The organism is Gaetbulibacter aestuarii (assembly GCF_039537665.1).
Taxonomy (GTDB): Bacteria; Bacteroidota; Bacteroidia; order Flavobacteriales; family Flavobacteriaceae; genus Gaetbulibacter_A; species Gaetbulibacter_A aestuarii.
Genome location: NZ_BAABAY010000001.1, coordinates 1,499,100 through 1,556,770, shown reverse-complemented (window position 1 = coordinate 1,556,770; position 57,671 = coordinate 1,499,100). Strand labels below are relative to the sequence as shown.

General features: G+C 37.6%; 56 protein-coding genes and 1 tRNA gene (2 of these 57 cut by a window edge). 41 read left to right on the top strand and 16 right to left on the bottom strand.

Annotated features, from left to right (window positions below):
• The 13 genes from ABD682_RS06975 to ABD682_RS06915 form a co-directional block, all read left to right on the top strand.
• Nucleotides 1-771, top strand: the 3' portion of a protein-coding gene (locus ABD682_RS06975) for a universal stress protein (RefSeq protein WP_344740381.1). Its footprint begins 78 nt before the window's first position; only the last 771 of its 849 coding nucleotides appear in the window; the start codon falls outside the window, past its left edge; the stop codon is at nucleotides 769-771.
• A gap of 21 nt (nucleotides 772-792) precedes the next feature.
• Nucleotides 793-1,635, top strand: a complete 843-nt coding sequence (locus tag ABD682_RS06970; RefSeq protein ID WP_344740379.1) for a universal stress protein — start codon at nucleotides 793-795, stop codon at nucleotides 1,633-1,635.
• 18 nt (nucleotides 1,636-1,653) lie between these two features.
• A complete protein-coding gene (locus tag ABD682_RS06965) occupies nucleotides 1,654-2,484 on the top strand; it encodes a universal stress protein (protein WP_344740378.1) in 831 nt (276 codons plus the stop codon).
• A 68-nt stretch (nucleotides 2,485-2,552) separates the two neighbouring features.
• Nucleotides 2,553-3,407 carry a universal stress protein gene (locus tag ABD682_RS06960; RefSeq protein ID WP_344740377.1) on the top strand — a complete coding sequence of 285 codons (855 nt, stop codon included), beginning with the start codon at nucleotides 2,553-2,555 and terminating at the stop codon, nucleotides 3,405-3,407.
• Nucleotides 3,408-3,446: 39 nt separating this feature from the next.
• Nucleotides 3,447-4,289: an ATP cone domain-containing protein gene (locus tag ABD682_RS06955; RefSeq protein ID WP_344740376.1), complete on the top strand. Its 843-nt coding sequence runs from the start codon at nucleotides 3,447-3,449 to the stop codon at nucleotides 4,287-4,289.
• Between the two features lie 5 nt (nucleotides 4,290-4,294).
• Entirely contained in the window at nucleotides 4,295-5,668 is a 1,374-nt protein-coding gene (locus ABD682_RS06950; protein WP_344740375.1) for an MBL fold metallo-hydrolase RNA specificity domain-containing protein, read from the top strand.
• Between the two features lie 17 nt (nucleotides 5,669-5,685).
• Nucleotides 5,686-6,102: a hypothetical protein gene (locus ABD682_RS06945; protein WP_344740374.1), complete on the top strand. Its 417-nt coding sequence runs from the start codon at nucleotides 5,686-5,688 to the stop codon at nucleotides 6,100-6,102.
• 121 nt (nucleotides 6,103-6,223) lie between these two features.
• Nucleotides 6,224-6,742, top strand: coding sequence for an Hsp20/alpha crystallin family protein (locus tag ABD682_RS06940; RefSeq protein WP_344740373.1), 519 nt, complete (start codon nucleotides 6,224-6,226; stop codon nucleotides 6,740-6,742).
• Between the two features lie 71 nt (nucleotides 6,743-6,813).
• A complete protein-coding gene (locus ABD682_RS06935) occupies nucleotides 6,814-7,257 on the top strand; it encodes a hypothetical protein (protein ID WP_344740372.1) in 444 nt (147 codons plus the stop codon).
• A gap of 18 nt (nucleotides 7,258-7,275) precedes the next feature.
• Nucleotides 7,276-7,944 carry a hypothetical protein gene (locus ABD682_RS06930; protein ID WP_344740371.1) on the top strand — a complete coding sequence of 223 codons (669 nt, stop codon included), beginning with the start codon at nucleotides 7,276-7,278 and terminating at the stop codon, nucleotides 7,942-7,944.
• Between the two features lie 73 nt (nucleotides 7,945-8,017).
• Nucleotides 8,018-8,740, top strand: a complete 723-nt coding sequence (locus ABD682_RS06925; protein WP_344740370.1) for a sulfite exporter TauE/SafE family protein — start codon at nucleotides 8,018-8,020, stop codon at nucleotides 8,738-8,740.
• Nucleotides 8,741-8,853: 113 nt separating this feature from the next.
• On the top strand, nucleotides 8,854-9,495 hold the full coding sequence (locus ABD682_RS06920; RefSeq protein WP_344740369.1) for a hypothetical protein: 642 nt from the start codon (nucleotides 8,854-8,856) through the stop codon (nucleotides 9,493-9,495).
• A 31-nt stretch (nucleotides 9,496-9,526) separates the two neighbouring features.
• Complete coding sequence (locus ABD682_RS06915; protein WP_344740368.1) at nucleotides 9,527-9,892, top strand: hypothetical protein; 366 nt, start codon at nucleotides 9,527-9,529, stop codon at nucleotides 9,890-9,892.
• 105 nt (nucleotides 9,893-9,997) lie between these two features.
• On the opposite strand, the gene ABD682_RS06910 is transcribed toward ABD682_RS06915, so the two are convergent.
• The 4 genes from ABD682_RS06910 to ABD682_RS06895 all read right to left on the bottom strand — a co-directional run bounded on the left by ABD682_RS06910 (nucleotide 9,998) and on the right by ABD682_RS06895 (nucleotide 16,180).
• Complete coding sequence (locus ABD682_RS06910) at nucleotides 9,998-12,766, bottom strand: T9SS type A sorting domain-containing protein (protein ID WP_344740367.1); 2,769 nt, start codon at nucleotides 12,764-12,766, stop codon at nucleotides 9,998-10,000.
• A 170-nt stretch (nucleotides 12,767-12,936) separates the two neighbouring features.
• Entirely contained in the window at nucleotides 12,937-13,818 is an 882-nt protein-coding gene (locus ABD682_RS06905; protein ID WP_344740366.1) for a hypothetical protein, read from the bottom strand.
• A gap of 54 nt (nucleotides 13,819-13,872) precedes the next feature.
• Nucleotides 13,873-14,538, bottom strand: a complete 666-nt coding sequence (locus ABD682_RS06900) for a DUF6799 domain-containing protein (RefSeq protein WP_344740365.1) — start codon at nucleotides 14,536-14,538, stop codon at nucleotides 13,873-13,875.
• Nucleotides 14,539-14,659: 121 nt separating this feature from the next.
• On the bottom strand, nucleotides 14,660-16,180 hold the full coding sequence (locus tag ABD682_RS06895; protein ID WP_344740364.1) for a T9SS type A sorting domain-containing protein: 1,521 nt from the start codon (nucleotides 16,178-16,180) through the stop codon (nucleotides 14,660-14,662).
• 311 nt (nucleotides 16,181-16,491) lie between these two features.
• On the opposite strand from ABD682_RS06895, the gene ABD682_RS06890 reads away from it, so the two are divergent.
• From ABD682_RS06890 to ABD682_RS06875, 4 genes are all read left to right on the top strand, one after another.
• Nucleotides 16,492-17,172 (top strand): response regulator transcription factor, encoded by a 681-nt coding sequence (locus ABD682_RS06890; protein WP_344740363.1) that lies wholly within the window; start codon nucleotides 16,492-16,494, stop codon nucleotides 17,170-17,172.
• Entirely contained in the window at nucleotides 17,169-18,548 is a 1,380-nt protein-coding gene (locus ABD682_RS06885) for a sensor histidine kinase (RefSeq protein ID WP_344740362.1), read from the top strand. The genes ABD682_RS06890 and ABD682_RS06885 overlap by 4 nt, the downstream gene beginning before the upstream one ends.
• Before the next feature lie 106 nt (nucleotides 18,549-18,654).
• A complete protein-coding gene (locus ABD682_RS06880; RefSeq protein ID WP_344740361.1) occupies nucleotides 18,655-22,983 on the top strand; it encodes a CusA/CzcA family heavy metal efflux RND transporter in 4,329 nt (1,442 codons plus the stop codon).
• A 12-nt stretch (nucleotides 22,984-22,995) separates the two neighbouring features.
• Nucleotides 22,996-24,147, top strand: coding sequence for an efflux RND transporter periplasmic adaptor subunit (locus tag ABD682_RS06875; RefSeq protein ID WP_344740360.1), 1,152 nt, complete (start codon nucleotides 22,996-22,998; stop codon nucleotides 24,145-24,147).
• A 231-nt stretch (nucleotides 24,148-24,378) separates the two neighbouring features.
• Here the strand turns inward: ABD682_RS06875 and ABD682_RS06870 are convergent.
• Nucleotides 24,379-24,453, bottom strand: a tRNA-Pro gene (locus ABD682_RS06870).
• A 120-nt stretch (nucleotides 24,454-24,573) separates the two neighbouring features.
• On the opposite strand from ABD682_RS06870, the gene ABD682_RS06865 reads away from it, so the two are divergent.
• The 8 genes from ABD682_RS06865 to scpA all read left to right on the top strand — a co-directional run bounded on the left by ABD682_RS06865 (nucleotide 24,574) and on the right by scpA (nucleotide 33,596).
• Nucleotides 24,574-26,859, top strand: a complete 2,286-nt coding sequence (locus ABD682_RS06865; protein WP_344740358.1) for a TonB-dependent receptor domain-containing protein — start codon at nucleotides 24,574-24,576, stop codon at nucleotides 26,857-26,859.
• Between the two features lie 25 nt (nucleotides 26,860-26,884).
• On the top strand, nucleotides 26,885-28,006 hold the full coding sequence (locus ABD682_RS06860; RefSeq protein WP_344740357.1) for a PQQ-dependent sugar dehydrogenase: 1,122 nt from the start codon (nucleotides 26,885-26,887) through the stop codon (nucleotides 28,004-28,006).
• 4 nt (nucleotides 28,007-28,010) lie between these two features.
• Entirely contained in the window at nucleotides 28,011-28,433 is a 423-nt protein-coding gene (locus ABD682_RS06855) for a c-type cytochrome (RefSeq protein WP_344740356.1), read from the top strand.
• A 65-nt stretch (nucleotides 28,434-28,498) separates the two neighbouring features.
• The gene (udk, locus tag ABD682_RS06850; RefSeq protein WP_344740355.1) at nucleotides 28,499-29,104 is read left to right on the top strand and encodes a uridine kinase; all 606 of its coding nucleotides are present in this window, start codon (nucleotides 28,499-28,501) and stop codon (nucleotides 29,102-29,104) included.
• Nucleotides 29,105-29,106: 2 nt separating this feature from the next.
• Complete coding sequence (locus tag ABD682_RS06845) at nucleotides 29,107-29,430, top strand: FtsB family cell division protein (RefSeq protein ID WP_344740354.1); 324 nt, start codon at nucleotides 29,107-29,109, stop codon at nucleotides 29,428-29,430.
• Nucleotides 29,423-30,811 (top strand): methylmalonyl-CoA mutase subunit beta, encoded by a 1,389-nt coding sequence (locus tag ABD682_RS06840; RefSeq protein ID WP_344740352.1) that lies wholly within the window; start codon nucleotides 29,423-29,425, stop codon nucleotides 30,809-30,811. Before ABD682_RS06845 ends, ABD682_RS06840 begins: the two co-directional genes overlap by 8 nt.
• A 4-nt stretch (nucleotides 30,812-30,815) precedes the next feature.
• Nucleotides 30,816-31,451, top strand: coding sequence for a hypothetical protein (locus ABD682_RS06835; RefSeq protein WP_344740350.1), 636 nt, complete (start codon nucleotides 30,816-30,818; stop codon nucleotides 31,449-31,451).
• Between the two features lie 27 nt (nucleotides 31,452-31,478).
• A complete protein-coding gene (scpA, locus tag ABD682_RS06830; protein ID WP_344740349.1) occupies nucleotides 31,479-33,596 on the top strand; it encodes a methylmalonyl-CoA mutase in 2,118 nt (705 codons plus the stop codon).
• A 66-nt stretch (nucleotides 33,597-33,662) separates the two neighbouring features.
• On the opposite strand, the gene ABD682_RS06825 is transcribed toward scpA, so the two are convergent.
• Nucleotides 33,663-36,407: a M16 family metallopeptidase gene (locus tag ABD682_RS06825; RefSeq protein ID WP_344740348.1), complete on the bottom strand. Its 2,745-nt coding sequence runs from the start codon at nucleotides 36,405-36,407 to the stop codon at nucleotides 33,663-33,665.
• Nucleotides 36,408-36,627: 220 nt separating this feature from the next.
• On the opposite strand from ABD682_RS06825, the gene ABD682_RS06820 reads away from it, so the two are divergent.
• The 7 genes from ABD682_RS06820 (at nucleotide 36,628) to ABD682_RS06790 (ending at nucleotide 42,238) form a co-directional block, all read left to right on the top strand.
• On the top strand, nucleotides 36,628-37,392 hold the full coding sequence (locus tag ABD682_RS06820) for a ParA family protein (protein WP_344740347.1): 765 nt from the start codon (nucleotides 36,628-36,630) through the stop codon (nucleotides 37,390-37,392).
• 2 nt (nucleotides 37,393-37,394) lie between these two features.
• Nucleotides 37,395-38,306, top strand: a complete 912-nt coding sequence (locus tag ABD682_RS06815; protein WP_344740346.1) for a ParB/RepB/Spo0J family partition protein — start codon at nucleotides 37,395-37,397, stop codon at nucleotides 38,304-38,306.
• Nucleotides 38,296-38,913 carry a DUF5683 domain-containing protein gene (locus ABD682_RS06810; protein WP_344740345.1) on the top strand — a complete coding sequence of 206 codons (618 nt, stop codon included), beginning with the start codon at nucleotides 38,296-38,298 and terminating at the stop codon, nucleotides 38,911-38,913. The genes ABD682_RS06815 and ABD682_RS06810 overlap by 11 nt, the downstream gene beginning before the upstream one ends.
• Before the next feature lie 5 nt (nucleotides 38,914-38,918).
• Nucleotides 38,919-39,623 carry a 4-hydroxy-tetrahydrodipicolinate reductase gene (dapB, locus tag ABD682_RS06805; RefSeq protein WP_344740344.1) on the top strand — a complete coding sequence of 235 codons (705 nt, stop codon included), beginning with the start codon at nucleotides 38,919-38,921 and terminating at the stop codon, nucleotides 39,621-39,623.
• 66 nt (nucleotides 39,624-39,689) lie between these two features.
• Entirely contained in the window at nucleotides 39,690-41,267 is a 1,578-nt protein-coding gene (lepB, locus tag ABD682_RS06800; RefSeq protein WP_344740343.1) for a signal peptidase I, read from the top strand.
• 36 nt (nucleotides 41,268-41,303) lie between these two features.
• Nucleotides 41,304-41,930 (top strand): WbqC family protein, encoded by a 627-nt coding sequence (locus tag ABD682_RS06795; protein WP_344740342.1) that lies wholly within the window; start codon nucleotides 41,304-41,306, stop codon nucleotides 41,928-41,930.
• Nucleotides 41,930-42,238 (top strand): DUF6122 family protein, encoded by a 309-nt coding sequence (locus ABD682_RS06790; protein ID WP_344740341.1) that lies wholly within the window; start codon nucleotides 41,930-41,932, stop codon nucleotides 42,236-42,238. Before ABD682_RS06795 ends, ABD682_RS06790 begins: the two co-directional genes overlap by 1 nt.
• Before the next feature lie 410 nt (nucleotides 42,239-42,648).
• Here the strand turns inward: ABD682_RS06790 and ABD682_RS06785 are convergent, their stop codons facing one another.
• Nucleotides 42,649-43,386, bottom strand: coding sequence for an endonuclease/exonuclease/phosphatase family protein (locus tag ABD682_RS06785; RefSeq protein ID WP_344740340.1), 738 nt, complete (start codon nucleotides 43,384-43,386; stop codon nucleotides 42,649-42,651).
• Nucleotides 43,387-43,471: 85 nt separating this feature from the next.
• Here ABD682_RS06785 and ABD682_RS06780 point away from each other — a divergent pair, with 85 nt between their 5' ends.
• Nucleotides 43,472-43,657 carry a hypothetical protein gene (locus ABD682_RS06780; protein ID WP_344740339.1) on the top strand — a complete coding sequence of 62 codons (186 nt, stop codon included), beginning with the start codon at nucleotides 43,472-43,474 and terminating at the stop codon, nucleotides 43,655-43,657.
• Nucleotides 43,658-43,696: 39 nt separating this feature from the next.
• On the opposite strand, the gene ABD682_RS06775 is transcribed toward ABD682_RS06780, so the two are convergent.
• From ABD682_RS06775 to ABD682_RS06745, 7 genes are all read right to left on the bottom strand, one after another.
• A complete protein-coding gene (locus ABD682_RS06775; RefSeq protein ID WP_344740338.1) occupies nucleotides 43,697-44,542 on the bottom strand; it encodes a rhomboid family intramembrane serine protease in 846 nt (281 codons plus the stop codon).
• Nucleotides 44,542-45,291, bottom strand: coding sequence for a rhomboid family intramembrane serine protease (locus ABD682_RS06770; RefSeq protein ID WP_344740337.1), 750 nt, complete (start codon nucleotides 45,289-45,291; stop codon nucleotides 44,542-44,544). The genes ABD682_RS06775 and ABD682_RS06770 overlap by 1 nt, the downstream gene beginning before the upstream one ends.
• Before the next feature lie 2 nt (nucleotides 45,292-45,293).
• Nucleotides 45,294-47,150, bottom strand: a complete 1,857-nt coding sequence (gene mutL / locus ABD682_RS06765; RefSeq protein WP_344740336.1) for a DNA mismatch repair endonuclease MutL — start codon at nucleotides 47,148-47,150, stop codon at nucleotides 45,294-45,296.
• Between the two features lie 4 nt (nucleotides 47,151-47,154).
• Nucleotides 47,155-47,445, bottom strand: coding sequence for a riboflavin synthase subunit beta (locus tag ABD682_RS06760; RefSeq protein WP_344740335.1), 291 nt, complete (start codon nucleotides 47,443-47,445; stop codon nucleotides 47,155-47,157).
• A gap of 11 nt (nucleotides 47,446-47,456) precedes the next feature.
• The gene (locus tag ABD682_RS06755; RefSeq protein ID WP_344740334.1) at nucleotides 47,457-47,696 is read right to left on the bottom strand and encodes a hypothetical protein; all 240 of its coding nucleotides are present in this window, start codon (nucleotides 47,694-47,696) and stop codon (nucleotides 47,457-47,459) included.
• 165 nt (nucleotides 47,697-47,861) lie between these two features.
• A complete protein-coding gene (ribH, locus tag ABD682_RS06750) occupies nucleotides 47,862-48,347 on the bottom strand; it encodes a 6,7-dimethyl-8-ribityllumazine synthase (RefSeq protein WP_344740333.1) in 486 nt (161 codons plus the stop codon).
• Nucleotides 48,348-48,359: 12 nt separating this feature from the next.
• Nucleotides 48,360-49,130, bottom strand: a complete 771-nt coding sequence (locus ABD682_RS06745) for a tetratricopeptide repeat protein (RefSeq protein ID WP_344740332.1) — start codon at nucleotides 49,128-49,130, stop codon at nucleotides 48,360-48,362.
• Nucleotides 49,131-49,276: 146 nt separating this feature from the next.
• Here ABD682_RS06745 and recF point away from each other — a divergent pair, with 146 nt between their 5' ends.
• The 3 genes from recF to ABD682_RS06730 all read left to right on the top strand — a co-directional run bounded on the left by recF (nucleotide 49,277) and on the right by ABD682_RS06730 (nucleotide 50,943).
• A complete protein-coding gene (recF, locus tag ABD682_RS06740) occupies nucleotides 49,277-50,356 on the top strand; it encodes a DNA replication/repair protein RecF (RefSeq protein WP_344740331.1) in 1,080 nt (359 codons plus the stop codon).
• Nucleotides 50,357-50,358: 2 nt separating this feature from the next.
• Entirely contained in the window at nucleotides 50,359-50,655 is a 297-nt protein-coding gene (locus tag ABD682_RS06735; RefSeq protein WP_344740330.1) for a DciA family protein, read from the top strand.
• Between the two features lie 96 nt (nucleotides 50,656-50,751).
• Nucleotides 50,752-50,943 (top strand): cold-shock protein, encoded by a 192-nt coding sequence (locus tag ABD682_RS06730; RefSeq protein ID WP_344740329.1) that lies wholly within the window; start codon nucleotides 50,752-50,754, stop codon nucleotides 50,941-50,943.
• A gap of 146 nt (nucleotides 50,944-51,089) precedes the next feature.
• On the opposite strand, the gene ABD682_RS06725 is transcribed toward ABD682_RS06730, so the two are convergent.
• Nucleotides 51,090-51,509 carry a nucleoside-diphosphate kinase gene (locus ABD682_RS06725; RefSeq protein WP_344740328.1) on the bottom strand — a complete coding sequence of 140 codons (420 nt, stop codon included), beginning with the start codon at nucleotides 51,507-51,509 and terminating at the stop codon, nucleotides 51,090-51,092.
• Between the two features lie 195 nt (nucleotides 51,510-51,704).
• On the opposite strand from ABD682_RS06725, the gene ABD682_RS06720 reads away from it, so the two are divergent.
• Genes ABD682_RS06720 through ABD682_RS06700 form a run of 5 tightly spaced genes read left to right on the top strand, consistent with a single transcriptional unit; the run spans nucleotide 51,705 to nucleotide 55,882 of the window.
• A complete protein-coding gene (locus tag ABD682_RS06720) occupies nucleotides 51,705-52,724 on the top strand; it encodes a DHH family phosphoesterase (protein WP_344740327.1) in 1,020 nt (339 codons plus the stop codon).
• Nucleotides 52,717-53,259, top strand: coding sequence for a gliding motility-associated peptidyl-prolyl isomerase GldI (gene gldI, locus ABD682_RS06715; protein ID WP_344740326.1), 543 nt, complete (start codon nucleotides 52,717-52,719; stop codon nucleotides 53,257-53,259). The genes ABD682_RS06720 and gldI overlap by 8 nt, the downstream gene beginning before the upstream one ends.
• Before the next feature lie 2 nt (nucleotides 53,260-53,261).
• Nucleotides 53,262-54,404 carry a peptidylprolyl isomerase gene (locus ABD682_RS06710; RefSeq protein WP_344740325.1) on the top strand — a complete coding sequence of 381 codons (1,143 nt, stop codon included), beginning with the start codon at nucleotides 53,262-53,264 and terminating at the stop codon, nucleotides 54,402-54,404.
• Between the two features lie 53 nt (nucleotides 54,405-54,457).
• On the top strand, nucleotides 54,458-55,378 hold the full coding sequence (lgt, locus tag ABD682_RS06705; protein ID WP_344740324.1) for a prolipoprotein diacylglyceryl transferase: 921 nt from the start codon (nucleotides 54,458-54,460) through the stop codon (nucleotides 55,376-55,378).
• 9 nt (nucleotides 55,379-55,387) lie between these two features.
• Nucleotides 55,388-55,882 carry a DUF192 domain-containing protein gene (locus tag ABD682_RS06700; protein WP_344740323.1) on the top strand — a complete coding sequence of 165 codons (495 nt, stop codon included), beginning with the start codon at nucleotides 55,388-55,390 and terminating at the stop codon, nucleotides 55,880-55,882.
• A 95-nt stretch (nucleotides 55,883-55,977) separates the two neighbouring features.
• On the opposite strand, the gene secDF is transcribed toward ABD682_RS06700, so the two are convergent.
• Nucleotides 55,978-57,671, bottom strand: the 3' portion of a protein-coding gene (gene secDF / locus ABD682_RS06695; protein ID WP_344740322.1) for a protein translocase subunit SecDF. The gene runs 1,282 nt beyond the window's last position; only the last 1,694 of its 2,976 coding nucleotides appear in the window; its start codon lies beyond the right edge, outside the window — the gene reads right to left on this strand; the stop codon is at nucleotides 55,978-55,980.

Here is a 57,671-nt window from a genome sequence, read left to right as displayed (position 1 = left end):
TATGAGCTCAGCGAATTTTATATTATGCATGCCTTCCAGGATGATATTTATGCCGATGAAGATCTGATTGAAAAAGAAGGTTTGGAAAACGTTACCCGGTCGGTTAGTGAGAATTCCGAAGAACAGTTAAAGGACATTGTTACTAATATAAAAGACTTTTCGCCAAACCCAAATCACAGCTTTTTTATTGTTTCATCAAATAATGTGCTGGTCGATGAAGCCGAAACCATCGTAGAAAAAGAAAATATCGACCTTATCATTATGGGCACCAAAGGGAGAACCAACGATAAAACAATCACCTTCGGGAGTCATGCGCTGCAAGTGATAAAATATGTTCCTTGCCCTGTACTGGCCATTCCCGTAAACTTTAAATACACCCAGCCTAAACACATACTTTTCCCAACAAATTACCTCATCCCTTATAAACGTAGAGAGTTAAAATTGCTATGTGAAATGGCCTCACCCTACAGAGCAGTGATCGATATGCTATACATCTCAGCTTCGGAAAAATTATCAATGCGACAAAAGGACAATCAAAACTTTATAAAAGAAACGCTATGTAAAAATGAACTCCGGTTTAAAGTGGAAAAGAGCAAACATTTCATCAACACTATTTATAAATACATTAAAGAAAATCACATAGATATGCTGGTAATGGTAAACACCCGACATTCTTTTTTAGAGGATATCATAGAACAATCTAAAGTGGACGAACTAAGCTTGAATATTGATATCCCCTTTTTAGCATTACAAAACCTGAAACGCGAATAAATGAATTAAAATCTTAAAGCCATGAAAAATATACTCCTTCCCATCGATTTTTCAGATAATTCCTGGAACGCCGTATCGTATGCCGTCCAGCTTTTCAAAAACGAGACCTGTACTTTTTATTTATTGAACACCTATACCCCTGTAGTTTATCATGTGGAATATGTTTTAGCCTCTCCGGCACAATATGGCATTCAGGACACGGTTCGTGAAAATTCTCTAAATGGTTTAGAGGAATTCAGAACCAGAATTAAAACGGAGTTTAAAAACCCGAAACACACCATTGAAGCCATTTCTGCTTTTAACACCTTGATCCAGGAAGTTGAATACCAGGTTGAAGAAAAAAACATCCATTATGTTATTATGGGAACTCAAGGGGCTACCGGAGCCAAAGAGATTTTGTTCGGATCGAATACCGTGCATGTTCTAAAAAGCGTTAAATGCCCCGTAATTGCTGTTCCGGGAAAATTCTTCTTTGAAACACCGCACGAAGTATTGTTTCCAAATGACTTTGAAGTGGCGTTCAGACATCGCGATCTAAAACCCATTTTAGAGATCTGTTCATTATACAATACCCGGGTAAACATTCTCCATATTTCCAGTGGTTACGACCTCACCAAGTTTCAGGAAGAAAATAAAAAATTCCTCGAAGAGAGCTTTAAAAATATTGCACATTTGTTCCATGATGTAAGTTTCCAGACTGTTGAAGAAGGTATTGCCAACTTTCAATTAAAAGCGAAAATTAATTTGTTGGTCATGATCAATAATAAACATTCATTCTTCGAAAATTTATTCTTTAAAAATACCATAAAACAAATCGGATTTCATGTTAATGTTCCCTTTTTGGTGATTCCTCTCCAAACCTAATTTAAAACATCGACAGCCATGAAACGACACATTTTATTGCCAACGGATTTCTCAGACAACGCCTGGAATGCTATCGTTTATGCATTAAAGTTGTTTAAAGATGAGTATTGCACATTTTATTTTCTGCATAGCGTAACCATAAAAGTGTCGATGCTTTCAAACCTGTCCAATCGCCTTATCAAAACTATGGAGCAAGATGCGATGAAGGAATTATTGGCATTACGTGAACTGGCTGAAACCTCAGATGCTAATGCAAATCATGATTTTCAGATCATTTTAACCACAGACGAGCTTTATAGGGCTATAAAAAAAGCCATTTTAGAATGGAATATCGAAATGGTGGTTATGGGAACCAAAGGTGCATCCGGGGCTAAACGATTTTTCTTAGGAAGTAACACCGTTAATATCAGTAAAACCTTGAATGATTGTTCCCTTTTGATCATTCCTGAAGAATATGATTTTATCGAACCAAAACAAATAGCTTTACCTACGGATTACAACAGGTTCTACGATCCCAAAGAATTGCGTCAGGTTAAGGTCATTGCAGATCTTTTCAATTCAAAACTCAGGATCATTCACATCAATGAGGAAGACGATCTCAACAACATTCAAAAGTACAATCTATCGTCCCTTCAAAATTATCTGGATACCTATGAGTACAGTATTCATTGGATGCCTAAATATGCTAAAAAAGCCAAAGAGATCCATGATTTTGTGGATGAATTGGAGATAGATCTCTTAGCTATGGTGCGATATAAACACAGCTGGGTTGAGAAAATTATGAATGAACCGGTCATTCAAAATATAGGATTTCACCCTAAAATACCCTTTTTAGTGATACCGGAATGAGCTGATATTTATCATTGCGATCATGTGCTATTAAGAGTAAATTTATGTAACAACCTAAACGTAAAGCCATGAAGCGCAAGATTTTACTCCCTACAGATTTTTCTAAAAATGCCTGGCATGCAATCAGTTATGCTATGGAATTATATAAAAAAGACCATTGCGATTTTTACATATTGAATGTCTTTAACGGAAACAGCGACATGATTGGAAGCTTATTGAACATGGAGCCCGGATCAGAACTTTATGAGTCGGCTAAATCGGATGCAGAAGACGGTCTTGCAAAGGTAATGGACATGCTTGTTTTAAAGGATTACCACAATTCAAAACATCATTTTGAAACCATGGCCCGCTATAACAGTGTTGTTGAAGCGATCAAGATTATTGTAGAAGAAAAAGACATCAATATGATCGTAATGGGAACCAAGGGAAAAACGGATTCACGTTCCAATACCTTTGGAAGTGTGGCCACTGAGGTCATGGAAAAAGTAAGAAACTGTCCTGTTATTGTGGTTCCCGAGCTTGCAAAACGAGACCTTCCGAAGGAGATCGTTTTTCCTACAAGTTACAAAACCCATATCAAGCATCGGGAATTAGATTATTTAATCGATCTCGCTCAAAAATGTAATGCTGCGATTCGGATTTTGCATATAAATTCTGAGAAAAAGCTCAATGAAAAGCAAGAGAATAATAAGGCGCTTCTGGAGGAATACTTCTATCCGGTTGCCCATACCTATCACCACCTGAGTCATGTGGAAGTCCCCATAGGAATAAATTGTTTTGTTGAAAGCCGCGAGAGCGACATGGTAGCTTTCATTAACAAAAAACACAGCTTTTTTCACAGCATGTTAACCCATCCTTTGGTGAAACAGATCGCCTATATTTCCAGAGTTCCTATTTTGGTTATGCATGATCTAAGGAATTAAAACCGATGTATTCCTTTTTACTTTTTTATAGTAGTTATCATGAAAACAGAAACCTTCGATATTATCAAATCATCCGGGGAAAAAGCAAAATTTTCTCTTGAAAAACTACGTTCCTCACTAATCCGGGTTGGTGCCGATGAGGAAACAGTTAATCACATTATCGATACCGTTCGGGACGAGTTATATCAGGGTATTTCAACCAAGGAAATCTACAACCGGGCATTCGCCATGCTTAAGAAAAAAGAACGGCATTTAGCCTCAAGATATAAGCTTAAAAAAGCTATTTATGAATTGGGACCAACAGGTTTTCCCTTTGAGCGTTTTATAGGTGCGATTTTAAAATATTCGGGTTACAAAACCGAAGTTGACACCATAATCCAAGGACGTTGTGTTTCACACGAAGTAGATGTTATGGCTAATAAAAATGGTAATACTACAATTATTGAGTGCAAATTTCACAGAGAAAAAGGCATCAATTGTAATGTAAAAATTCCCTTATATATCCACTCGAGGTATAACGATATTAAGGCCCATTGGGATAAAGATTTAAAAAACTCGTCTATCCTAACGCAGGGTTGGGTGGTTACAAATACACGATTTACGCTCGATGCTATTGCCTATGGAAAATGCGCTAATTTATACTTATTGAGTTGGGATTATCCTGAAAACGAAGGACTAAAAGACCGTATCGATCGCCTGGGCTTATACCCCATTACTGTTTCTACCCTACTCACCAACCGAGAAAAACAATTTTTATTAAGTCGTGATATTGTGTTATGCCGGGAGCTCATTGGTGATAATTTTTATTTGGATCATTTAGGGGTTTCTGAAACGCGTAAAAAACGCATTTTAAATGAAATAAGTATGCTTTGTAAATCTTAAAGACCATGAGTGCGATTACAAGAATACATTTTTTAGGAGCCGCGGGAGTGGTAACAGGATCCAAATTTCTGGTGGAAACTTCAGAGCGCAATATCCTTATTGATTGCGGTATGTTTCAAGGTTTAAAACCTTTACGGGAGTTAAACTGGAGCCCATTGCCTTTTGATGTTAAAACTATTGATGTGGTGCTGCTAACGCATGGTCATCTGGATCATGTGGGATACCTCCCAAGATTAGTCAAACAGGGCTTTCAAGGTAACATAATAGGAACAGCACCAACATTGGCTATTTCAGAGATCATTCTCAAGGACAGCGCTAAAATCCAGGAGGAAGAGGCGGAAAAGGCCAATGAAGAAAAATACTCAAAGCATGATCCCGCGTTACCTTTTTATACCATAAAGGAGGCTGAAAAAACACTAAAATATTTCAAAGCCGAGGTTCCTGATAAATGGATCAAACTTTCAGATAATATCAGTTATCGCTTTCAGTTTAATGGCCATATTATCGGTGCCACTTTTATAGAATTAGATCTTTTTGGTAAGCGTGTGGTTTTCTCAGGTGATGTTGGCCGACCAAACGATTATCTTTTGGATGATCCTAAAAAGCCGGAATGGGCCGACTATCTATTCATGGAAAGTACCTATGGCGATAAACTACACCCCAAAGAGGATGTCTCCGGAATATTGGCAAAACTTATTAAAAAAACCATCCAAAACCGAGGCCATTTAATCATCCCTAGTTTTGCGGTGGAGCGACTACAAACCCTGATCTATTTACTCTGGAAACTGTATCAAACTAATAAAATTCCGAACATTCCCATTTTTGTTGACAGCCCTATGGGAAATAATGTTCTGGATGTTTTTCACCGATTTCCAAAATGGCACAAATTATCCGAGACCGCATATCACAACATGTGTGAGCATGTGAACATTTTGGAATCCTACCAGGAAACCTGGGAAACCATTGACGACAAACGTCCGAAAATTGTAATTGCAGGAAGCGGCATGGTTACCGGTGGTCGTGTACTCACCTATTTGCAGCAATTAATTGACGAACCAACTACCAACGTCCTTCTAGTCGGATATCAAGCCGATGGTACCCGAGGCCGGCAGCTACAGGACGGCACTCATGAAATTCGCTTATTTGGAAAATACTATCCTGTAAAAGCAACCATAGAAAGTATCCAAAGTTTATCGGCACACGCCGACCAGAACGAGTTACTGGATTGGATGCGCAACATAAAAAATATCCCTGAACAGGTTTTCCTAGTTCATGGCGAACCCACAGCTCTGGATGCATTCAGAGTGAAAATCGAAACCACTTTTAAATGGCAGGTAACTGTCCCGAAACTTGCCGATGTAAAAAAACTGATACTCTAATTTTAAAAGAAAACGTTATGGAAACATTAGAATTTTATAGAAGCTTCAACGGTAATAAAACCATTGAAGAACTGCAATATAACATCACGAAAGCCATTTCAAAATTGGAAAATCTGGACATTGAACTCGAGTTCTACGATGTTCTGTTGGAAAAGCCCATTTATAAAAGTCAAATGCTTAATTTATATGAGCGCCTTTCAGGTTTTAAAAATGAAGTTCAGGTATTGGAGAAAAAACGCAGTGACCTGTTAAATGATCTTCAAAGTCATTTACATCTAATCAAAAATAAATTAGAATGTCAGGATATGGCTTGCGATAACTTTTTTATTAAGGCGCAGGACACTATGGAAATGCGGGTTGTAAACTATCAAAACAGTCTTTCAGACTTTAAATTCAAGTTGTTTCCATACCTAAAAAGTGTGTTGATAAACTAAAAAAATTATCAACAGGACAACTTCAGGCAACCGTTCAGACTGATATATATCATTGTGAAAAGGCGCTTCCTTGGATATATTTAATGAGCAAAATACATGTTCAATTTAAAATATTAATATTATGACAACATTAGCAAAACGCAGCAAGCGTAACAGAATGACTCCAGCAGAAAACCGTTTGGTTACGCCATGGAGCAATACCTTTTTAAGACCTTGGGGCAGCAGCTTATTCAACACAAATTTTGATAATTTAATGCGTTTCGACGATATTTTTAAAGATGATTTCTTTGAAGATGACAGTTTGATGCCTGCATTGAATATTAAAGAACATAACAAAGATTTTGAGTTTGAATTAGCAGCTCCCGGATTCAACAAAAAGGATTTTAATGTGACTATTGAAGATGATGTACTTCATATTTCAGGTAAAAAAGAAGAAGAAAAAGAAGTGAAAGAAAATGAATATGCTCGCAACGAATTCAATTATAAATCTTTCCAACGTTCTATGATGTTACCACCTTCAATAGATTTAGATCAAGATGTAAAAGCAACTTACAAAGATGGCATCTTGAAACTTAAATTGATTAAAAAAGAAGAAGCTGTAACAAAAGAACCTCCTAAAAAAGTAATTAAAGTTGATTAAACTTTTTAAGCAGAAAGTAATATCAACCTCATATTACTTTCTGCTTTTTTAAAATTTTAAACTAATACGCCATGGAAACTAAAGAAATTAATGCCAAATACGATGTTTGGTTAAACGCTGAGAACATGCACAGAGATTCCAGAAATTGGCTTTCAGAATTGGAATTTGCCAAAGATGAAGAGCTGTTTTTAGATGATCTTATAAAGTCGTATACCCTACAACTTATCGATTCAAAACACTTTGCTGAAAGTAAAAAGGTTATTGATAAACTGAGCAAGATCCAAAAAGAAACCGATGCTCTTTTGGAGATTGTAAAAAATCATGAGAAAGGCTTAAGCATTATGGTTGATGGCATCAACGAATTTGATAAAGAAAAAGCCTTTAAGAACAAACACGTAAAACTCATTATTAATGTTAAAAACTTTTTAGATCGCTATAAAACCATAAAAACAGAATTATTTACTGTTGTAAAAGGTGTGCTAAAAGAGGGCAAACAAAAGCGCCTGCTTGAATAGAATTATAATAAAAACATCATGAAAGTCTTAAAATACATAGGATTATGTTTTTTAGCACTTGGTTGTTCATCATTGGAGTTTAATGATTTTTGGAAAAACCCCGATATCGATACCTATAGTCCGAATAAAGTTCTTATTGTGGGCATGACTTCAAATAAAAAAGCAAGATTACAATTTGAAAACGGACTTAAAGAAGCTTATGAGCTTAGAGGTGTTGCCGCGGTAACAAGCTCAGAATTTTTGAGAGCATCTTTCACTTCGGAAAAGAAAACTGAAGAAGATCTTAGTGCTTTGGAAGACAAACTCATCAATGAAGGATTCGATACCATTTTATTGACCAAAGTGATTGGCGTGGAAGATAAAATAGCCTACAAAACAAATTATAAGAGTTTTGATCCGGGCTATACCAAATTCAAAGAGGATTATTTGAAATATCAGGATGCTTATTACAATCCTGATTATTACGAAGAATATTCGATTTATCATACTGAAACTTCCATGTATTGTATATGCCCTACCAATCCCAGAGAACTGATCTGGAAAGGTTACATTGATGTTACCGATCCCAATTCAGTAGATGATACGGTGAATGAGTATGTTCGATTGGTTGTGATTATATTAGATGAAGAGCAACTTATAAATCCAGGCTTTATTGATACCGGTGTTCACGATCCGGCAATCCAGTAAAAAATGGTTTTGCCCCAAAGGTTTTTAGTACCGAAAAATATAACATCGTAAATTTTTAAAACTGTAAACCATTGTGCTTACCCGATACCTTCCTGTCTTTATTGTACTATCATTTATTGCTGAGATAATTGGTACGATAGGTGGTTTTGGATCTTCGGTTTTTTTTGTTCCTGTTGCTAATTTTTTCTTCGATTTTCAATCCGTTCTGGGCATCACGGCTTTATATCATTTGTCTAGCAATCTCTCTAAAATTGTACTTTTCAAAAAAGGGATCGATAAAAAAATCATTGTATCGCTCGGTATTCCCGCGGTGATATTTGTATCCATTGGAGCTTATTTAAGCAAGTATTTCGACCCTAAAATACTGACCTACTTCCTCGGATTTTTTCTTATAAGCCTGAGTTTAGTCTTTCTCATTTTTAAACATCTTCACATTCAACCAAAAACGAAAAACGCCATCGTTGGGGGATCGCTCTCCGGTTTAAGTGCAGGACTCTTAGGAACCGGTGGAGCCATTCGCGGAATTACCCTGGCCGCGTTCAGAATGAACAAAGATAAATTTATAGCCACTTCCGCTGTTATCGATATGGCTGTAGATTCCAGTAGAACCGTGGTGTATTATTTGAATGGCTACATGCATAAACACGACATGTATTTGGTTCCTATTTTGATAGCCGTTAGTATTATTGGAACTTATATAGGAAAACGGATTCTTACCCGGGTTTCACAAGAACAATTTAGAAATTTCGTATTGATACTTATTCTTCTTATCGGAATCATCAGTGTGATCTCCTAAACCGGTATTAAACACCTCTAATTATAACAGCTATAAGACTTTTAAAGTGATGAATATCATTTCAGATTTCACCTTTAAATTGTTCATTTATATCATAATTAAAAGGATTTGTTATGAAAAATTTAAGTTATGTATTAGGAATAATTTTAGTGAGTTTTAGTTGCTCATCTTCAAGAATGATCGATAGTTGGAGAAACTCAAATTATACTGATTTCCAACCTACAAAAGTATTGATTGTTGGCGTTACGGATAACCTGACAGCCAGAAGAACCTTTGAATCTCAATTACAGTCGGCCTTTCGTGACCGTGGTATAAATGCGGTTGAAAGTTATAATGTATTTGCTCCAAGCTTTACTAATACCAAACAAAGTGAAGAAACCATTGAAAAGGAAGTTAACAAACTAGCTCATGAAGGTTTTGATGCCGTTCTGATCTCAGCGGTGAAGGGTGTCAATGAAAAAACAAGTTATACCGGAGATTGGTACATCCGCAATTATTACTGGCCACGTTTTGGCCGGTATTATTATTTCTATCAGGATGTCTATTTTGATCGAGGTTATTATGAAAAATATAAGGTTTACACAATTGAGTCTACACTTTATAATCTTAAGGACACCAATAAAAAATCTCTGGTTTGGGTAGCCTCTTACAATCTTGTTGATCCTTCTTCGGTAAATGCCTCAGTAAACAAATATGTAAAAGCCATTATAAAAGCTTTAGAAAAAGAAGGCATTATAAACGAATTATATTATTAGCCTCATTGATTTCATTAAAAAAACAAAAATCATGAAAACGATTTCACTTTCGAAACTTATCATTGCGGCTGCAGCTTTTTTAATACTGGAAAGTTGTGGTCCGGTTATTATATCGTCCAGACCAAACTATCCTGTTCCGGGTTGGTTTTATCCACATCGGGTGATTAATGTACGCTACGTATATTTCCCGGAATATACCATTTACTACGACTTAACACTTCGTAATTATTTATATTTAGACAATGGCGTTTGGATTCGAGTTAACACGCTACCTCCCAGATATAATCACATAAACTTCAGACATGCGAAACAAGTGCGTGTAGATAATTATTTTGGAGATAATATAAGAGTGTATCACAACGACCGACGCTCAGATGATAGAGGGAGAAGAAATTAATTTTCTTCTGTTATAAATTCATTTCACATGTTAAATAAAAATAAAATGCCCTGATGATTTTCCCATCATCAGGGCATTCTTTTTGATAGAGGCTACCTTTAAGGCTTACCTTACGATCAGTTTTTTAACTGACACCTTTTCACCGTCACTAAGTTGTAATAGATATAAACCGGATTGCAATGCACTTAAATTCAGTTTTTTAATCTTATTAGAGGGTTCAAAAGTTGTAGAGATCACTTTTTGGCCAATAATATTATAAACATCTACTAAATACCCTGACGAACTTTGAATATAAACAACACCATTAGTTACAGGATTTGGATATAATTTAAAGGATTCTATTTGATTTTTAGCAACGCTCAAAACAGGGCCTGCATTTCCTACCAATACATCCATGTAGGTAATATTGTTCTCAAGATCGAGAATAGCAACACCACCTTCACCGGGACCTTCTTCCTCTGCCACCGCTTCTTCTTCAATGGGCACTATAATTTGAGTAAACTCGTCAAATCCAGCTGTACCACTAATACCATCACCGGCATCAAAACTAAATGTAAGTCGGTAGTGTCCTTCACCTTCATTCATTTGATTGATATCCCAGGTATAACCATAAATAATCTTACCCTTCACATTGATCTCTGCACTAAAATAACCGGGACCTGTACCAGCCTCGGAAGCTGCCAAATTAAAAATAGGTTCATTAATAATATTAACATCCTCTGGGTCAGTTTCTGTCCAACCAATTTCCGGCTGCCAGGTTAATCTACCCGGATAAAAACTACCACTCTTATAATTCATTTTTTGAATAGTAAGTCGGCCATTTGGCGAATACACCGTTGCCTGAGTACCGGGACCATAAACCACATCGCCATCAAGGGTTGTCTGAGCACCATGAACCTCATCTGTACCCCAACTATTCACATGTCGCATGGCAAACTGAGCCACAGAATCAATATCTTCTAATAGCACCAACTCGGTTCTCACTTTCGAATTTAACTCCCAGGCTACTGATTCCAGGTTATCTCCCCAGTCGATCCAATCAATACCAAGAACTTCACCATCAGGCACGGAGGTATTATAGGCCTGCCAGATATTTTGAAAATCCTTTTGGATATAGGCCTTGTATAACTCAGAAACTCCATCACCGGGTGTTGAACCGTCCATGCACAAACTTTCGTCGGTATCTAAAGGTTTACAGCTGTAAAGTGGCGCTTGAGGGTCTATAGGATCTTCGCCCCAAACATACCACCATTCACCCTGTAAAGTGTATTCTCCCATGGTACCCGGTAACACTTTTGAACCGCCATCGGCAAAAATAACCGGAAATGACAAATTGTTTCCTGCCGTTGGTTCGGGAGCAGCAGACACCTCAAACGAAACCGTTACTGGTGTTCCTGCTTCACCGCTTAAATCATCACTGGCATATGGTGTTACCACCAAGGTGTAGGTTCCTTCGGTAAAGTTGTGTCCATTATAATCTCCGTTTGTTTGGCCATAAAGTGTATAAGGAGCTGTGTTTTCTACGCGTGAAGCAGTACTTTCTCCGCTTAGTTGAAACTGAACACTTCCCACATCATCTGTAACCAAAGCTTCAATACTTAGGTTTGAAACAGGAAATTCACTCATATTAATTTGCATACCATCGGTTAGTGTTCCTAAAGACACATCATTTTCCGCATCAATGAGTTCCAGACCTGTTACAGCCACCCAGGGAAGATCATCACCCACAAAATCACCAACAAGGATATCGATATAGGTTAGATTATTTGAAGGGTCCATTACAGGAACACCGCCACTTCCAGGACCACCTTCCTCGGCAACGGATACTGTTTCTTCCTCTTCTTCGGCTACAATGATCTGCGTAAATTCATTAAATTTTGCAGTTCCAAGAGCTTCATCCCCTTCATCAAAACTAAAGGTCATTCGGTAGTATCCTTCTCCTTCATTTAAACTTGATACATCCCAGGTATAACCAAACATTATTTTACCTTTTACATTAATTTCAGCATTAAAGTATTCAGGTCCGGTTCCGGCTTCAGAAACGGCCTGGTCAAAAATGGCTTCATTAATGATATTGGGATCTTCGGGATTGGTCTCGGTCCATCCAGTCCCGGGAATCCAGGTTAGTCTGGATGGATCAATACTAGATTTATTAAAATTCAATTTTTGAACGGTCAACCTACCATTTGGCGTGTAAACCGTTGCCTGAGTTCCTGGACCATAAATGGGCTCATTATTCAACGTTGTCTGAGCTCCATGAACCTCATCAATACCCCAACTATCTACATGCCGCATAGCGAACTCTGTTACAGAATCAATATCCTCTAAAAGCACAACTTCCGTTCTCACTTTAGAATTGATTTTCCAGGCTATGGATTCAAGGTCATCACCCCAGTCTACCCAATCTATATTCAAGGTTTCTCCCGGAGGTACTGAGGTATTATATGCTTGCCAAACATTATCGGGATCCTTCTGAATATATGCTTTAAATAGGGTTGAAATGCCATCTCCGGGAACGGAACCATCACTACACAAACTTTCATCTGTATCTAGTGGTTGACAGCTGTAAAGTGGTGCTTGCGGATCTACCGGATCTTCGCCCCACACATACCACCATACGCCTTGAAGGGAATACGCTTCCATAGTACCGGGCAATACTTTGGTGCCTCCGTCTGCAAAAATAACAGGGAATGACAAGTTATTACCCGCAGTTTCTGTTGGTGGTTCATGACCACCACCGCCCGGACCATTACCGCCGCCTCCAGGACCATTACCGCCACCGGGGCCTCCTTGTGCAAAAACGGAGTGATTAGAATAAAAGAATATAAAGGGCAGAAAGAGCAATATCCTTATAAAAGTAATTATTGTTTTCATGATTTTATGGATTAATTAAACAATTAAATAGTTGGCACACAAACCTTAAACAGCAATAATACTGTAGGTTTACAGCCTTTTTCAAATGTAACCATACACTTAAATGGAATAAATGACACCAGTCAGTTTGGGGGAAAATCACTGGTAATAGTGATAAATAATTGTGGGGTTTAAAACTTATATTTCACACCTAAAACGATATAAAAAACATTTTCTAAATCTTCCTCATAAATCGTAGAATCCACGGTTAGAGTTGCCGGATTTTGAGGTATTACCAAAACAGGCATTCCGTACACTGTTATAGGGTCTGAAACATACCAAATTGGAAGACTAAATTCTATAGCCATCAGATCGAAGCTATCACGTTCATTGAGCACTACGGTTGAAGTTGTCGTGGTTGTCTGTCCTGTTCCTTTTCCTCTACCACTTCCAAAACGGTTGTATATATAGTATTGTTCATAGAAATTTTGAGAGCCAAAGTAAACACCTACTGCAGGTGATATTTGAAAATCACCACTTATACTTACAAAATCATGACTAATTTCAGGGTTCAAAATAAAGTCTGAACTCCCGCCATTGTTGAAAAATGTGATAAAGGTAAGTGACGTGGTTAAAAAATTAAAATCATAACGCGCCATAGCGGTTATATCAGCTTCAACCTCAGAGATCACATTATAACTATCATTGTTGAAAAAATATTTAGTGAAAGAGATATCTCCGCTGAATTTATCTGAAGAAAAATCAAAACCTAAGGTTCCTAAAAATAGATCAACTCTACTTTCATTGGATTTGGTGAGGTATGATAAAGATCCTGTAACATAAAAACCACTTTTATTGTGGTATGTAAGTGTTGGAAAAATATACGGTGCTGAAATGGAATCTTTTCTACCCATATAAACAGCATCACTAATAAAATTTAAACCTACCGAAAGATACGAATCCTCACTTGTGGTCACTTGTTTTTTGGTTTCTGATGTATTTTGCCCAAAAAGAAAAGGACTGCCAAAAAAAGCCAACATCAAAAAGACTATTTTAATTTCAAAGGGTTTCATAACTAAAAAAATTAAAAAAGGGATTTTATAACTAAAATCCCTTTCGTTGTTTATCTAAGCACCAGCGCGTTTGGTTTGTTTTTTTACCTGGGGCTTTATTTGCATTTTATTTTTGATGGTGGATTTCTTATTTATCATTTTTCGATATTGGAATGTATTCTTATACATTTCACCGTCCATATTCAAACATTCGCCATCTTTTAATTGCATTTGTTTACGATCTCTGGTTTGATAGGTGCCATCAGGATTCACTGTAGTACCATTATTGAGTCGCATTTGCTCTGTGATTTTAAATTGTGACTGATTTTGGATTTGATAAGCTTCACCATCAATCATTGCAACTTGAAATCTGTTTTGGTTACGTTCCTGGATCTGATTTGGTGTTAATCCTTTGTTCTCTTGTTGAACTTTGTAACGATATTGATATTCGTTACGGTATTTAACACCATCGTTATCAAGACATTCTCCATCTTGTAAACGTAATCTTTGACGATCTTTGGTAATGTAAGTACCGTCTGGATTTACGACTGTCCCGTCATCCAACACAATTTGATCTTGAAGACGAATTTGATCACGGTCACGAATTTGCAACACATCGCCGTCTACTAACATAACACGATCCTGATCCTGATCACGATCTCGATCCTGTAATTTATCCTGAGCAACTAGGGTTGATGTTCCCATTAATAATAAGGTTCCTAATAAGAGTATAGGTTTCATAGTGGTTTAATTTAAAAATTAATAATGGTGTAAAAATAAATCCGGCCTCTAACCCGTGAAATGATTTCCATCAGTTACCATAGATAACACCAATGCCTGTAGCGGAAATAATAAGTTTAATCTAAGATTTTATTATTTTTTTAACAACCGTACCCGAACCGGAACTTATCTTAATCAAGTAAATTCCGGGAGGTAAATACCTTATTGAAATAAGCTCTAAACCACTATTTAAAACCTGAATTTGATTTCCCCAAAGTGAATAGATCTCAACTTTAGTTAATGGAATTTTGGAGTCAATACTTAACCAATCTGATGTTGGATTTGGGTATACCGCAATTTGTTTCTCTAAAAATGGGTTGTGAATTCCTAAAACTTTATTTTCCACACCCGGCGACGCATAAATAGCAGTGCCGTTATACATACCAAAATAGGTTGTGGAATTCTGCCAGTTACCGGGATCTGTATGGTCTGAAAGAGGATCTATCAATTCCATGGAATAACCGCCACCTGCAGCTCCGGAAGGCCAGGGCAAGCCAATACCATAAGTAAGAGAATCAATTTTTACACCGGAATGGTGTTCTGTATTTGTTATAAATATAGCCTCGGGTTCATCATTACTTAGGTTGGCACCATGCCATTGGTAGGCAGAAAATCCAAAGAAACCGGAAAAGGCGGCAGCATCTTTGACTGTTACCCAATAGGATTTTGGAGGCATTGTAATTTCTGGTAGTTTTCCGCTTGCAATTCCTCCTTTTATCATTAAGCCACCAAGTTCTATGGGCTCTTCAGTATAATTATATAATTCTAAAAATTCCAAATGATCATTTTGCCCTGCGGGTGGTTCATCATACATAATCTCGGTAATCACTAAGCCTTCCTTGAGTGGATTATAAACCAGGGTAAAACTTCTGGGCTCCATAATATTCCCCACCAAATCCTCAACACCTGAGACCAATAGGTTGTAATACTTACCTATTTTAATAGGAATCGATAAATGCAAAGACACCAGATCTGGTTTCGAAAAACTAACACGCTCCACAAGTGGTGTAGCATTCAAAAATATATAATGATCAGGGTTTAATGCCGATGCTCCTAACGGCTCACTAAATTGAATATTCACTTGATTCACATCTTTAACAGAGGGTTCTGCCACCAGTGGTGGAAATATATCCTCAGGAGCAGCATAAATGGTAACATCATCAATAAGAATTTTTGCCGCAGTTCCGGATTTTGCACCGGCCTTGGCTAAAAATCGTAAAACAACTAAAGGATTATCAAAGGTATCCGGATGAAGTGCAAATAAAAATTCCGTAAACGGCATATTCATGTTAGGGAAGCCACGGTGGTCAGTTCCCATTATAAATTTGGGACCAAAGGTTTGGCCTCCATCCAGGGAGATCATCATGTATAATTTTACATGCTTCATAGCGCCGGTAGCCACTGTAGCTAACCAAAAGTCAGAAACCACATGTTCCAAACCTGTAAGATCGAGGTCTACCTGGGCAATAATTTCAACTTCTTCCTCATCTTCACCTTCTTCAACTATAGGCCACAAACCTAAAGACTGAACGCCACTTTTAGCATTGGAGTTTTCAAAAAACAACCTGGTTCCATCCACAAAATTCCCAAACCAATTATGCATAAAATAAACGTTTGTCCCTTCAGAAAGAGTCACGTTTTCAAACCCTTCATAATAAGGAAAACGACTAATTTGACCTGGTGACTGATTATAGAAAAAGCACAGAAAAATTGAAAGTATAAATTTTTTCATGAGTGCGAATATTAAAGATTATTATCTTGTATTGTAAATCATTAAATAACTTTTGAAATGGAAGTTTTTAATTCATTAAGGTTATTTTTAGGTTCGAAATGTGCAATGATTTTGGTCAATTTTTAATGAAATCTTAAGGCAGGTATTTTGATTTATTCAAATTAATAATCAACTTTTGTAACATGAGAATTCTTATTGTTGAAGACGAACCCGGTATTTCAAACTTTTTAAAACAAGGTTTAGAAGAAGAATCCTATGTGGTAGATGTCCATGAAGATGGTAACGCAGGTTTAAAATCAGCACTAACCGGAACCTACGATCTTCTCCTATTAGATTGGATGCTTCCGGGTCTGAGTGGTATTGAAATTTGCCAGGCTTTTAGAGAAAAACATACTGAAACACCCATTATTTTTTTAACCGCAAAAGATACCGTTGATGAAACTATTCTAGGGTTGAAATCTGGCGCTAATGATTATATTAAAAAACCGTTTCATTTTGAAGAATTATTACAACGTATTAAGGTGCAGTTTCGAAATACCGCAAGAGATGAAAAGGAATTTAAAATAGGAGACATTACTTTGAATACCGGCAATCACAAAGTTTTTAAAGGGTCGGAAGAAATTTCATTAACACAGAAAGAATTCGCATTATTAGAGTATTTAATGAGACATAAAGGCCATGTTTGCGAACGCACTCAGATTATAAAAGATGTGTGGGACATTCATTTTGAATACAATACCGGTGTTATTGATGTATATATCAATGCCATTAGAAAGAAGCTCCAACTTAATGAGACAAACTATATTGAGACCATTAGAGGTATAGGTTATATTCTTAATGAAACTCAAGAAAAAATAAAATGAATTTAAGTTTTAGAAATAGAATTGCCTTGTATTACATGATCGCCACAGCGATTATCGTTGCCATTATTTTTGGAGTCGTATATTTTGTGGTTAAGAATTCTATGTATGATAACCTGGACAAAGATCTATCCTTTGAAGCTTCAAAACACGCCGGAGAACTCCAGTTACAAGGCGATAAGATCACCTTTTTTAATAAAGCCGAATGGGAAGAAAACGAGCACCGCGAGATTCAAATAAACCCCGTATTTATTCAGATCGCTGATGCCAATGGTAAGACCATGGATAAATCACCAAATTTAAAAAATGATGAATTACCCTTTAAGGATGCCCAAAGCTACGGCCTTCATTTTAATACCTTTTTGAAGGACAAAGCTATTCGGCAAATTCAAAAACCAATACAAAGCAACGGTGAGACCAAAGGGTATTTAATCGCTGCGATTTCATTGGAACCTTCGATTATGGTTTTGTTGAATCTCAGAAATATTCTGATTATATCCTATCTGCTTTTACTTTCTGTGCTTTATTTTATTTCCAGATATTTAGCCGGGCGAAGTATTATTCCGGTTAAAAACATCACCAATACTACCAATCGGATCACCAAAAATAATTTGAATGAACGGGTTGCTTTACCTGAATATCAAGATGAACTCTACGATCTTTCTACGGGTATCAACAAATTACTGCAACGCATTGAAAATGCTATAGAACGCGAGCGCCAGTTCACTTCAGATGCCTCGCATGAATTGCGAACGCCTCTGGCTACTTTACGAGGTAATTTGGAGGTTTTGATCCGGAAACCTAGAACCCAACAAGAGTATGAAGAAAAAATAGACTATTGTCTCTCAGAAATTGATACTATGTCTGATACTATTGAACAATTATTACTCCTTGCTCGCCTGGATTCTTCACAGGAGCAAATTAACGAAGAGCAAATTTCTCTCAACATCTTGATTAATGACATTCTAAAGCAACATCAAAATGATATCACCATCAAAAACCTTAGGGTTATTTTTGAAAATAAGATTCGGGAAAATATAGAGCTTCCCAAATATTACGCAACGCTTATTTTAGACAACATCATTTCGAACGCTATAAAATATTCTAAAAACAAGCAAACCATTCAAATTATACTTTACGCCTCAAAAAGGCAGGTGATGTGCAAAATCCAGGATGAAGGTATTGGTATAAAATCGGAAGACATTCCTAATATTTTCAATCATTTTTTCAGATCTGATGCCCTGAACCACAAGAGTATTACTGGCAATGGTTTAGGACTTTCCATAGCTCAAAAATCAGCTGAGTCTATAAACGCTGAAATTGAGGTAAAAAGTGAGCTTGGAAAGGGATCTATCTTCATTGTTTATTTCAATAAATAGCATTTTTAATCTTTTTTGCAATCTCATTTTTAAGCAAATCTTAAGGAAGATTTCGCGTTTTTTTTGTGCCCTGAATATAAATTTGTGATGCACTAAAAAAACAGGCATGTTAGAGAAAATCATTCAATATAGTATCCATCATAAGCTTATTATTTTTCTATTTGTTTCAGGGATTGTAGGTTTTGGAATATATTCGTTAACCAACATTCCCATCGGTGCTGTTCCCGATATTACGAACAATCAGGTACAGGTTATTACAACTTCAAGAAATCTTTCAACAGAAGATGTCGAAAAATTTCTAACCTATCCAGTAGAACTAGAAATGGCAAATTTGCCTGGTGTAAAAGATATTCGATCTGTTTCTAAATTCGGATTATCCGTTGTAACCGTTGTTTTTGATGATGATTTAGGCACGTATTTACCAAGGCAGCTCATTGCGGAAAAAATAAAGAATGCTAAAGAGAAAATTCCTGAAGGCTTCGGAACACCTTTTATGGGGCCGGTATCCACAGGTTTAGGAGAAATTTATCAATATGTTATTGATGTCGATCCTAAATATAAAGACCAATATTCGTTAACTGACATTCGAACCATCCAGGATTGGATCGTCAAACGACAACTCTCCGGTATTCCCGGCGTGGTTGAGGTAAACACCTGGGGCGGCTATTTAAAACAATATGAGGTTGCGCTAAATCCTGAACAATTAAGAGCCTTAAACATTTCCGTTTTTGACGCTTATGATGCCATTGAAAAAAATAACAGTATCGCTGGTGGAAGTTACATCGAAAAAGCCAACGAAAGTTATTTTATTCGTGGTGAAGGTCTGGTAAAAACTCTGGAGGACATTCGTAATATTGTAATCACTACCAGAGATGGTATTCCTGTTTTGGTAAAAGATGTGGCGGATGTAGGCTTTGGGAAGGCCAACCGATTTGGCGCAATTACCGGTAATGGTGAAGGCGAAAAAGTATTAGGTCAGGTCATGATGTTAAAAGATGCGAATTCTAATGCCGTGATCAATGCCGTTAAAACTCGTGTAAACGAGATAAAATCCTCTTTACCACCCGGCATCCAAATCAATCCATTTTTAGATCGTAGTGAACTCATTGCAAAAACCACGACTACCATTGCAGAGAATCTTATTCTTGGTTGCCTTATAGTTATTTTTGTAGTGGTGCTTCTTTTAGGAAACCTCCGTTCAGGTTTGGTTGTGGCCTCGGTTATTCCCCTATGTTTATTATTCGCACTGTCATTGATGTATATATTTGGCGTAGATGCTAATTTGATGAGTTTAGGAGCCATCGATTTCGGGATCATCATTGATGGTGCCGTTATTATTGTAGAATTTATTGCCTATCAGATCACGAGTCAGCGTTCTAAATTATTGAGTTTACCAAAATCCGAAAAACAAGGTTTAATAGACAATATTACCTTTCATGGCGCTTCAAAAATGATGAATTCTGCCGTATTCGGGCAACTTATCATTCTTATCGTTTTCATTCCTATTTTATCTCTGGTAAATGTTGAAGGAAAAATGTTCCGTCCTATGGCACTGGTATTCTGTTTTGCACTTATAGGTGCCATGGTGCTTTGCTTTACCTATATTCCTGTGATGGCATCCATCTTCATTAAACCTACAGATCCTAAAAAGAAAACGATTTCATCGAAATTGATAACCTTTTTAGAGGACAAATATCAACCCACCATGGCATGGGCGCTTCGTAAAAAAAGGCTGGTATTGGGGCTCGCGCTATCGCTTTTAATAATTACCCTTTTGATTTTCAAAAATATGGGTGGTGAATTCGTGCCTACACTGGATGAAGGTGATTTTGTAATTCAGCCTTATTTAAAAACCGGGACCTCACTGGGTAAAACCGTTGCATTAACAACCCGTATGGAAAATATCCTGAAAACCTTTCCGGAGGTAGATCAGGTGGTCACCCGAATAGGTGCAGCTGAAGTTCCAACAGACCCCATGTCGATGGAAGAAAGTGATGTAATCATCAAACTAAAACCAAAAAGCGAATGGGTTTCTGCCGATACAAAAGACGAACTCGCCAGTAAATTCAAGGAAAAACTCTCCGAAATACCCGGTGTGGAATACGAGTTCACACAACCCATCGAAATGCGCTTCAATGAGCTTATTACCGGTGTTCGCGCCGATCTGGCTATAAAGATCTTTGGTGAGGATCTGGACGTTTTATACAAGAAAGCGCTAGAGGTTGAAAAAGCCATTCAGCATGTTCCGGGAGCAGCAGATATCTCCGTGGAAAAAACTGCCGGACTACCTCAAATGTCCGTAAAATACAACCGTAAAAAGATTGCAAAATACGGGTTGAATATAGAAGACCTAAACAAAATTATAACTATGGGATTTGCAGGACTACCGGCAGGAACCGTTTTTGAAGGGGAAAAGCAATTCAATCTCGTAGTTCGTTTTGACAAAAAACATCGAGAAAATATCCAAAATCTGGAAACCGCATCCGTACTCCTTCCAAATGGACAAAGTGTTCCTCTAAGTGAATTAGCAGAAATAAGCTATACCAAAGGTCCGGCTAAAATTTCCCGAGACAACACAAAACGACGCATTGTGGTGGGTGTGAATGTAAGAAACCGAGACCTGGAATCCGTGGTGAAGGATGTTCAAAATATCGTAAACACAAAAATAAATTTACCGGTAGGTTATACGGTGAGTTATGGTGGTCAGTTCGAAAATTTAAGAACGGCATCCGATCGTTTGAAAATTGCCATCCCAATAGCTCTGGTACTCATTTTCATCTTACTTTATTTTGCCTTCGATTCTGTAAAAGAAGCCTTGATGATTTATTCAGCCATTCCGCTTTCTGCAATCGGAGGGGTGCTACTACTCTATTTTAGAGGCATGCCTTTTAGTATATCTGCAGGTGTTGGTTTTATAGCACTTTTTGGAATTGCCGTTCTCAACGGCATAGTACTTATTGAAGAGTTCAAGGAACTTAAAGCGCACGGCGTTCAAAACATTAATAAACGTATCCTTATGGGAACAAATAATAGATTACGACCTGTATTGCTTACTGCGGCGGCAGCAGCTTTAGGTTTTTTACCTATGGCAGTCTCAACGTCGGCCGGAGCGGAAGTACAACGACCCTTGGCTACTGTTGTTGTTGGCGGACTTATAAGCGCTACAGCACTTACCCTTATCGTCTTACCTGTTCTTTATGCTATGTTCGATAGAAAGGGACATCCTCCGAAACTAAAACGTAAAAACAAAAAGCTTTTAGGTTTAGTGTTGCTATTGATTCCGATGTTTGGTATTTCTCAAAATCAAACGATCACGGCAGATCAGGCTGTTCAAATTGCAATGGAAAATAACAAAGGTTTGAAAGCTGCGGAAAACCAGGTGAATCAATCGAAACAACTGCAGGGCAGCGCCTGGGACATTGATAAAACCGAGATCTACTATCATTACGACCAAAATAATCTAGCTGAAAACGGTTTACCTTTAAAAATTATTGGAGTGAACCAATCCTTTAAATTTCCAACCATTTATAGGACTCAACACCGGGTTGAAAAACAAAAAACGGAACTATCTCAAAAAGCTTACGAATTAAATTCTCGTGAATTGAAAAAAGCCGTTTACAAGGCCTATTATAATGTGGTTTACAGAAAACACGTAGTTTCACATTACCAATATCTCGATAGTTTATACCGTGTTTTTTCGAAAGCCGCGAATCGACGTTTTGAGTTAGGTGAGACCAATTTATTGGAGAAGCTTACAGCGGAAAGCAAGCAAAAAGAAATTTCTTTACTCCTAAAACAAAGTGATGAGAATCTTGGTAAAGCAAACCTGAATCTGAACCAATGGTTGCAATCCGACACCATGTATGTTGTCCCGATCCAGCCTTCTCCACTTCTGGAAGTAAAGCCCTGGGATGTATTGCAGCACCCGGAAATCCAGTATTTAGAAACCGCTAAAAATCTCTCGGAATCCAAACTTTCATTAGCGCGCCAGCAGTTGCTTCCGGATATTAATCTAAATTTTTTTCAGGGAACAAATGATGGATTAAATGCTAAAACGTACAATGGGTTTCAGGCCGGTTTGGCTATTCCGCTTTGGTTTGGTGCGAACAAATCGAAAATAAACGCGGCCAGGACAGAAACTATGATCAAAGAAGATCAGTATGAAAATTACAGGATTCAGCTGAAAACCAAATATCAAAGTTTGAAGGCCGATCTTAAAAAATATAAAGAGGCTGTAGATTATTATAACAGCACCGGAAAATCACTTTCAAAAGAATTAACAAAAACAGCTTCAAAAGCCTTTCAAAGTGGTGAAATTGATTTTCTTCAATATGTTCAACTTTTGGAAAATGCCAGAACTATTGAGATCAATTACCTGGAAAACTTGCATCAGTATAACGAAACGGTTCTAGAATTAAATTATATAACGTATTAAGGTATGATAACCATGTTAAAACAAATAAAATATAAAGTTCAAAGTGCAGGAATATTAATTGGACTTTTGGTAGCACTTTCCTCTTGCAATTCAGAGAAAAAACAAGATGTTATTGAAATCAATAATTCCGGAGCTCAAGAAGAAAACCTGGTGTCCATTTCAAAATCGCAATTTGAATCCTCTGGTATGGCCTTAGGAAAAATCTCAAACCAAACCTTTTATACCACGGTGAAAGCCAATGGTATGCTTGATGTACCGCCGGAAAACAAAGCTTCGGTAAGTGCCTATTTTGCCGGTTATGTGAAGGATCTCCGCTTGCTACCGGGTGATAAAGTGAAAAAAGGACAGGTTTTATTTACTCTGGAAAATCCAAATTATATCCAAATGCAACAGGATTACCTTGAGGCCAAATCGAAATTGGATTTTTTAAAATCAGAGTACGACCGCCAAAAAACCTTACTCGCAGAAAATATTACCTCAAAAAAGAGTTTTTTAAAGGCAGAATCGGACTATCGCGTAACGCTTGCGCAATACCAATCCTTAGAAAAGAAGTTAAGATTAATGAACATAAACCCGAGTACTTTAACCGGCGCCAATTTAACCTCAGCAATTAAAGTATACGCCCCTATTTCAGGTATAGTTACAGATATTGAAACCGCTCAGGGGATGTTTTTAAATCCTTCGGATGTGGCTTTGATCATAACAGATGGCAGCCAGTTGCATCTCGAACTGAAGGTTTTTGAAAAAGATCTGCCTTCAATTAAAGAAGAACAACCAATTAAATTTCATTTACAGGATAGTGATAGCATTTATGAAGGTGAAGTACACCTCATCAACAAAAGTATTAATACTAGAGATCGCACTATTAATATTCATGGCGATTTAATACATATGGAGGATGCCAAATTATTTGCACCGGGCATGTATATTGAGTCTGATATTATTACCTCCAGCCAGAAGTTTGATGCCTTACCGAGTGAAGCCATCGTAAATGTAGAAAATGCGAATTATGCTCTGTTAAAAACAGGTGCTACCAGCTACAAAAAAGTGCTTATACAAGTGGGTATAACCTCAAATGGTTACACGCAGGTTTTAAACGCTAAGGATTTTGACGCGGATGTACAATTTGTAACAATGGGGGCTTTTAATTTGATTACGGATTAGGTAAAAAATTCTTTAAAATAAAAAAGCCAGTAATCTGATTGATTATTGGCTTCTCTTTGTCGGGGTGGCAGGATTATTGGCATGATCCTGATTATGAGGTTGGTGCTAAAGTGAAGCCGGCACCATTTGATGTTTATGTCTTTTTGATTTATTCCATTAATGAAAGTTATCACTTTCAACATTTCAAAAATAAAAAAGCCAATAATCAATCAGATTACTGGCTTCTCTTTGTCGGGGTGGCAGGATTCGAACCTGCGACCTCCTGCTCCCAAAGCAGGCGCGATAACCGGGCTACGCTACACCCCGAATTGGTTATCCTTAGCGGGGTGCAAATATACTTTTTTTATTGTTTTCTCCATACCGATTTACAAAAATATTTTAGTTTTTTGGTTAGATTTGCAACCTTTGATATAACCTCCACTATGAATGCCTTTTAAAGTCAAATACATTTTTATCCTTTTAGTTTTTTCAGGTTTGAATTCAAGCTTTGCTCAAAAGCTTATTACCGGTAAGATTGTTGATGCTGTAAATGGAACGCCATTACCCTTTGTAACCATTTCTTTGGATAATAAAAGTATCAGCTATGCTGACGCTAAAGGAAATTTTTCTCTAGATCAAGCGGGCGAATATCAATTTGAATTACTGGGTTACGAGGGGAAAAAAATGCTTTTAGAATCCGGCGAATATTATGTTATTCAACTGGATCTAGACCCCTCCCAACTTGATGAAGTCCTGGTAAGTTCAAGTCAAATTCCTGAAAGACTGAAAAAGGCTACCGCTTCAGTTGCTATTATTTCTGAGACTGATATTCAGCGAAGTAATATCTTGAATTTTGACAAGACCTTAAACCGTGTTCCGGGAATTTTTATGCAAAGCGGTGCTTTAAATACCAACAGAATTACCATCCGAGGTATTGGAGCGCGCACGCCATTCGGTACGTCTAAAATACGTGCCTATTTTAAAGATATTCCATTAACAAACGGCAGTGGCGAAACCAATATTGAAGATTTTGAATTGGGTTCCATTGCGAGATTTGAAATCGTGAAAGGTGCCGCCTCCAGTATTTATGGCGCAGGATTAGGAGGCGTTATCCGTTTAGAACCTGAAAATGCTATTTTAAATCGATCAGATGTTCAAACTGAATTTACAGTAGGTTCTTTTGGACTCCTTAAATCAATGACCAAGGCCAATGTTGGTTTTAAGAATTCAGCCTTAAAAGCCATTTATAGTCATACCTCAAGCGATGGTTACCGGGAAAATAATAACTACGACAGGCAAACCTTTACATTAAGCTCCGACAATTATCTCAACAAGTCTAATCAACTCACTTTTTTTGGGAGTTTTGTGCATCTTAAAGCGTTCATTCCAAGTTCTGTTAATGAGGATACTTATTTAAATCATCCGGAAGCTGCAGCGTTTACCTGGAAACAAGCGAAAGGTTATGAAGATGCAGACCGCTTGATTGCCGGACTCTCCTGGTCTCACGATTATAATCCTAACCTTAAGCAACTTACAAGTGTTTTTACAAGCCTGAGAAAATCCTATGAACCCAGACCGTTCAATATTTTAAAGGAAAATACCTCAGCCTTCGGATTACGAAGCCGGCTTCTGGGACAAAGCAAATCTTTTAAATGGACCTTAGGTGGGGAACTATTTCACGATTGTTACAACTACGCCACCTTTGAAAATTTATATGAAGATTATCCTCCCGGAACCGGTAGCGTTCAGGGTAATGAATTATCCGACTTTAGAGAGCATCGCTATTATTATAACGCTTTCGCGGAAGTTAATTTTGAAGCCTCCAAAGATTGGACTATTTCTATGGGAATGAATCTGAATCAAATCGCTTACACTTTAAAAGATCGTTTCCCGATTTCAACGGAAAACCCCGATCAATCCGGAAATTACACCTACAAAACGATCCTTTCACCCAAATTGGGAACCTCCTATCTTATTAATGACAATATCAGTATTTTTTCCAGCGTGAGTCATGGTTTCTCACCTATTTCATCAGGCGAGACCTTATTGCCGGACGGCCAAATAAATACCAATTTAAAACCCGAGACCGGTTGGAACTATGAAGTAGGCTCCAGAGGTGCATTTTTGGAAAATCGTCTGCAATACTCCATATCATTATTTAGATTGGCCTTAAAAAATCTTTTAGTAGCACAACGAACAGCGCAAGACCAGTATATTGGTCTCAATGCCGGAAAAACGCGCCATGATGGATTGGAACTAGGTTTATCTTATCAATGGCTAAATTCTGAAAAATCGCAGCTCAATTCGCAAATAAGTTATACCAAGAATCAATTTACGTTTCGAGAGTTCATAAATGATGGAAACAATTATTCAGGTAATGATCTTACCGGTGTACCTTCAGATGTCTTTAACGCGATCATTGATTTTGAAACCGCGTTCGGATTATACGGAAATCTTAATTATCAACAGGTTGGGCAAATTCCAATAACAGACAGTAATAGTTTATACTCGAAAAGCTACAGTTTAACTAATTTAAAATTAGGGTTTAAAAAAGCCATTTCCGGATCCTTAAATTTCGATCTGTTTTTCGGGTTGAATAATATTTTCGACACCAAATACGCTTCTCAAGTGCTAATTAACGCCACAGGATTCGGCGGCAGCGCACCACGTTATTATTACCCGGGAAATCCGGTAAATTATTTCACAGGAATTCAATTGAATTATTCTTTTTAAATTTACGTTCAAAAAATCATCAACTATGAAAAATTCCCTTTTAAGTATATTTTTTTCAGCGCTATTCTTTCTGGCTTGTGCGCAACAAACGCCTTCCAAAGTAAAGGCTGAAACCCCGGAAAATCTTAATTATACTACGGAACTGGTAGTTCCGGACATGATTATTCCGTGGGGTATGACCTTTCTACCCGATGGAAGTATGCTCATCACAGAAAAAAGTGGTGAATTAATACACTTTAAAAATGGAAAGAAAACAATGGTTACCGGCCTTCCTGATGTCTATGTTAGAGGTCAGGGTGGTTTAATGGATATTGCCACACACCCCAATTATGAAAACAATGGTTGGTTGTACATTACCTATGCCTCATCTGAGGGTGAAGGCGATGGCGGTAACACAGCTTTGATCAGAGCGAAGCTTGAAAATGATGCTTTAGTTTCGATCGAAAAACTATATAAGGCTGCACCAAATACCAAAAAAGGACAGCATTTTGGATCTCGTATCGTTTTTGATAATGACGGGTATCTCTTTTTCTCGATTGGCGAACGTGGTAACCGCGATGAAAATCCACAAGATATTACTCGCGATGGTGGAAAAATTTACCGTTTGAATGATGATGGTTCCATTCCTGCTGATAATCCATTCGTAAACGAACCGGGCGCTAAGAAAGCCATCTATAGCTACGGACATAGAAATCCGCAAGGACTTACAAAAAATCCTTTTACCGGGGAGATTTGGGAGCACGAACACGGTCCGCAGGGTGGCGATGAGATCAACATCATCCAAAAAGGAAAAAATTATGGATGGCCGGTTATTTCTTATGGCATCAATTACAACGGAACTTCATTTACTGATATCACTGAAAAAGAGGGCATGGAACAACCACTTTTCTATTGGGTACCATCGATAGCCCCAAACGGATTTGTGATTGTCGATTCTGAAAAGTATCCCGACTGGAAAGGAAACTTACTGGTAGGATCTCTTAAATTTCAATATTTGGAGCGACTCATTCTGGAAAATAATGAAGTAGTAAAACGCGAAAAATTGTTTGAAGGCATTGGCCGCGTAAGAGATGTAGTTCAGGCACCGGACGGCACTATTTATATTTCAGTAGAAGGTAAAGGTATTTTTAAAATCGTAAAAAAATAATACTATGAAACCCATCCTACTAAGTTCTGCCATATTAATCTGTTTTGCGTTTTTTTATTTAAATTTTGAAGGCGATCAATATACCTCACAGGATCCTTTGCAGGAAAGTATCAAACGAGGCGCCGATATTTACACGGACTTTTGCATGAATTGCCACCTGGCTTCAGGTGAAGGTGTAGCGAATGTATATCCGCCTTTGGCAAATTCCGATTATCTCATGAAAAATCGTAAGGAAAGTATCCATGGTTTGAAATACGGTCAGCAAGGAGAAATTGTAGTGAATGGAAAAACCTACAACAACTTTATGCCGCCTCCTGGTTTAGGTGATGACGAAATTGCCGACGTTATGAATTATATCAATAATAGCTGGGGAAATAAAAATACGGAAATGGTTACCGAAGCGGAAGTGGCTTCAATAAAAAAATAGCGCTTTTTAGTTCGATTAGAGACTGATTTAACTAAATTTGTGACTAGCTAATTAAAAACCAAATCATGCTCATTATAGGTATTGCGGGCGGCACCGGTTGTGGAAAAACGACCGTGGTGAATCAAATTCTGAACGAGCTTCCGGAAGGTGAGGTTGGCATCATATCTCAAGACTCTTACTACAAAGATACCTCGCACCTCAGCTATAATGAACGGGTGGCCATTAATTTTGATCATCCGCAATCCATCGATTTTGATTTACTGGAAACGCATCTTAAAATGCTAAGAGCAGGTCAGGCTGTGGATCAGCCGGTATATTCATTCGTTAAACATAATAGAACCGGTGATGTGATCGTAACGCAACCCAGAAAGGTGATGATCGTGGAAGGTATCCTTATTTTAACACATCCTTCTTTACGCGATATGTTCGATATTAAAATATTTGTGCATGCTGATAGTGATGAACGATTAATCCGGCGTTTGAAGCGAGATATCGCTGAACGCGGAAGAGATCTGGACGAGGTTTTGAGTCGTTATCAAAACACATTGAAACCCATGCACAATCAGTTTATAGAACCTATGAAAGAATTTGCAGATATCATTATTCCGAATAACAAATACAATACTGTGGCCATTGATATCGTTCGAACTATAATAAACAACCGACTTTAAGCATGGCTTTTTTCAAGCATAAAATATTCAAACCTTTTAAGAATATCTTTATTCTGATCCTTACGGGATTTGCGATCTGGATGATCTTTTTTGATGCAAATTCCTGGCTCATTCATCATGAATTGAACAATGATATTGACGATTTAAAAAGTGAAAAGGACTATTATCTTGAACAGATTAAGGAAGATAACGCAGCCATAAAAACCTTAAAGACCGAAGAGGGTCTTGAAAAATTTGCCCGTGAAAAATATTATATGAAGCGCGACAACGAAGAAATTTACATCATAGAATACGAAGATAGTATAAATGCCAACCCACATGAGTAAAACCAATCCTTTATTTGATGCATTCGAACCGGTATCCGCGAAACAGTGGAAACAAAAGATCCAATTTGATCTTAAAGGTGCAGATTATAACGAAACTCTGGTTTGGCACTCCAATGAGGGTATTGCAGTAAAACCATTTTACCATGCCGACGACCAGAAAACCTCCGGATCTGCTCCCAAGGCGAATCCTTCAAATTGGAAAATTGGTCAAACCATTTATGTAGCCGATACTGAAAAAAGCAATTCACATGCCATAGATGCCATCGCGCGTGGCGCTGAAAGTATGCAGTTTATAATTCCGAATTCTGAAGTTTCGGTAAAAAATTTATTGCAAAACATTGATCTGGATCGTGTTCCCATTTATTTCGATCTTCTTTTTATTGATATCGATTTCATAAAGTCTCTGTATGCTTTAAAAGGGGAAGCCGGAATTTTTATCAATAACGATATCATTGGTCATTTAGCTTCAACCGGCAATTTTTATAAAGATCTAAAAACTGATTTTTCTGATTTCCTTACTACGGTAAAAATCACGAACAGCATAACGGTCAATACGTCAATGTATCAAAATGCCGGGGCAAATATGGTTCAGCAATTGGCCTACGCTTTGGCCCAGGTTAATGAATATTTAAACCAAATAGAAAAGGCTCAAGAAAAAGCTATGGACTTCGAATTTTTGGAGACCCTTCAAGTTGTTTTTAAAGTTTCAGTAGGTTCTAATTACTTTTTTGAGATCGGCAAATTAAGAGCCTTGCGTTTGTTGTGGCAATCACTTTCTGAAGCATATCACATTAAAGCAAATTGCAAAATAACCGCTGTACCCACAAAACGCAACAAGACCATTTATGATTACAACACCAATATGCTCCGAACCACCACGGAATCTATGAGTGCTGTTCTGGGCGGTGCTGATGTGGTAACCAATTTACCTTATGATGCTATTTATCATAAAACCAATGAGTTTGGTGAACGCATTGCGCGAAATCAGTTGCTTATTTTAAAAAATGAAAGTTATTTTGACAAAGTAAATAATCCGGCGGATGGAACTTATTATATTGAATCCTTAACGGAACAATTAGCAGAAAAAGCCCTTGCTCTTTTTAAAGATATTGAAGCCCATGGCGGTTTTTTAAGTCAGCTGAAAAATGGCATCATTCAAAAGAAAATAAAAGAAAGTGCCGTTAAGGAACAAGAGCAGTTCAATAAAGGAGAGGTTGTTATTTTGGGAACGAACAAACACCCAAACCCCAATGACAAGATGAAGGACGATTTGGAACTTTATCCTTTTATTAAAACAAAACCACATAAAACATTAATTGAACCTATCATAGGAAAACGTTTATCAGAACAATTGGAACAAGACCGATTAAAAAATGAATAATACCATGAGATCTAAATTGCATTACCTGGCTTTAGTTTTTGCCTTAATTATTTTTAGTTGTAACAAAAAAAACACGTTTACAGATTACAAATTTTCTAATGAAAAACCTGTTATTGATTGTCCAAATCAAAACAACGCGCTATTTAATGAAGCGCTTTACAGTTTTGAAAATGACCTGAACCGAAATTATAGCAAGTTATCCGGGCAAAATCTAACTTTGGCTTATTCTCGTTTTATTAATGGCGTGGTTAATAACCGTATCAAACTCACTGATATAGCCTCTAAACATTCCGTTGAAGTTTTTCAGGCGCTTAAAAATGAAAATATTTGGGATGCCGAAAACCCGAGAAGCCATTTAGACTATAATAGTCCGTTCTTTAAATGCCTGGTTCAAAACATTAAAGAAACTAAATTGCAAACAACGCTTAATGCCTTATTGGAAACCAATTACATGAGTCCGGAGCTCTTCGGGGCACCTCTAGCTTCCAATTACAGAGCTGTAGTTACAGATAAATACCTGGCAGCTTACGTGGCTTTTGATATGTTCTATGCCAAACTTTTTGATGAGGATTTGTCGCTTGTAAATTTGAAATCGGATCCTTATGAGGCTGTTGATTTCAATAAAATACCAAGAAACTAAAATTTAAAATCTGCAAAATCTATCTTTTTGAGAAAAGACATTCAACATATTCAACTTAAAACAAATCAAGCAGAACTTAAATTCGCAAAAAGCGAATTTATGACTTCTGAAGAGATTCCCTTACAACCGGTTTACACACCAAAAGATCTTGAAGATCTGGAGCATCTCGATTTTGTTGCAGGTATTCCACCTTTTCTGCGCGGACCTTACAGCACCATGTATGTTAGTAGACCGTGGACGATCAGACAGTATGCAGGTTTTAGTACTGCGGAAGAAAGTAATGCCTTTTACCGGCGAAATTTAGCAGCCGGACAAAAAGGGCTATCCGTAGCTTTTGATCTGGCAACCCACCGCGGTTACGACAGCGATCATGAGCGTGTGGTTGGCGATGTAGGTAAAGCCGGTGTAGCGATTGATTCGGTAGAGGATATGAAAATTCTATTCGATCAAATTCCTTTGGATAAAATGAGCGTTTCCATGACCATGAATGGTGCCGTACTGCCCATTATGGCTTTTTATATTGTAGCAGCAGAAGAACAAGGTGTAGCCCCGGAGCAATTGGCAGGAACCATTCAAAATGATATTCTAAAGGAGTTTATGGTTCGGAATACCTACATTTATCCGCCAAGCCCTTCGATGAAGATCATTTCGGATATTTTTGAATATTCAAGTAAAAATATGCCGAAATTCAACAGCATCAGTATTTCAGGTTATCACATGCAGGAAGCCGGTGCTACCTGTGATATAGAATTGGCCTATACCCTCGCTGATGGTTTAGAATATATTCGAAAAGGACTTGAAGCAGGCATGGATATCGATACTTTCGCTCCTCGTTTGTCCTTTTTCTGGGCGATAGGCATGAATCATTTTATGGAAATTGCGAAAATGCGTGCAGCACGTATGTTATGGGCAAAACTGGTAAAACAATTCAACCCTAAAAACCCAAAATCTTTAGCACTCAGAACACATTCGCAAACTTCAGGTTGGAGCTTAACTGAGCAGGATCCTTTTAATAATGTAGCCAGAACCACCATTGAAGCCGCTGCGGCAGCTTTCGGTGGCACGCAAAGTTTGCATACTAATGCTCTGGACGAGGCCATCGCCTTACCTACTGATTTTTCCGCTAGAATTGCGAGGAATACACAAATATATTTACAAGAAGAAACGCAGATTACCAGAACTGTTGATCCCTGGGCAGGAAGTTATTATGTAGAAAAATTAACGGATGATATTGCCCAAAAAGCTTGGAAACTCATTGAAGAAGTGGAAAAACTGGGCGGTATGACAAAAGCCATAGAGGCCGGTATCCCGAAAATGCGCATAGAAGAAGCCGCCGCCAAAAAACAAGCCAGAATAGATTCTAATGAAGACATTATTGTTGGTGTAAATAAATATAAGTTAGATCGGGAAGATGCGATTAGCACGCTTGAAGTAGATAACAACACGGTGCGAAAACAACAAATCAAGCGTTTAAATGATCTTAAAGCCAAGCGAAATTCAGATGCCGTTAAAGAAGCTTTAGGCAAATTAACGGATGCTGCCCGTAATGGTAAAGAAAATTTATTAGCTTTAGCCGTGGAAGCCGCCCGACACAGGGCCACCTTAGGTGAAATAAGTTCAGCCCTTGAACAAGTTTATGGGCGCTATAAAGCACAAATTAAATCAGTATCAGGCGTGTATAGCAAAGCGATAAAAAACGATGAATCCTTCAAAAAAGCCAGAGAAATGGCGGATATTTTTGCGGAACAAGACGGGCGTAGACCGCGTATCATGATTGCTAAAATGGGACAGGACGGTCACGATCGTGGTGCTAAAGTTGTTGCGACTGCGTATGCCGATCTTGGTTTTGATGTAGATATTGGTCCGTTATTTCAAACACCACAGGAAGCTGCAAAACAAGCCGTAGAAAATGATGTTCATATTCTAGGTATTTCTTCATTGGCTGCCGGACATAAAACTTTGGTTCCTGAAGTGATCAAAGCATTAAAAAAATATGGACGCGATGATATTATGGTGATCGTTGGTGGCGTGATACCCAAACAAGATTATCAGTTTCTGTTTGATGCCGGAGCAGTAGCCGTATTCGGGCCCGGAACAAAAATAAGTGATGCTGCCATAAGGATTTTAGATATTCTAATTGAATAACAACGCATTATAGAAATAAAAAAACCGCTTAGAAAAACTAAGCGGTTTTTTTTGAGATCATAATTTTTACTCTTTTGAATCCATAGATTTATTAAAATCTCCGGCATTTACCACCGTCCACTTATCAAACAGTTTAAAGTACTTTTTAATGACCTTATTAACGTCTTCAACCGTAAGAGCTTTCACTTTATCTTCAATAGCCTTGTAAAACGACATATCTCTATCGTAAAACAGGTTGTTATTAATGGTACCGGCAAGTTCGTTATCCTTGGCCCGGGAAACAGCCTCACCCTGAACCCAACCATTAATGGCCTGTTTCAGTTCGTCTTCAGTGATCCCATCATTGATATACCGTGCAACCTCTTCACTAAAACCTTTCTGAACCTTTTCAGCGTTTTCAGGGGCATAAATAGCATAAACTGCAATACTGGAATTATTTTCTTTCGGGTTAGAATCTACCGAAACTCGTCCTCCAACACCATAGCTAACACCATCTTGTTGGCGCAGTCTTGTAGCAATTCTGGAGCTTAAAAAACCACCTCCAAAAATGGCACCGGCAATTTCCAAAGCAGGATAATCAGCTTCGGTGATATTACCTTCAAAGGTCATCATGCCATAAGAAAAAGCATTTTTCTTATCGGGTGTCATAATATTTTCATTAGCTGCTACATTCGGGTAATACTTACTTAAAATGGGTTCAAAAGATTTATCACATCTAAAATCTGCAAACTGGGATTCAAAGTAGCCTTTTAATGCAGCCTCATCGATATTTCCAATGGCTACCAGGGTAGCATTATCTGAAATACCATAGAAGGTATCATAATATTTTTGGATGTCCGCAAGGTTTGCATCATTAATTTCGGCAATATCCTCTTCAAGTGAATTACTGTGCAAAGGATGTCCCTTATCGTAATGCTCATTCAAAAGCCCTAACTCTTTGATGGCCAAAAACTGTGGCTCCGTTTTATTCCGTTCAATGGCAGCCATATCCTGAGTTTTCAATTTTTCTAATTCTTCATTGCTAAATTTAGGATGCTTCAGCATATCCATCATTAAATCCAAGGTAGCCATTAAATTTTCCTCTGTAGACCTTACCGAAGCACTCAAACGACCATTGGAGCCTGAAAAAAAGATAGACGATTTTAAAGCACTTAATTTATCTTCTATGTCTTGTTGCGAATTATTTTCGGTGCCTTTGTTCAGCAGTCTGGCCGTGTAACTAGCTGTGCGCCCCATGTTCATAAAATCATTAACATCACCTGTTCTCATGGTCAGGGAAAGTGTAACGGTTTTACCACGGTTGTTCTTCTTTATAAAACCGTATTCAATAGGAAGCCCATTTATTGTACCTTTTTCGAGACGCTTTTCAATATTGTCATAAGACACATCGAAAGTTTCGCCGGCATCCAATCCTTTTTTGCCCTTATAAGTATTTACCAAACTATCAAGGTTCTCCGTATGAGGAATAGTAACGCGCTCCGGTGTTTTAGTTGGAACAAAGGTACCAACAGTACGGTTGGTTTTTATAAAATACTTCTGAAGCGCCGCATTAACTTTTTCAGGTGTCATGGCTTCTACCCGATCCCGTTGAATGAATGCCAAACGCCAATCTCCGGCACCAATAAATTCACTCATGAAGGTACCCAAATACGCAGAATTTCTAAAAATTTGATCATATTGCTTGAGTAGATTTGCCTTAGCGCGATTAACCTCCTCTTCTGTTACAGGTTTTTGTTTTAGACTGTCCAGAACTCCTAATAGTGTCGTTTCAGCTTCCGACAAAGATTTATCAGAAGGCACACTCACACTAAAATATTCAAAAGAAGGCTCTTTTGTGAAAGGAGAATATCCACTTACAGAAGACGCTTTTTGGGTGTCAATTAAAGCTTTATACAATCGTCCTGAAGGTCGATCTGTTAAAATATTCTCTCCAATAGCTATGGCGGCATAATCCTCGGCTGAACCTGCTGGAATATGATAAAGTGCAGATACGATCTGGAGATCGCCAACGCGACTCAAAGTCACGCGTTTCTCACCATCCTGTGGTGGTTCAATCGTAGGAATATCTCGCAACGGTGTTGCTGGATTCTTAATATCACCAAAATCCTTTTGAACCATTTCCAATGTTTTTGAAGGATCAAATTTCCCGGTAATCATGAGTACGGCATTATCCGGGCGGTAATACTTTTTATAAAATGCCTGAAGGTTTTCAATAGGCACACGCTCGATATCTGAACGGTTTCCTATGGTAGATTTTCCATAATTATGCCACAAATATGCAGCGCTCACAACCTCCTGATTCAAAACTCTTGCCGGGCTATTTTCACCGCGTTCAAATTCGTTACGAACCACTGAAAATTCAGATTCGAGATCCTTTTTAGCGATAAAGGAATTCACCATACGATCAGCCTCAAGATCTAAAGCCCATGCCAGATTTTCATCGGTTGCATTAAATGTTTCAAAATAATTTGTTCTATCAAAATACGTTGATCCGTTTGGCCTTGCACCGTGTTCGGTTAGTTCCTTAGGAATATCGGTATGGTCTGTAGAACCCTTAAATAACATATGTTCCAGTAAATGTGCCATACCTTTTTCACCATAGCCTTCATTTCTTGAGCCTACCTTGTAGGTCATATTTACGGTAATTGTTTGCGAAGAATTATCCGGGAAAAGAAGCACTTTTAAACCATTATTAAGCTGATACTCCGTAATACCTTCTACAGACGCTGTAGGCTTTAGCTGGGCATAACCTGAAGCACTTAGCATAAAGATCAACAGTAATAAGTAAAGGTGTTGTTTCAATGTTTTCATAAAAAAAGATTAGATTAATTATTGTTAGTTTTTTCTTACGTCTAAATATAGAACTTAAAAAATAAAAAAATCTAAAAAAAAATATAAATAACGGTACAAGTGTCCTTTATCGAAGTTTTTGTTATTCTGAACACCTTGTAGTTCGTCTATTTGTTAACAATTTCCGTTTTTATTACTGACAAATAATTGTATTTTTACCATTCATAAAACCAAATCATTAATGGGTAAAATAATAGCAATTGCTAACCAAAAAGGAGGCGTTGGTAAAACCACCACATCTGTGAATTTAGCCGCCTCTTTAGGTGTTTTAGAGAAGAAAGTATTGTTAATTGATGCCGACCCTCAAGCTAATGCAACCTCAGGAATTGGAATTGATGTCGATTCTGTAGAGCTTGGAACCTATCAACTTTTAGAGCATTCTGCTGCAGCCAAGGAAGCTGTAATTAAAACAGAAACACCAAATCTGGATATTATTCCGGCACATATAGACCTCGTAGCAATCGAGATTGAACTGGTTGATAAACCATCAAGAGAATACATGCTGAAAAATGCCCTGGATGATATAAAGAACGATTACGATTATATCATTATAGATTGCGCACCGTCCCTGGGATTATTAACTTTGAATGCACTCACGGCGGCCAATGCTGTTATCATTCCTATTCAATGTGAGTATTTTGCTTTGGAAGGACTAGGCAAACTATTAAACACCATTAAAAGTGTTCAAAAAATACATAATCCTGAACTGGATATAGAAGGCTTGTTATTAACCATGTACGATTCGCGTTTACGCTTATCAAATCAAGTGGTTGAAGAGGTCCAAAAGCATTTTAATGATATGGTATTTAAAACCATCATTCAGCGTAATGTACGTTTAAGTGAGGCACCAAGCTATGGCGAAAGCATTATTGATTACGATGCCGCTAGTAAAGGTGCCACAAATTACCTAAGTTTGGCAAAAGAAATTATCGATAAAAATGATTAAGTATGGCGAAGGCAAACAAAAAACAGGCTTTAGGTAGAGGTTTATCGGCTTTATTGAATGATCCTGACAACGATATCAAATCAGCAAAGGATAAAAATGCTGAAAAGGTCATTGGTAATATTATTGAATTAGATCTCGATTTTATTGAGGTCAATCCGTTTCAACCAAGAACTAATTTCAGTGAAGAATCCATTCAGGAATTGGCTTCCTCTGTAAAAGAGCTTGGAATCATTCAGCCTATCACCGTTAGAAAACTGGGTTTTAACAAATACCAGTTAGTTTCGGGTGAACGTCGTTATCGTGCATCGAAACTTTTGAATCTCGAAACTATTCCTGCCTATATTCGTATTGCCAACGACCAGGAATCTTTGGAAATGGCTCTTGTTGAAAATATTCAACGCCAGGATTTAGATCCGATTGAAATAGCCTTATCCTATCAACGCTTAATCGACGAAATTCAACTCACTCAGGAACAAATGAGTGAACGTGTTGGTAAAAAGCGCTCTACCATTACGAATTATTTACGCCTATTAAAATTAGACCCTATCATCCAAACCGGGATGCGTGACGGTTTTATTTCCATGGGTCATGGGCGTGCTTTAATCGCTATAGACGATCAGGCTGATCAACTTGAGATTTATGAAAAAATCCTATCTGATAAACTTTCAGTAAGAGAAACTGAAGATCTTGTTCGTAACTATCATCAAAAAGGAGAAGCCAAACCAACTTCGAAAAATACAGAATCCGAAACCGTTCCAAAGTATATAAAAAAGGGCGTACAGGTATTTTCTGAATACTTCGGACATAAAATTGACGTTAAAGTCTCTAAAAGTGGTAAAGGAAAAATTACGATTCCTTTTCATTCAGAAGAAGATTTTAACCGCATAAAAAAATTAGTTCAAGGTGAAAAATAAGATCCTTATAACAGGATGTTTTTTCTTTTTACTCAGCTACGCCATTTCAGCCCAGGAAAAAAAACAACCTGAAAAAGAAACAACAAGTGAAGAAGTTTTGGTTGATTCCGTTCAATTAGCGCGTAAAACCATCGATCCATTATCACCTTCCAAAGCCGCCTTCTACTCGGCTGTGCTTCCGGGATTAGGACAAGCTTACAATAAAAAATATTGGAAAATTCCCCTGGTTTATGGTGCTCTGGGTACAGGTGTTTACTTTTATATTCATAACACCAATGAATACAACCGCTACCGTGATGCCTACAAAAGCAGGTTGGCAGGATTTGAGACCGACGAGTTTTACTATGACGCTGAGGGAAATAAATTAGCCAGTCCAAGAGTAACGACGGATGGTTTACAACGTGGCCAAAAATTCTATCGTCGTAATCGTGAGCTTTCGTTGTTAGTGCTTATCGGCATGTATGCTTTAAATATTATTGATGCTAATGTGGATGCCCATTTACTGCAATTTAACGTCGATCAGGACTTGTCCCTTAATCCACATTATGAACTTAATAATATTGATTCCAGGGGTCATTTTGGAGTCAGTTTGAATTTAAAATTTTAACAAAGATGAAAATTGCTTTATTAGGATATGGACGCATGGGTCAAACGATCGAAAAAATAGCTGTGGATCGTGGCCATGAAATTGTATTGCGTGTTGATAAGGGCGATACCGAATATGATATCACAAAAGCTGATGTGGCCATCGATTTCAGTATTCCGGACGCGGCATTCAATAATATATCGAATTGTTTTTATCATCAGGTTCCTGTGGTTTCAGGTACAACAGGGTGGTTGGATAAATATAATGAAGCTGTTTCTCTTTGCAAGGAGAAAAAAGGCGCCTTTATTTATGCTTCAAATTTTAGCTTGGGTGTAAATATTTTTTTCGAGTTGAATAAGAGCCTGGCGAAAATGATGAGCCAGCTGGAGCAATACAAGGTTTCTATGGAAGAGATCCATCACACTAAAAAATTAGACGCGCCTAGTGGTACAGCCATAACACTGGCTGAAGGAATTATTGATAACCATGAAGCCTATACCGAATGGAAGTTAAACGATAGTTCCGGCAGCAGTTTGCCAATTTCCGCGAAGCGTGTTGATGATGTTCCGGGTACGCATACCGTAACCTATGAAAGCGAGGTTGATACCCTGATGATACAACATAAGGCGCACAGTCGGCAAGGATTTGCTTTAGGTGCTGTAATTGCAGCCGAATGGTTAAAGGAGAAAACGGGGGTCTTTACCATGAACGATGTGTTAAATATTGGTTAATCCGGAAGTCCTAAGTAACAAGAACCTCTAGTTTTACTACTAACTAAAGAATAAAAAATTAAAATTATGACATTCTCGCAGTGGTTTATTTTTATCCTGATCATTCAAATTATTCACGGATTAGGAACCTGGAAACTCTACCAAAAAGCTGGTCGTAAAGCCTGGGAAGCCTTTGTCCCACTATATAACGGTATTATTTTACTGAAAATAATTAAACGCCCATGGTGGTGGATCATTCTATTGTTTTTACCCATCGTGAACCTGATCATGTTCATTATTGTTTGGGTAGAAACTGCGAGAAGTTTTGGTAAAAACACGTACCTCGACACCTTTTTGGCCGTGGTTACACTAGGCTTTTACAACTTTTACCTAAACTATGTTGCCAATGTTGAATATATTGAAGACCGAAGTTTACAACCCAAGTCTTCTTCGGGCGATTGGGTAAGTTCCATTTTATTTGCCATTGTGGCGGCAACGATCGTTCATACCTATTTTATTCAGCCTTTCACCATTCCGTCTTCGTCCTTAGAAAAATCCTTATTGGTAGGCGATTTCCTTTTTGTGAGTAAATTTAATTATGGAGCCCGTGTACCTATGACTACAGTAGCGGCTCCTATGGTTCACGATACTATTCCCGGACTTGGCATTAAATCCTATCTTTTTAGTGATGATTACGAAAACAGAAAATCCGCCTGGGAGAATACGTTTGAATTACCTTATATGCGTTTACCGGGTTTTCAAAAAATAAAACATAACGACATAGTCGTTTTTAATCAGCCAGCAGATACCTTGCTGGATATGAACCAGTTCAAACCAGACCGGAATTATTACAAGCCCATCGATAAAAAGACCAATTTAGTGAAACGTTGTGTTGGGCTGCCAGGCGATACGCTTGAGGTTCGAAATGGTTATGTGTATATTAACGGTAAGCAAAATAAATTACCCGGAACCGCGCAATTACAGTTTAGTTATTTAGTACAACCTAAAAACTACCAGTTCAATCCAAAGGTCATGAAAGATCGTTACGATATTACTGACGGTTTTGGTATCATGAACGCACAGAATACCTATTATTTCTCAGCGATTTCTGATGAAGCCTACAACAAGTTCAAAGACAACCCTAACGTGTTAAGTATTCAGAAAAACATCGCTGAAAAAGGCGTTTGGAATCCGGATATTTTTCCTCAGGATTCTACCTATAATTGGAATGTTGATTTCTTCGGTCCGCTTTACATTCCGGAAAAAGGAAAAAGTATCAACATCACCACGAAAAATTTACCATTATACAAACGTGTTATTACCGAATATGAAGGCAACACTTTAAGCGTTAAGGACGGTCAGATAATTATCAACGATAAACCAGCTAACCGTTATACCTTCAAGCAGAATTATTACTGGATGATGGGTGATAACCGCCACAATTCCGTAGATGCCCGCCGCTGGGGCTTTGTACCTTTCGATCATGTGGTTGGCAAACCAATATTCATTTGGATGAGCTGGGATGGTAAACACCCGCGTTGGGATCGTTTCTTTACTACCGTAAATGGTGATAAGAAACCAACCTCCTATTTCATTCCGTTTTTGATAGCTCTGTTCGCTTATTTGGGCTATTCGAAATTCAGAAAACGCAAGAAAAAAGCCTAGTTAATGAGGTTGCTAAAATTTTAAATCTGGTTTTTCATGATAGTTTTACTGCATCCAACCTATTTCCCTAACATAGCATCTTTTTCAGCTATGGCACAAGCGGAAAGGGTACATTTTGAAATGCAGGATAATTATGTAAAACAAACCTATAGAAATCGCTGTTACATTTACGGCGCAAACGGAAAATTAGCTTTAAATATTCCCGTTATTTTCACTCAAAAAAATAGACAGAGATACAAGGATGTCAAAATTTTTAATGAGGAGAATTGGCAGAGTCAGCACTGGAAATCACTGCTCTCAGCCTATCGTACCTCGCCCTTTTTCGAGTATTTTGAAGACGAGCTACGGCCCTTATTCAAAAACGAAGTTACTTTCTTACTAGACTATAATTTAAAATGCTTTGAAACCATTTGCGACTGCTTACAAATTGACTTGAATCCTAAGAAAACTGAAGAATTTCAGGCACAACCGGAAGCATCAATTAAAGATCTTCGCTATTTGGTAAACGCAAAAAAAGAGCCGACTTTCAATTTCCAAACCTATACTCAGGTTTTCGAAACAAAACATGGTTTTTTACCAAACCTAAGCATTCTCGATCTCCTGTTTAACGAAGGTCCTAATGCAGTAAATTATCTGGAATCCCAAACCCTTAACTTCCGGTAATGCTACAAAATCTGGTACATTACGGCACGCACCTCCTCTTACCTCTAATGGTGGCGCTCGTATTTTATCCAAAACAATGGAAAGTCGCCTATGTGATCATGCTCGCTTGTATTCTAATCGACGTAGATCATGTATTTGCCACACCCATTTTCGATCCCAACCGCTGTAGCATCAACTTTCATCCGCTGCATCAATATTGGGCCATAGGCATTTATGTGGCATTATTATTTTTCAAAAAAACACGCCTTTTAGGCCTCGGTTTGCTTATTCACATCCTCGCCGATGTTTTAGATTGTAGTTTTATGTAATTTTGGACGTTACCACAAGGGTCGGGCTTTCGGCAGTCGCGCTTTGCAAGGCGCTCCAACAAAGCCTCAATCCCTGCCTGCCGGCAGGCAGGCCTAACGTGGGTATTCGTTTTCATTTGATCCTTTTTCATTACGAAACACTTGTCATCCTATGTTGTCATTCCCGCGAAAGCGGTAATCTAAAAGATCTATTTTACAAACCCCATAATGGATTCCTGCTTACTCAGGAATTGCTCCATGAACCCTTATTGCGAGCAAGCGAAGCAATCTGTTTCTTTGGATTCCTTTCTTAAGATTACCACGTCACTGCGTTCCTCGTAATGACGAAACGAACCGTCATTGCGAGCAAGTGAGGCAATCTGTTTCAAAAGATTACCACGTTGCTGCGCTTCTCGTAATGACGAAGTGGTTTATTCCTTCTTCAAACTCAAGGTCGCCGAAATAGGATAATGATCCGAAAATTTTTGGGTATAGCTCTGATATCCATTAACTACAAAAGCCGGATCGGCGAGGATAAAATCGATCCGCATGGGAAAGTATTTCAACGGAAAAGATTTAATATAATACGAGCTGCCAAAACCGGAACCCGCTTCTTTAAAGGTATCATTCAAGTCCCCTTTGATCTTGCGATAAACATAGGAAAAAGCGGTATTGTTAAAATCACCGCAAATGATCATTTTGTAATGGCATTGCGCCTTATGTTTTAAAAACAATTCCGTTTGAGACTGTTGCATTTTAAAGGTGCTTCCAATCCGCTTGATAAGGCGCTCCGATTTTTCCTTTTTCAAGCTGTCTACATTCGTATTGATTCGTAGCGATTGTAAATGCACATTGTATACCCGAATTGTATCCTGCTTTTTTACAATATCAATAAAAATGGCATTGTTACCGGTATGAGGAAATTCTATAGAACCCTTGTTTATTATAGGAAATTGGGAAAAAATCGCCTGCCCATATTTCGTGCGTTTCCCTGCAATCTTTTCAAATTTATATTTAAAAATAGAAAGATCAATATCGCTATGAGGATGGTATTCCTGGAAACTCAAAATATCGGGGGACTCTTTTTTAATAAAATCGGCAATCTTATCTTCAATATGGTCTTCCGGAATCCATTTGTACAAATTGAACAAACGGACATTGTAATTCATAACCTTAAAATTCCCGGGATCTTCTACCCTTTTTTCACTAGAAAATTTATACAAGGTCCCAAATAAAAAATACCCCAAAAGTAAAATGGTAAAAGATAAAAATAACTCCCGCTTTAGTAATACCAACCAATACAAAAAGAATAATGCATTAATAATTATGAGGATTGATACCCCTAAATTTAAAACTGATAAAAAAGCAAAAGTTTTGGGTGGTAAGTACGGCAAAATGAAAGATAGAAGCAAAAGCAACGCAAAAAACACATTGATATAATAAATTAGCTTATTGGAGATGCTGCGCTTTCTCATGTAACTATTTACCGGCTCTGAATAAATATTCCTTTTCTTCTTCGGTTAAACTATCGTAACCACTTTTACTGATTTTATCCAGAATAACGTCGATTTTCTTTTGGTCATTAAACTCACCAAAATCAGATTTAGTATAACCGCCTACCTTACTTTTATTCTTATGAACGGTTTTTAATGGCCCTTTCTTTTTGAATTTAAAAAAGTCGACTATACCATCCATAAACTTTGCAAAACCGGAACCGATATCCTTGCCTTTTGTTAGTTGTTTTGCGTAGAAATACCCTAAAATGGCACCTCCTAAATGAGCCAAATTACCTCCGGAATTCACTCCAAATACACCTATGATATCCAGAATAACCACGAAGGCTCCGATATACCATAATTTGATATTAAAAGTAAAAACGCGTAATTCCTGATTGGGCATATAAGCACACAAAAAGATAAGTAAGGCCCGAACCGCAGCAGAAGCACCAACAAGGTAATTCCGTCCAAAGGTCTCTGGAAATAGAGAATAACAAGCTACAAACAAAATTCCGCCACTTATAGCTCCAAGAAAATAAACATTCAAAGCCATTTTCGCACTGAACAGATTTAAGAACATGCGCCCTATAACATACAACCACAACATATTAAATAGGATGTGAAGTGGTTCATAATGCAAAAAGGCATAGGTTACGATTGTCCATGGTTTTACAATGGCCTCAGAAAAATCACTTGGCAATTCAAACCAGAAAAAATATTTTCGAAGAACCAGACTCAATAAAAAAATGATCACGTTTACCACAATGATCTTTTCGAGAACATTGAGACGGGCGTATTTATACTTTATGTCTTGTAAAAAATCGCTCATTAATACCAGCGTTTGTTATTAAACTGATTCTTTTTCCAGTACCACATAATTATAAAACCTATCAAAGCTCCTCCAACGTGGGCAAAAAATGCGGTATTACTCGGACTAAAGAACGATTTTCCGGTTAGTCCTGATATCAAATCTAAAATAATAATTCCCGGAATAAAATATTTCGCTTTGATTGGGATCGGCAAGAAGATCATCATCAATCTAGCCTCGGGATTCATCATTCCAAAAGCCGCTAAAATTCCCATAATACAGCCCGATGCTCCTACCATTACCGCATTATAGAATGGAAAAATATGTCGTAATTGATCCACTTGTAATTGGGATAAAGCTCCAGATGTTTGTCCGCTAGTGAGCATAGATTTTATACTTTCAGCAGTTAAACCTGAATTCAATAAAGCGTTATAATCCGGTAAATATTGCCAGTAATAATATCCAGTTTGTAATGCTACGGCACCCAATCCGGCAGAAAAATATATAAATAGAAATCGTTTTGAGCCTAATACCTGTTCTACAGGGGAGCCAAACATCCACAGGGCTAACATATTAAAACCAATGTGCATAAAATTAGCATGCATGAACATGTGGGTTACTACTTGCCAGGGTTCGAAGGCCTTATTATTTGGGAAATGCATCGCAAATAGACTATCAAACATACCGTTTCTACCTATAGTAAGCATCCCAACAAAAACAATCACATTGATAATTATCAAATGTTTAACGGTATCTGTAATTCGCATCATAACTATATAAATTTTTTATCCAGTTCATCAACGCTCATCGTGATAAACGTGGGTTTATTAGTAGGAGAAACATTGGGTTCTTTACAAGCAAACAACTTATTTACCAAATGTTCCTGTTCATCTTTTTGTAAATGTTGGCCGGTTTTAATCGCTAAACTTTTGGCAATGGATTTGGCCAACAGATCCACGGCACTAAAATGCGTGTCGGGTACATCATTCTCAACATCGCGTAACAAAGCCTCCAAAATAATGGACACCTCACTTTCGGAAACGCCAACCGGTACACCACTTACCGAAACCGTTTCGTTTTTCACTTCATCAAAAATAAAACCGGCTGCTTCAAGATCCTCCTTCAATTGTGAGATCATCGCAATTTCCTGTTTTGAAAAATGCATCGTCAATGGAAAAAGCAATTGCTGGGTTACCGCTTCTTTTATCGTAATATTTTTTAAATAGTCTTCATATAAGATACGTTGATGCGCCCGGTGTTGGTCTATCACCAACATACCCGATTTAATCGGACTTACAATGTATTTATTATGAAGTTGATAAGTACTTTGATTATTAAGGTTTTCCTGTGTATCATCGAACATTGAGGTTGTTTCTGGGTCGCTTTCAAAATGAACCTCACTGAAATTATCCGAACTTTCGGAACTTTTTGATTCCAGGCCTACATACAGGCTTTCCCATTGTTGTGGTGCAGGCTTACTAAAACGACTGCTCTGTTGTTTCGGTCTGGAAGCCGTTTCCTCTCGGAACGGATTAAAATTCCGATCTACCTCGATACCCGGAGCACTAGCCGGTTTATTTCTTAAATGATAAGGTGTTTGTAAATTCTCATCCTGATCGAAATCTAAAACGGGAGCAATATTGAATTGCCCTAAACTATGCTTTACCGCTGAACGCAAAAGGGCATAAATCGTATGTTCATCATCGAACTTTATTTCGGTTTTTGTAGGATGAATATTGATATCGATGGTTTGCGGATCAACCTCAAGATATAGAAAATAGCTTGGATGTGTACCTTGTTTTAAAAGTCCTTCGAAAGCCGCTCCAATGGCGTGATTTAAATACGGACTTTTAATAAACCTGTGATTCACAAAGAAATACTGTTCGCCACGCGTTTTTTTAGCAAACTCAGGCTTGCCCACAAAACCGGAAATATTTACAACTTCGGTCTCTTCGGTTACCGGTACCAGTTTCTCATTCGTTTTACTTCCAAAAATATTCACGATGCGTTGCCGATAATTGCTCACAGGCAAATTAAAACTTTCGCTTCCATTGTGATACATAGAAAAACTTAAACCGGGATGTGCCATAGCGACCCGATGAAACTCATCAATGATGTGTCGTAATTCTACTGAATTCGACTTTAAAAAATTCCGCCTTGCGGGAATATTAAAAAAGAGGTTTTTAACTGAAACGGAGGTCCCTTTTGGTGTTACAACCACCTCCTGAGAACTTATCTCACTTCCTTCAATAACCAGGGCCGTCCCTACTTCATCCCCAATTTGCTTGGTTTTTAGTTCAACATGGGCTATGGCCGCGATACTGGCTAGCGCCTCACCACGAAATCCCTTGGTATGCAATTGAAAAAGGTCTTCAGCAGATCGAATTTTTGATGTGGCATGCCGTTCAAAACTCAAACGGGCATCTGTTGGACTCATGCCATTACCATCATCAATAACCTGAATAAGGGTTTTACCCGCATCCTTCACAATAAGTTTTATGGTTTGGGCCTCCGCATCTATGGCGTTTTCCATAAGTTCCTTAACTACTGAGGCTGGTCGTTGTACAACTTCTCCAGCAGCAATTTGGTTTGCGACATGGTCTGGTAAAAGCTGTATGACGTCTGACATAGATTTATTTAGAAAAGAAGATAGATAAATCGAAATCGATTATGAATAAAAATATTAAAACCAGGATACCAATAATAATAAGCACACGTCTGTTGGCTTCACGATTTGGGTTATCTTTATAATCACTCCAGGCTTTTTTGAACTTAGTTTTAAGTCCTTTTTGACTTCCAACTGTCTGTCTGAAATCATCAAACTTATGCTTCATTTCAAACGGACTACCATCCTTACCTTTATTATCAAAATAACGAGGCATGTAGTTGAAACGCTTATTTCTTCGTGTGCTAAAAATTCCCATAATCTTATTTTTTATTGAATGTATTTATGTTGTAACATGTAAATACAAATCAATAATAATACCAAAACAATGAGCAAGGTACGCATCGAAAACATAGGGCGCGATTTACGTCTTGCACGACGTTCTTCCCGCCATTGCCTCAGAAATGCTTTGTTGTCATCTTCTGCTTCACCATCGGCAGTCCGCGCTTGATTTTCCTGAGAAAATTTAGGCTGATAATTAAAGCGTCTGGGTTTACGTTGTTTGAACATGATGCTCCTCTGGTTATCCTTCAAAAGTACTTAAAAATAGGCAGAAACCTAAACGGGATTTGGCAAAAATTGTTAACAAAGCTGAAGATGAAAAATCAACTTACAAAGTTACCATGAGGTAATCACCAAGGTAACCGAAATTTTAGAAAGTGAATGCGATGTTACTTAGCTATTCTTGCGAAGTTCTGCCATTTTGATGGCTGCAATAGCGGCTTCAGTCCCTTTATTGCCATGCTTACCACCGGCGCGGTCCTTAGCTTGTTGCAAGGTATTATCAGTTAGAACACAAAAAATAACGGGCGTTTCACCCTTAACATTCAAATCTTTGATGCCCTGTGAAACAGCCTCGCAAACAAAATCGAAATGCTTGGTTTCTCCCTGGATCACGCTTCCTATGGCAATAATAGCATTCACCATACGATCTTGCATTTTTTTACATCCATATACCAGTTCAAAACTTCCGGGCACGTTCCAACGAATAATATTGCTGGGCAAAACACCATTTTCTATTAAAGCGTCATAAGCCCCCTGATAAAGATTTTCGGTGATACTATCATTCCACTCAGAAACAACAATCCCAAACCGAAATTTACTCGCGTCTGGGATTGTTGCTTTATCGTATTGTGATAAATTTTTATTTGCCGTAGCCATATTACCTTGGAATTATTTCTTGGCAAGCACCTCAGCTTTACCGATAAAAACCTCAACTGATTCTGCCTCAGACGATTTTGGATAATCCTCTTTAATACGCTTAAAATATTTAAGCGCTTTATCAGCTTGTCCAAGATCTAAAGCAGTTGTTCCGGCCTTAAATAAATACATTGGTGTGGTGTATTCGTTATCGCGCATGTTCGCAGCTTCTTCATAATATCCTAAAGCATCTTCAGGTTGATTCAACTGAATAAAAGCATCTCCAATATTTCCCTTCGCTAAAGGCGCAAGGATCTCATCATCACTTTCAAAATCACTTAAATATGTCACAGCATTTTGGTAATCCTTTAATTTTAAATAGGCTGTTCCGGCATAGTAGTTCGCTAAGTTAGCTGCATCTGTGCCACCGTACTGATCGATAATGTCTAACATTCCAAATTTTCCTTCACCACCATTTAGCGCCAAATTATACAATGAATCGTTGTCTGCGTCATTAATAGCTTCATTGAAGTATTTCTGTGCCTGGAACATATCGTTCATCGCAGTGGTTTGTTTTGGCTTGTGAATGAACTCCTTATAAACCAAAGAGCCCAGAACAACTACCGCAACAATTCCGATGATAATGAATATATATTTTTGGTTTTTCTGTACAAAATCCTCAGTCTTCGAGGCCGTTTCATCCAGGGTATTAAATACACCCGCCGTGGTTGATTGCTCTTCAATAGCGTTTTGCTTGTCCTCTTTCGTTTTAGGTTTGTGACCTCTCTTTTTATACGTAGCCATGCTAAAAGTCTTATGCTTGTTTATTGTGGCGCAAAAATATAATTTTTCTTCCTAACTAAAAGCGTATTTATTTGATATTTTTCAATAATTTGCATATCCTTTTGAGCTAAAAACACCAAAGCAACGCGTATAAAGTCGTTTCCTATATGATTTTAAAATCCCTTTCCCTACTCAATTATAAAAACTTCGACAGTAAAGTGTTCCAATTCAATGCTAAAATTAATTGTGTGGTTGGAAATAACGGTATTGGAAAAACCAATGTACTGGATGCCATTTACCACTTGTCCTTTGGAAAAAGTTACTTTAACCCGATAGCCACCCAAAACATAAAACACGACGAGGATTTTTTTGTGGTTCAAGGTGATTATGATAAAGAAGGGACTGAAGAAAAAATCATTGTTAGTCTGAAACGGGGACAAAAAAAAGTGATCAAGCGAAATGGTAAACCTTATGAAAAGTTTAGCGAGCATATTGGATTTTTACCCTTGGTGATCATTTCACCGGCCGATCGCGACTTAATCATAGAAGGCAGTGACACAAGAAGAAAATTTATTGACAGTGTTATTTCACAGGGCGACAAAAGTTACCTCAATGCCCTTATCAATTATAATAAAGTACTCGCCCAACGCAATGCATTATTAAAATATTTCGTATTAAATCATACCTACAACCAAGATACTTTAGATGTTTATAACACACAACTTAACGATTACGGACAGGTTATTTTTGATAAACGCGATGCCTTTTTAAAGACCTTTATTCCTATTTTCAAAGATCGATATCTCGCCATAAGTAATGGTAATGAAGTGGTTTCACTAAGTTATAAAAGTGATCTTTTCGATTCAGATCTTAAAACACTGCTTGAAAAAAACATTGGTAAAGACCGCAGCTTGCAATACACCAGTGTTGGTATTCATAAGGACGACCTTTTATTCGATATTGAAGAGCATCCCATCAAAAAATTCGGGAGTCAGGGACAACAAAAATCGTTTTTGATTGCTTTGAAGCTGGCTCAATTCGATTTTATAAAAAACCAAAGTGGCGTAAATCCTATTTTGCTCCTCGATGATATTTTCGATAAATTAGATGAAAATCGAGTCGCACAAATAATCAAATTGGTGGATGATGAAAATTTCGGACAGTTATTTATTAGCGATACCCATGCTGATCGTACTGAGAACGCCGTAAAACAAGTTCATCAATCCTACGAAATATTTAAATTATAGTTATGGCAAAACGAAACAATGAACATTTGAGTCTTAGTGATGCCTTAAAGGAATTTGTTGAGACCAACAAACTTGAGGGCGGACTGAACAAAGTTCATGTTGCCGAGGCCTGGCGGGAATTAATGGGTAACGGCGTAAACAACTACACCACGAGCGTAAATCTGGAGCATGATACTTTATATGTAAAACTCAGTTCTAGCGTATTACGCGAAGAACTAAGCTACGGAAAGCAAAAAATAATCAACATGCTTAACGAAGCGCTGGGTAAACCCCTTATTAAAAAACTGATTTTAAGATAATTAATTCTTAAAAATAATTTGAAATAAACACTTTTATTCCTACAACATATCACAATTTACCGTACCTTTGTTGCAAAATTTATTAATTATTACATAATGACAAAAGGTACAGTAAAATTCTTCAACGACACTAAAGGTTTTGGTTTTATCGTTGAGGATGACACACAAAAAGAACATTTCGTACACGTTTCCGGTTTAACTGAAGAAATTCGTCAAGGCGATAACGTAGAATTCGATTTACAAGAAGGAAGAAAAGGGCTAAACGCCGTAAACGTAAGAGTAATCTAAGATATACACTTTCAAACTTTCATTAAAAAAAGGGAACCAGTTTAGGTTCCCTTTTTTAGTTTATATCTCTTTGGGCGTTCCCCAGCGGGTCGGGCTTTCCGCGCTACAAGGTAGCTTGCTTCAATCCCTAACGCGGCAGCAGTAATTTAAAACATCTCCCGACCGGAAAAATGAAATGCGCCTTCTATAGCTGCATTTTCATCACTATCACTACCGTGAATAGCGTTTTCACCAATCGATTTTGCGTAAAGTTTTCTAATGGTTCCTTCAGCTGCTTCCTCAGGATTTGTTGCGCCTATTAAAGTTCTAAAATCCTCAACCGCATTGTCTTTTTCTAAAATAGCTGCTACAATAGGGCCACTGGTCATGTACTCAACAAGTTCCCCAAAAAACGGACGCTCTTTATGGATCGCATAAAATGTTTTAGCATCCGCAGCAGTCATTTGTGTTAATTTCATAGCCACAATCCGGAATCCTGAAGCTGATATTTTTTCTAATATCGCACCAATGTGTCCGTTCTCAACAGCATCAGGCTTAATCATGGTAAATGTTCTATTTGTTGCCATTTTGTTTTTTTAAAAATTTTGGCAAAAGTACAGCTTTTTAAAGGAAACTCTACTACCGGTAATAAAAAACTTTTTACTTTAAAATTTATGGCTATTTCAGACCATCGATGAAATTTTAAATCTAATTAACAAATCCCATTAAAAGTACGTTAATCTCTTGTACCTGTATTTTATTAAATTGTATATTCGCTTTCTATGACGCTAAAAGATTTTTCCAATATAAAAAAGCTTCTTGAAACGGAGCATAACATAGTCATTGTAACCCATAAGAATCCCGATGGCGACGCTATGGGTTCCAGCCTTGGATTATACCACTTTTTAAATGCGTATCAGCAAAATGTGCAGGTTATTGTACCCAATGATTATCCTTCATTTTTAAAATGGATGCCCGGACATGAATCAGTTCTCAAATTTGATACTCAAACTGAGATTTCTGAAGCCCAAATCAATAATGCAGATATTATTTTCGCTCTGGATTTTAATGCTTTTCATCGCACCGGCGACATGGAGAAACCCCTTGAGAAAAGCAAGGCATTGAAGATCATGATCGATCACCATCAGGAACCTGAGCCTTTTGCAAAATATATGTACAGCGATGTTAATATGAGTTCCACCTCCGAAATGATCTATCATTTTATAGACGAACTCGATGGATTACAACACATGAATCGGGAGATTGCCACCTGTTTATATACAGGAATTATGACTGATACCGGTTCTTTTCGTTTTTCTTCCACCACCAGTTTAACACATCAGGTTATTGCACATCTTATTGATGCTGGCGCTAAAAACAGTGATATTCACAACCACGTCTTTGATTCAAATAGCTATAATAGATTGCAACTCCTGGGCTGTGCACTCAGTAATTTAAAGGTTATTCCAGAATCCAGAACGGCGTATATAACCTTGTCACAGGAAGAACTTAATAAATTCCATTTTAGAAAAGGTGACACCGAAGGTTTCGTTAATTACGGATTATCATTGGAAAATGTTGTTCTCGCTGCTATTTTCATAGAAGATAAACAGGAAGGCATTGTAAAAATTTCGCTTCGCTCGGAGGGCAACTTCTCGGTAAACGCCATGGCGCGCGAGCACTTCAACGGTGGGGGGCATATCAATGCTGCCGGAGGAAAAAGTCATTTATCTTTAAAAGATACCGTTGAAAAATTTATTAGTATATTGCCTGAGTATAATAAAGCCCTGAACGATGAATAAATTAATGCTATTGGTTTTAACATTGGCCCTTTTTAACTGCAAATCGCAAGAAGCCAGAAAACCAATTACCACCAAAACGGGTTCTTTCATTGATGAATCGATCGCCCGCAATAAAGCACTCAATGCCAGAGAGTATGCTAGTATTGAAAAGATCATGAAGCAAAATGATAATCATTACCTGACCTCAGAGCACGGTTTTTGGTATTACTACAACACTAAAACCGAGGCTGATTCACTAGCCACACCGGCTTTTGGAGATATTATTAATTACGATTACAACGTAAAATCATTAAATGGTCAATTGATCTATTCCAAAAATGACCTGAAAAATCAGGATTACGTTGTGGATAAAGAAGAATTATTTTCAGGACTTCGTGAAGGTTTAAAATTAATGAAACCAGGGGAAACCGTAACTTTCATTTTCCCTTCTCAAAAAGCATATGGGTACTACGGCGACGAATATAAAATAGGTCGTAACGAACCACTTATTTGCGAAGTTACATTAAATTCTATCAGTCAAAATCAAACCAATTAACCATGGTATTATCAAAGCCTGTTTTTAGGGTTTTAGGTTTATTACTTGTTTTAAATTTAAGTGCCTGCAAAGCACAATACCCCGATTTAAAGGATGGGCTTTATGCCGAATTCGTAACCAACAAAGGCACCATGCTGGCAGAACTTTACTATAAAAAGGCCCCGGCAACTGTTGCTAATTTTGTATCACTCGCAGAGGGCGATAACCCTCTGGCAGACAGCATTTACAAAGGTAAAAAGTTTTATAACGGACTTTTATTTCATCGCGTTGTAAAAGATTTTGTTATCCAGGGTGGTGATCCTACAGGAACTGGTAAAGGCGGACCCGGCTATAAATTTAACGACGAGTTTTCACCGGATCTAAAGCACGATAAAAAAGGAATTCTTGCCATGGCCAATTCAGGCTATAATACCAACGGAAGTCAATTTTATATAACCCTTAAAGAAACACCCTGGTTAAATGCTTACGACGAGGATGGAATTTTAAAACCCTGCGAGAACAGCAGGATAAGTTGCCATACCGTTTTTGGAGAAATTATTAAAGGTTTGCAGGTTATTGATACAATAGAACAAAAGGACACTATTGAAGAGGTTAATATTATAAGAAAGGGAAGTGAAGCCAAGAATTTTGATGCTCCGGAAGTATTTTTAGAAGCGCTTAAAAAAGCAGAACGTCAAGAAAAGGAGAAAGCCGAAAAAGAAGCCGCACTACTCCGATCGAATAAAGAAAAATTTGAAAAACAAAAAGAAAAAGCCGTTGCCTTGCCTTCAGGTTTAAAGTATTTTATTTCGAAAAAAGGAAATGGTCCAAAACTCAATGAAACTTCTGATGTTTTAGCGCATTATTCTCTTTATTTTGAAAATGGAAAACTCCTTGAGACCAGTGAACTTAAGACTGCCGAGGCTAACAATATGGTTAATGAACAGCGCAAAGAAGCGAACGGCTATCAACCCATTAATTGCGACTTGAGTCCGGATGCCCAAATGATCGCAGGATTTAAAGAAGGTCTCAGACAATTAAGTGTTGGCGATAGAGCTACCCTATTCATTCCTTATTATCTCGCATACGGGGAATACGGTATGCCGGGTATACCTCCAAAGACCAACCTGATTTTTGTAGTAGAAGTTACAGAACTAATAAACTAAAGTTACATAAAGACCTTTGCTTTTAATTATCTTTATGCCGAAAAATTAAGACCATGCAGCTATTAAAATTTGATTGGAATCCGTTAACGGGTATCGACATTGTTGGGAACTTCAAACTCCACTTTTATAGTTTAATGTGGGTAGTAGCCTTTATATTAGGTTGGTACATCATGAAATATATTTACAAAAAGGAAAAGGTAGATTTAAAATACCTCGATCCTTTATTTATGTACACGGTGCTTTCAACCATGATCGGTGCACGTTTAGGACATGTCTTATTTTATCAATCCGAACTGATAACTCAGGATTTTTTCAGCATCTTCTTACCCTTTAAATTTAAAGGCGGATTCGAGTTTACAGGGTTTCAAGGACTGGCGAGTCATGGTGCTGCTATCGGGATCATCATCGGTTTATATTTATACCGAAGAAAATACAAGTACAAATCTTTAATTTGGATTCTGGATCGTGTTGTTATTTCAGTAGCTTCGGGCGCGGTGTTCATCCGTATCGGTAATTTCATTAATTCTGAGATCATTGGAAAAGTAACAAACTCTGATTTGGGCGTTCGCTTTATCCAAAACTATTATAACCGTTATGAAGCCGTTAGACTAACCGGAATTAAAAATGTTCATAAAGCTTATGACGCTATTGGCAAAAATAAAGAACTGGTAGATCAGGTACCCTTCAGACATCCTGCACAGCTTTATGAGTCCTTTTGTTATATTTTCGTGTTTCTGATTTTATGGTATTTTTATTCTAAAACTGATAAAAAGAACCAAACCGGATTCCTTTTTGGATTATTCTTAATTCTGCTTTGGACGGTTCGTTTCTTTGTGGAATTTGTAAAAGAACCTCAAGGAGATGAATACATCAATTGGTTTGGTTTAGATACCGGACAATGGCTAAGTATTCCGTTTATTTTGATCGGATTATACTTTATGTTTCAATACAAACCGAAACAACCTGTAAAATAAATTCAAATCATGAATGCGAAGACTGTTTCTCTGGCTTCACTAATTGCGTTAGGCACATTTAGTTTATCTCTGAATGTGTCCTGTAAAGACCACAGCAAAGCCGTTAAACAAACGAAGATCACCTTTAAAAAAGAAGGCACACTTACCATTTTTAAAAAAGATAGTACCACTATTCCTTTGGAAATAGAAATTGCGGATACAGAATTTGATCGGGAAACCGGACTCATGTATCGCAATACCATGAAAAATGATCGCGGCATGCTGTTCGTATTTCAGGATGAAGCACCCCGCTATTTCTATATGAAAAATACCGAAATTCCATTAGATATTATTTATTTAGATGCCAATCAAAAGATCGTAAGTATTCAAAAAAATGCAGAACCTTTCAATGAAGGCTCTTTACCTTCCGAAGGTCCTGCTAAATATGTTTTGGAGGTAAATGGCGGTTTATCGGATGTATGGAAGCTTTCTGCAGGAGATTCAATTGCTTTCAAAAAAGATTAATTCTCTTTTATTCTTCTTTTTATTTCAAAATAAAAAAAGCCTGTCAACTCACGTTAACAGGCTTTAAAGAACAATTGAATTAGTCAGTTCCTTTTTTATTTATCGTCTTCTTTCTTATTTACAGAATCGTACATAATTGGTGTTGCAATAAATAACGATGAATACGTACCTACCACAATACCCACAATTAATGCGAACATAAAGCCTCGGATGGAATCTCCACCAAAAATGAAGATGGCCAATAATACCACCAAGGTGGTAAGCGAGGTGTTCAAGGTTCTACTTAATGTGCTGCTCAAGGATAAGTTGATCACTTTATTAAGCGGCCATTTTGTGTGCTCATTAAAATATTCCCTGATCCTATCGAATACTACCACAGTATCGTTCAGCGAGTAACCAATTACCGTTAGGATCGCCGCGATGAAAGACTGATCGATCTCCATAGTGAAAGGCATGAATTTATAGGTTAATGAGAATATACCAAGTGTAATTAATACATCATGGAATACGGCAACTACGGCACCTAAAGAGAACTGCCAACGTTTGAAACGTAATAGAATATACAAGAATACAACAAGTAAGGATCCTAAAACGGCCCAAACAGATTCTTGCTTAATGTCATCGGCAATCGTTGGCGTTACTTTATCATACTTCAATAAACCAACCGTTTTTGTATCTGAGTCACTAATAAAGTCATCATACGTCAGGCCTTCCAAATACGGTTGTAAAGCCTTGAACAACATATTTCTCATTTCTTCATCAACTTCACTGCTGGCTTCATTCACTTTGTATTTCGTAGTGATCTTCAATTGATTTGCAGTACCAAATGTTTTTACTTCTGCACTACCAAAAACATCTGTAAGAACACCTTCAATTTCAGTCGGACTTACATCATGAGCGAAACGTACTTGATAGGTTCTACCCCCAACGAAATCTACACCTTGATCAAGTCCGTTTGTAAATAACGACCCTAAACTGATCAAAATGGCTGTTCCAGATGCGATATACGCAATCTTACGTTTTTTCAAGAAATTAACGTTAATGTTCTTGAACAGGTTTTTCGTAATTGCAGTCGTGAAGGTAAGATGACTCTTTTTACCAATATACCAGTCAATTAATAAACGGGTTATGAAAATAGCCGTGAACAAAGATGTACCAATACCAATTAATAAGGTAGTTGCAAAACCTTTAATAGGTCCGGAACCAAAAATGAATAAGATTAAAGCGGTTAACCCGGTTGTAATGTTAGCATCTAAAATAGATGATAAAGCATTGCTGAAACCATCATTAATGGAGTCGCGCAGACCTTTACCTTTGTCCAACTCTTCCCTGATCCTCTCATAGATAAGTACGTTCGCATCCACTGACATACCGATTGTTAATACGATACCTGCAATACCAGGCAAGGTTAACACGGCGCCGAGACCCGAGAGGACCCCGAAAATCAGCAAGAGGTTTAGCAACATGGCAATATCGGCATAACCACCGGCTTTACCGTAGTAAACTAGCATCCAAATTAATACTAAAGCTAAAGCAATTAAGAATGATGTTGTACCACTATCAATAGATTCCTGACCTAAAGACGGACCTACAACTTCACTTTGAATAATATCGGCAGATGCAGGTAATTTACCGGCACGTAGTACGTTGGCTAAATCGATCGCTTCATTCAGGGTAAAGTTTCCTGAAATAGATGAATTACCACCGGTAATAGGACCATTGGATACACCCGGTGCAGAATAAACAATATCATCAAGTACAATGGCTATATAACCTTTATCATTATAAG

Bases quoted from the DNA above. Each gene is read 5' to 3' on its own strand.
- ribH (WP_344740333.1), bottom strand. From the start codon at position 48,347: ATGGCTACGGCAAATAAAAATTTATCACAATACGATAAAGCAACAATC.
- ABD682_RS06910 (WP_344740367.1), bottom strand. From the start codon at position 12,766: ATGAAAACAATAATTACTTTTATAAGGATATTGCTCTTTCTGCCCTTT.
- ABD682_RS06840 (WP_344740352.1), top strand. From the start codon at position 29,423: ATGAGTAAAACCAATCCTTTATTTGATGCATTCGAACCGGTATCCGCG.
- ABD682_RS06890 (WP_344740363.1), top strand. From the start codon at position 16,492: ATGAGAATTCTTATTGTTGAAGACGAACCCGGTATTTCAAACTTTTTA.
- ABD682_RS06860 (WP_344740357.1), top strand. From the start codon at position 26,885: ATGAAAAATTCCCTTTTAAGTATATTTTTTTCAGCGCTATTCTTTCTG.
- ABD682_RS06930 (WP_344740371.1), top strand. From the start codon at position 7,276: ATGAAAGTCTTAAAATACATAGGATTATGTTTTTTAGCACTTGGTTGT.
- ABD682_RS06885 (WP_344740362.1), top strand. From the start codon at position 17,169: ATGAATTTAAGTTTTAGAAATAGAATTGCCTTGTATTACATGATCGCC.
- ABD682_RS06970 (WP_344740379.1), top strand. From the start codon at position 793: ATGAAAAATATACTCCTTCCCATCGATTTTTCAGATAATTCCTGGAAC.
- recF (WP_344740331.1), top strand. From the start codon at position 49,277: ATGATTTTAAAATCCCTTTCCCTACTCAATTATAAAAACTTCGACAGT.
- ABD682_RS06760 (WP_344740335.1), bottom strand. From the start codon at position 47,445: ATGGGAATTTTTAGCACACGAAGAAATAAGCGTTTCAACTACATGCCT.
- ABD682_RS06900 (WP_344740365.1), bottom strand. From the start codon at position 14,538: ATGAAACCTATACTCTTATTAGGAACCTTATTATTAATGGGAACATCA.
- ABD682_RS06725 (WP_344740328.1), bottom strand. From the start codon at position 51,509: ATGGCAACAAATAGAACATTTACCATGATTAAGCCTGATGCTGTTGAG.
- ABD682_RS06700 (WP_344740323.1), top strand. From the start codon at position 55,388: ATGAATGCGAAGACTGTTTCTCTGGCTTCACTAATTGCGTTAGGCACA.
- ABD682_RS06940 (WP_344740373.1), top strand. From the start codon at position 6,224: ATGACAACATTAGCAAAACGCAGCAAGCGTAACAGAATGACTCCAGCA.
- ABD682_RS06745 (WP_344740332.1), bottom strand. From the start codon at position 49,130: ATGGCTACGTATAAAAAGAGAGGTCACAAACCTAAAACGAAAGAGGAC.
- ABD682_RS06730 (WP_344740329.1), top strand. From the start codon at position 50,752: ATGACAAAAGGTACAGTAAAATTCTTCAACGACACTAAAGGTTTTGGT.
- ABD682_RS06875 (WP_344740360.1), top strand. From the start codon at position 22,996: ATGTTAAAACAAATAAAATATAAAGTTCAAAGTGCAGGAATATTAATT.
- ABD682_RS06965 (WP_344740378.1), top strand. From the start codon at position 1,654: ATGAAACGACACATTTTATTGCCAACGGATTTCTCAGACAACGCCTGG.
- ABD682_RS06790 (WP_344740341.1), top strand. From the start codon at position 41,930: ATGCTACAAAATCTGGTACATTACGGCACGCACCTCCTCTTACCTCTA.
- ABD682_RS06710 (WP_344740325.1), top strand. From the start codon at position 53,262: ATGGTATTATCAAAGCCTGTTTTTAGGGTTTTAGGTTTATTACTTGTT.
- ABD682_RS06915 (WP_344740368.1), top strand. From the start codon at position 9,527: ATGAAAACGATTTCACTTTCGAAACTTATCATTGCGGCTGCAGCTTTT.
- ABD682_RS06955 (WP_344740376.1), top strand. From the start codon at position 3,447: ATGAAAACAGAAACCTTCGATATTATCAAATCATCCGGGGAAAAAGCA.
- ABD682_RS06895 (WP_344740364.1), bottom strand. From the start codon at position 16,180: ATGCATAATTGGTTTGGGAATTTTGTGGATGGAACCAGGTTGTTTTTT.
- ABD682_RS06820 (WP_344740347.1), top strand. From the start codon at position 36,628: ATGGGTAAAATAATAGCAATTGCTAACCAAAAAGGAGGCGTTGGTAAA.
- ABD682_RS06755 (WP_344740334.1), bottom strand. From the start codon at position 47,696: ATGTTCAAACAACGTAAACCCAGACGCTTTAATTATCAGCCTAAATTT.
- ABD682_RS06815 (WP_344740346.1), top strand. From the start codon at position 37,395: ATGGCGAAGGCAAACAAAAAACAGGCTTTAGGTAGAGGTTTATCGGCT.
- ABD682_RS06735 (WP_344740330.1), top strand. From the start codon at position 50,359: ATGGCAAAACGAAACAATGAACATTTGAGTCTTAGTGATGCCTTAAAG.
- ABD682_RS06880 (WP_344740361.1), top strand. From the start codon at position 18,655: ATGTTAGAGAAAATCATTCAATATAGTATCCATCATAAGCTTATTATT.
- ABD682_RS06845 (WP_344740354.1), top strand. From the start codon at position 29,107: ATGGCTTTTTTCAAGCATAAAATATTCAAACCTTTTAAGAATATCTTT.
- lgt (WP_344740324.1), top strand. From the start codon at position 54,458: ATGCAGCTATTAAAATTTGATTGGAATCCGTTAACGGGTATCGACATT.
- ABD682_RS06855 (WP_344740356.1), top strand. From the start codon at position 28,011: ATGAAACCCATCCTACTAAGTTCTGCCATATTAATCTGTTTTGCGTTT.
- ABD682_RS06945 (WP_344740374.1), top strand. From the start codon at position 5,686: ATGGAAACATTAGAATTTTATAGAAGCTTCAACGGTAATAAAACCATT.
- ABD682_RS06720 (WP_344740327.1), top strand. From the start codon at position 51,705: ATGACGCTAAAAGATTTTTCCAATATAAAAAAGCTTCTTGAAACGGAG.
- ABD682_RS06825 (WP_344740348.1), bottom strand. From the start codon at position 36,407: ATGAAAACATTGAAACAACACCTTTACTTATTACTGTTGATCTTTATG.
- ABD682_RS06795 (WP_344740342.1), top strand. From the start codon at position 41,304: ATGATAGTTTTACTGCATCCAACCTATTTCCCTAACATAGCATCTTTT.
- ABD682_RS06920 (WP_344740369.1), top strand. From the start codon at position 8,854: ATGAAAAATTTAAGTTATGTATTAGGAATAATTTTAGTGAGTTTTAGT.
- gldI (WP_344740326.1), top strand. From the start codon at position 52,717: ATGAATAAATTAATGCTATTGGTTTTAACATTGGCCCTTTTTAACTGC.
- lepB (WP_344740343.1), top strand. From the start codon at position 39,690: ATGACATTCTCGCAGTGGTTTATTTTTATCCTGATCATTCAAATTATT.
- dapB (WP_344740344.1), top strand. From the start codon at position 38,919: ATGAAAATTGCTTTATTAGGATATGGACGCATGGGTCAAACGATCGAA.
- ABD682_RS06935 (WP_344740372.1), top strand. From the start codon at position 6,814: ATGGAAACTAAAGAAATTAATGCCAAATACGATGTTTGGTTAAACGCT.
- ABD682_RS06950 (WP_344740375.1), top strand. From the start codon at position 4,295: ATGAGTGCGATTACAAGAATACATTTTTTAGGAGCCGCGGGAGTGGTA.
- ABD682_RS06770 (WP_344740337.1), bottom strand. From the start codon at position 45,291: ATGATGCGAATTACAGATACCGTTAAACATTTGATAATTATCAATGTG.
- ABD682_RS06865 (WP_344740358.1), top strand. From the start codon at position 24,574: ATGCCTTTTAAAGTCAAATACATTTTTATCCTTTTAGTTTTTTCAGGT.
- ABD682_RS06905 (WP_344740366.1), bottom strand. From the start codon at position 13,818: ATGAAACCCTTTGAAATTAAAATAGTCTTTTTGATGTTGGCTTTTTTT.
- mutL (WP_344740336.1), bottom strand. From the start codon at position 47,150: ATGTCAGACGTCATACAGCTTTTACCAGACCATGTCGCAAACCAAATT.
- ABD682_RS06835 (WP_344740350.1), top strand. From the start codon at position 30,816: ATGAGATCTAAATTGCATTACCTGGCTTTAGTTTTTGCCTTAATTATT.
- ABD682_RS06960 (WP_344740377.1), top strand. From the start codon at position 2,553: ATGAAGCGCAAGATTTTACTCCCTACAGATTTTTCTAAAAATGCCTGG.
- udk (WP_344740355.1), top strand. From the start codon at position 28,499: ATGCTCATTATAGGTATTGCGGGCGGCACCGGTTGTGGAAAAACGACC.
- ABD682_RS06775 (WP_344740338.1), bottom strand. From the start codon at position 44,542: ATGAGCGATTTTTTACAAGACATAAAGTATAAATACGCCCGTCTCAAT.
- ABD682_RS06780 (WP_344740339.1), top strand. From the start codon at position 43,472: ATGGTAAAAGATAAAAATAACTCCCGCTTTAGTAATACCAACCAATAC.
- ABD682_RS06785 (WP_344740340.1), bottom strand. From the start codon at position 43,386: ATGAATTACAATGTCCGTTTGTTCAATTTGTACAAATGGATTCCGGAA.